The sequence below is a fragment of the Janthinobacterium sp. GW821-FHT03A03 genome (genome assembly GCF_059421435.1).
On sequence record NZ_JBWKUZ010000025.1, the window covers coordinates 1 to 55,876 of the forward strand.

The window sequence follows — 55,876 nt, forward strand, 5'->3', positions numbered from 1 at the left end:
CCGCCGATGACCCTGATGGCCCTGAACCACTTCCCCAACAACAGCGGCCTGGCTTCGTCGATGCAGTCCTTCATCCAAATGCTGCTGTTCGCGCTGTTGTCGGGCCTGGTGGCGCCGCTGCTGTTCGACAGCGCCCTGAACCTGGCGTATGGCGTGATGGCGGGATTGCTGGTGAGTTTGATTTGCTGGGTGTTTGCGCAAGGCAATTCCGCAGAAACCGCAGCGAAATAAAGTCACGCATACCAAGCCAGCAAAAACCGGTGGCAGACCCGGCGGGTCTGACCCCGGCAGCCGGCGAATCCGACCTACGGCCATGGCGCGGGAGTCACATCGACATACTGCGCGCCGCCCTGCTCCGGTTCCGCTGCATTGTTCTGCGATGGCTGGTTCAGGGAACCGGCCGGCGCACGCAAACTCAATATCTCCTTGCGCGCCTCGACGAAGTCGGCCGAACTGAGCGGATGTTGCTGGTCGGGCCAGTGCGTGATGGCCCATTCCTGCAAGGCTTCGAAGCGCCGCCACAGTTCGGCGACGAATTCGCGGCGCGCGTCTTCCTGCTGCTCCGGCGTCTTTTCAATGGTTTCGCTGATATGGACTTCCATGGCCGTGTTCCCTCGCTGACAGTGTCTTGCCAGACTACGCCGGCAGCCGCCAGGCGTCTGTTCGCGAACGAACACACAGTTACTCGGGCATCTTGCGAAAGCCCACGGCCAGGCGGTTCCAGGTATTGATGGCGCCGATGGCCAGGGTCACGTTGACCATCTCGGCCGGCGTCAACTGCTGCGCCAGCGCCGCATACACATCGTCGGGCGCCTGGCTTTGCGGCAGCAGGGTCAGCGCTTCCGTCCAGGCCAGCACGGCCCGCTCGCGCGCCGTGAAGAACGGCGTTTCGCGCCAGACGGAGACGGCGTACAGGCGGCGCTCCGTTTCACCTGCCTTGCGCGCGTCGCTCGTGTGCATGTCCACGCAAAAAGCGCAGCCATTGATTTGCGAGGCGCGCAGGCGGATCAGCTCGAGCAGCGAGTGTTCCACGCCCAGTTTGGCGATCGCCGCTTCCAGCGCATACATGGCCTTGACGGCGTCCGGCGAGGCCTGGGTAAAATCGAGTCGTTGCTGTGTCATGATGCATTCCTTGATAAAGTAGAGATGCGCCATTGTAGAAGCGCGAATAACGCGCGCGGCAGGCCAATCCCGCCGAAAAACGGCAGACCACCAGCAGATACTCCATGGAATTACATATCCTGATCGACGGCACGCGCGACCTGGGCGGCCAGCTGTACCGCCAGCTCAGCGCAGCGATCCGCTCGGGCCGCCTGACGGACGGCCAGCAATTGCCCCCTTCGCGCCTGCTGGCCAGCCAGCTGGGCCTGTCGCGCAAGACGGTATCCGACGTGTATGACAAGCTCGGCTATGAAAAGTTGCTGGTAGGGAAAGTTGGCGTGGGCAGCTTCGTGCAGACGCCGCACGCCTCGCCGCAGCGCCGCCATGCGAGCGCGCCGCTGGCCAGCGCGCAGCGCATCGCCCGCTGGGAAGCGACGCCCACGCCCTTGCGCCGCGCCAGCCAGGAAACGCCGGCGCGCTACGCCTTCATCGGGGGCCGCGCCACGCCCGCGCACTTCCCGCAGGATGAATGGCGCGCCTGCATGCTGCACGCGCTGCGCCAGGGCGAGCAGGCGCGCGGCCGCTATGGCCCCGTGGAGGGCTTGCCGGCCTTGCGCGCGGCGATCGCCGGCCATGCCGCCTTCAGCCGCGGCATCCATTGCTCCGAGGAACAGGTGCTCGTCACCAGCGGCGCGCAGCAGGCGCTGCACCTGCTGGCGCTTGCCCTGCTGGAGCCGGGCGACACGGTTGCCGTGGAGGAACCCGGCTATCCGGTGGCGCGCGCCGTGTTCGCCAGCCAGGGCGCGCGCGTGGTGGGCGTCGACGTGGACGAGGATGGCCTGGTCGTCGCGCAAATTCCCGACGGCACGCGCTTGATCTATGTCACGCCCGCCCATCAATTTCCGCTCGGCATGCCGATGAGCATGGCGCGCCGCCATGCCTTGCTGGAACGGGCCCACCAGCTGGGCGCCATCATCATCGAGGACGATTACGACAGCGCCTTCCGCTACGAAGGCCGGCCCGAGGATTCCCTGCAAAGCATGGACCGCTACGGCGTCGTCGCCCACGTGGGCAGCTTTTCCAAGATCATGCTGCCGGAACTGCGCCTGGGCTATGTGGTACTGCCGCAAGCCCTCGTGGCCGCCATGCAGACGGTGAAATACCTGAGCGATTGCCACACGGCCAGCCTGGGCCAGCATGCGCTGGCCAAGTTCATCGGCGACGGCCACTTGCTGCGCCACATACGCCGCTGCCACGACATCTATGCGGGGCGGCGCGAGCGGCTGCAGCACTGGTTCAACGGTCCGCTGGCGCCGTGGTTCCGCCTGGTGCCGGCCAGCGCCGGCTTCCACGTGGCGGCGCTGGCGCAGGCGCCGCTCGATATCGCCGAATTGCTGCGCCGCGCGCGCCAGGCCGACGTCAGCCTGTATGCCCTGTCCGGCTTTTACCATGGCCCCGCCCGCCACGAAGGCCTGTTCCTCGGCTACGGCGCCATCGACAAGCTCGATATCGACACGGCCCTGGCCAGGGTGCTGGCGATCCTGCAAGAGATGGCGCCCCTGCCCCTCAGCGGGGTTGCCAGCGATAGTGCCCCGTGATCGGATAGCTGAATAAAATGTTTTCCTCGCGCGCGCCCTCGCCGATATTGTGGATGATCAGCGGCACGCCGCTCCACGACTGCCTGTCGCTGACGACGCCGATGTGGGTCAGGTTGCGCGGCAGGCGCCAGGTGACGATATCGCCCGCGCGGTAGGCCTTCGCCTCCTTGCTTGGCGACAAGCTGGTGCCGTGGCGGGCAAAGTAGGTGCCCAGGTTCGGCACGCGGCGGTGGTCGATATTGCGGTCCGGCCCCTTCATCTGCCAGCGCCCCTGCTGCTGGTACACCTGCCACGCCTTGCGCATGTCCTCGTGCACGAGCACCTGCAAGTCCTGCCCCAGCTGGCGGTAGGCGCGCACGACCACGTCCGTGCACACGCCACGCTCGAGCGGCACGTCGCCGCCCGGATAGGCGAGCCGTTCATAGCGCGGATCGTACTGCACCGTCACGCCCACCTGCTTGCGGGCGGCGGCGACGAGGGCTTGCGGAGTGGCAGGGACAGCCGACGCCAGCATGGGCGCCAGCGCAAGCACGAGGATGGAGAGCGGTTTGATTGGCATCAACGTCGATAGTCGGATGAAAATGCCAACTGTACCGCAGCGGCAGGGAAAACGCCGTACGCTAGGCGCCCGCCAGCTGCGCCAGGTGGGCAGGCAAATCCACCGCCGGGCCGGCCGCATTGACGGTGTCGAAATAATCATGCCAACCCGTGGCGGCGATGCCGGCCAGCAAGGCATCGAGCGCCGCCTCGTCCGGGAAGCGCCAGACGGCATAGAATTGCCGGGCAGCCGCATGCAGCTTGCCGCCGTCGACGGCGCCCATGGCCAGCGCTTCGGCGCCGCTGCCCGACAAGGCCGCCATGCCGGCGCCCACGGTGGCGAAATACGCCTGGCGCGCGGCGCCGTCGAGGGCCAGCCAGGCCGGTTTCGGGCTGTACAGTTCTAACAGGTAATGCATGTTTTCCTCCAGACAATTAAGAAAGCGAACGCTGGGCGCGCTTGCAGATGCGCTGGGTCGCGGCAACGGGGCTTTCCAGCAGCCATTGCGCGCACAGGCTGCGCACCCAGTCCGGCTGGCTCTTGGCCGCATCGTTGAGCCAGTTGGCCACGGCATCCTGCACGTAGACGGCCGGATCGGCGCGCAAGGGCTGCAGCAGGGGCAAGGCCAGCTGCGGCTCTTCCTTCAACTCGGCAATGTGCGCGCACCACACGCCGCGCGGGCGCAGCGCTTCGCAGGCAAAGCGGCGCAGGCGCTCCGACGGGTCCGCCGTCCATGGCGCCAGCAAGGCAATCGCTTCGTCCAGACGCGCCGCCAGATGGGGACGCAGCGCCAGCCAGGCCCATTCGCGCACGCCGAAGTGGCCGTCGTCGGCCAGCGGCCGCATGGCGGCCAGCTGCTGCGGCAGGCTCAAGCCAGGCTGGGCGGCGATGGCAAAGCAGACCCAGCCCCGCACCGTGTCGGAAACATGGCCTTGCAATTGCGCCAGATCAACGTTGGCCTCCAGCAGCAACTGCGCCGCCAAGACCATGCGCCCGGTGATGCCGGTAGCGGCCTGCGCTTGCATCCGCGCCAGCCTGGCCCCGCCGATAGCGGGCACGGCCGCGGCCAGCAGTTGGGCGAAATCGATGGCCAGGCCTTCCGTCAGAGTGGCGCTGGCCACCATCCCCTGGTTCAGCAGGGCCAGGCGGGCGGGCGCGATATCGGCGACGCCGCGGCTCATGGCGCACCCCGGTCCGTCTTGCGCCAGGCTTTCTCCAGCAGTGCACTGAATAACTGCTTTTCTTCCGGCGTGAAATCGGCAAACAGGCTGGCGATCCATTGCGCGTGCTCGTCGACGAGGGTGGCGGCGGCGGCCTCTCCCTTGGCGCTCAGGCGCACCAGCAGCTTGCGCCGGTCGAGCCGGTCCGCGTGGCGCGCCAGGAAACCGTCGCGCTCCAGGCCGTCGAGCAAGCCCGTGATGGTGCCGCGCGTGACGCCCGCCCGCTCGGCCAGCTCGTGCGGCGAGAGTCCATCAGGCACGTCGCGCAGCAGGGCCAGCAGCACAAACTTGCCTTCCGATAAGCCATGCCGGCCCAGGCGCGTGGCGCAATCGCCATCGATGGCGGACGCCAGGCCCAGCACTTCAAAGCACAGGCGCAGCTGGCCGATGAATGCCGGCGCGTCCGCGCCGGGCGCGCGGCGCTGCACGTCACCGAGCAAGGCCGTGTATTTCTGTTCGAGTTTTATCATATGGCGCAATATAATATGGCACCATATTAAATGTCAAATGGAAAACCTTGAAGGTTTTCCTATCGGATCAGAAGCGCGCCTTGTCCCGCGCCCACGCGATGATGGCATTGGCATCGACGGCGCCCGGCTGGCGCGCCACTTCGACGCCGCGCAAAAACAGGGCCAGCGTGGGAATGCTGCGGATGTTAAAACGGCTGCCCAGGTCAGGCGATGCTTCCGTATTGACCTTGACGACGCGAAACGCCGGCTCCAGGGTCCTGGCGGCCTGCACATAGAATGGCGCCATGCTGCGGCACGGGCCGCACCAGGGCGCCCAAAAATCCACCAGCACGGGAATGTCGCTGCGCTCGATATGCTTGAGGAAGCGGGCGCTGGCCAGGTCCACGGGCTGGCCCGTGAACAGCTCCTTCTGGCACTTGCCGCAGGTGGGCTGCTCCGTGAGCCGGGCGGCCGGCAGGCGGTTGACGGCGTCGCAATGGGGGCACACGATGTGCAGGGAGTCTGGCGTGGTCGGGGTCATGGAATTCCTGGCTGCAAGCTGGTTGTATCGCTAAATGAGGCATTCTACGGCGATTCGCGCCGGTCATGGCGGCGCGCACGGCAGACAATTGTTGCTTGACCACAAATACTGCAGAATAGGCATCATTGCCCGATTACTGTACCCTGCCCGGAACGGCACCGTCACCCACGCGAGGAACCCCATGCACATGACCGCTCCCCCGGCGCACGCCGCGCTCGACGCCACGCTGGCGCGCCAGCGCGCCGCCTGCCTGGCCCAGCCCGTGCCCACGTTTGCCGAACGCAAGCGCGACCTGCAAGCCTTGCAGCGCTACATCCGCGACCACAAGCTGGCCTTGTGCGAGGCGATCAGCGCCGACTATGGCAACCGTTCCCACCACGAAACTTTGCTGGCAGAAATATTTCCCGCCATCGACGGCATCGATCACGTGCTGGGCCAGTTGAAAAAGTGGATGCAGCCGCAGCGGCGCAGTGTGGACTGGCGCAATTTTCCGGGCGCCCGCAACCGCGTGCTGCCCCAGCCGCTGGGCGTGGTGGGCGTCATCGTGCCGTGGAATTTCCCCGTCAACCTGAGCCTCGTGCCCTTGACCTACATCTTTGCCGCCGGCAACCGCGCCATGGTCAAGATGAGCGAAAACTCGCGCCACCTGGCCCGGCTGCTGATCGCAACCATGCCCGCCTATTTCCCGCCGGAAAAGCTGCAGTTTGTTGACGAGACGGGCGGCGTGGGCATGGCGTTTTCACAACTGCCGTTCGACCATCTGCTGTTTACAGGGTCCGGCCAGACGGGCCGCGCCGTCATGGCGGCCGCCGCGCGCAACCTGTGCCCCGTCACCCTGGAGCTGGGCGGCAAGGCGCCCGCCATCGTCTGCGCCGATTTCGACATGCGCACGGCAGCCGAGCGCATCCTGTTCGTCAAATACCTGAACGCGGGACAGATCTGCACCAGCGTCGACCACGCCTGGCTGCCCGAGGCCGGCATTGCCGCCTTCGTCGAGCATGCGCGCCGTATCATGCCCGCGCGCTACCCGCGGCTCGACACGCCCGACTACACGTCCATCATCGACGAGGCCGCCTTTGAGCGCCTGCTGCAGGCGCTCGACGAGGCGCGGGAACGGGGCGCGCAAGTGATTTCGCTGCTGCCGGGGCCTGCATACGACCGCGCCACGCGCAAGATCGCGCCGCATATCGTGCTCGACGCGCCCGAAGACAGCCTGCTGCTGACGCGGGAAATCTTCGGCCCCGTCCTGCCCCTGCGCGGCTATGCCGACCTGGAAACGGTGATCGCCAGCATCAACGGGGGGCCGCGTCCGCTGGCCATCTATCCCTTCAGCAACGACGCACGCACGGTGCAAACGCTCATTGACCGGGTGATGTCGGGCGGCGTATCCGTCAACGACGCCCTGTTCCACGTGGGCCAGCACGATTTACCCTTCGGCGGCGTGGGCGAGTCCGGCATGGGCCACTACCACGGCGTCGAAGGCTTTCACACTTTCAGCAAGCTGCGCCCCGTGTTCTACCAGGCGCGCTACAGCCCCTTGGCACTGCTGCGGCCGCCGTACGGCAGGCTGGCCAGCCGCGTATTGAACTTCCTGACCCGCTGATTACAGGAACAGCGAGGCGGCGATGGCCCACATGACGAGGGCGATAATGCCGTCGAGCACGCGCCAGGCCATGGGCTTGGCAAACACGGGCGCCAGGTAGCGGGCGCCAAAGCCCAGCAGGAAGAACCACAGGGCCGAGGCCATGATGGCGCCGCCGGCGAAGTAAAAGCGTCCCACGCCTTCATGCTGGCCGCCGATCGAGCCGAGCAGGATCACCGTGTCGAGGAAGGCGTGCGGGTTCAGCAGGCTGAACGCCAGCGCCGCGCCGATCACGGCCCAATAGCCTTCCGGCGCCTTGGCGGCCGACACCGTCAGGGCCGTCGGGCGCCAGGCCGACTTGGCGGCGCGCAAGCCGTAGGCGATCAGGAAGGTGGCGCCGCCGGCCTTGGCCCACAGCAGGAAATTGGGGTTGTCGGCAATGAAGGTGCCCATGCCTGCCACGCCGGCCGTGATCAAAATCGCATCGCACAGCAGGCAGACGAGGATGCAGGTGAGCACGTAATGGCGCTTCAGGCCCTGTTTGAGCAGGAAGGCGTTTTGCGTGCCGATGGCCACGATCAGGCTCGCCCCGAGCCCCATGCCTTTCAAGAAAATTGCGCTGTCCATATCGATTCCTTTCCATTGCTTTCCATCACGCGCACGGCCGCCCACGCTCTGCCGGCAATGGCAAAGTCATCAGAGGTAGGTGGAGGGTGGTGCGGAACCTGGGGGACCGCGCGGGAGAGTGGAGTTGTTACCCTATTTCAACAGTGTAAAGAAAAAGTAAATATAAGTATAATGAATGATTCTAACCATATATAAGAGAAACTTATGCGCGTCGTCGATTACCGTGGATTGGCCGCACTCGACGCCGTGATCGGCCTGGGCAGCTTTGAAAAGGCCGCGCAGGCGCTGGCCATCAGCCAGCCGGCCGTGTCGCAGCGCATCCGCACCCTGGAAAACCTGGAAGGCACTTTATTGATCATCCGCAGCCACCCGCCCCTGCCCACGGAAGCGGGCCAGCGCCTGATCGCCCACTACCGGCAAGTCAAGCTGCTCGAAGCGGCGCTCGACGCCCAGCCCGGTCCCACCACGCAGTTGCCGGAACTGGCCATCGCCGTCAACGCCGACAGCGCCGCCACGTGGATACCGGAAGCGCTGGGACCGCTGCTGTCGCCGCCGTCCTGCCTGCTCGACATCCGCCTCGACGACCAGGACCACACCCTGAGCCAGTTGCGCGAAGGGCGCGTGTTTGCCTGCGTCACCAGCGCCAACGACCTGGTGGCGGGCACGACGGCCACGCCGCTGGGCGGCATGCGCTACCTGTGCGTGGCCTCGCCCGCATTCGCGCGGCAATGGTTTCCCCATGGTTTTACGGTGGACGCCGTCAGCCAGGCGCCCGCCATCACCTTTGGCAGCAAGGATGCGCTGCACGAGCGCTATCTGCAGCACCGCCTCGGCTACGCGGGCCGCTATCCGCACCATGTGCTCGGTTCGGCGCGCGACTTCGTGCGCTTCATCGAAGCGGGCTATGCCTATGGCATGGTGCCCCTGCTGCAGGCGGAAACGGCGCTGGCCGCCGGCCGGCTGGTCGACGTGGCGGCGGGGCAAGCGCTCGACGTGCCCCTGACCTGGCATGCCTGGGACATCCAGACGCCCCTCACGCGCACCTTGTCGGACGCCGTCATCGCCACGGCCCGCAAATGGCTGCTGCAAGACAACATTGTTTCTGAATAATTTCTATGCCACTGCAACAACTGCTGCCCGCCGCGCCCCGCTTGGCCTACACTGCAACCATACTGCACAACGACAAGGAGCCGGCATGACGATCGTGCGCACCACTTTGCTGGGCTTGCTGGCGGCGCTGCCCCTGGCCGCCGGCCTGATCGCCTGCTCGCCATTGACCGCCATCAATGCCCTCTCGTCCGGCAGCGCCTCGCACGTGACGCGGGGCCTGGCCTACGGCCCCCTGCCCCGGCAAAAACTCGATGTGTACGCCCCCAAAACCCGCACGGGACCCGTGCCCGTCGTGGTGTTCTTTTATGGCGGCAACTGGACTTCCGGCGAACGGGCCGACTATGCCTTCGTCGGCCACGCGCTGGCCGCGCGCGGCTACCTGGCCGTGATCGCCGATTACCGGCTGTTTCCGGACGTGCACTATCCCGAGATTTTGCAGGATGCGGCCCGCGCCGTGGCCTGGGCCGCGATGGAAGCGAGCCGCCATGGCGGCGACCCCACGCGTTTGTTCGTCATGGGCCATAGCGCGGGCGCCTACAACGCGGCCATGCTGGCGCTCGACGCCAGCCTGCTGGCCCGCCACGGCATGCGCCCGCAGGATTTGCGCGGATGGATAGGCCTGGCAGGTCCCTATGATTTCCTGCCGGTCGAAAATCCCACGGCCCGGCCCGTGTTCTTTTACCCGGACACGCCCGTCTCTTCGCAGCCGATACGCCACGTGACGGCTGCGGCCCCGCCCGCCCTGCTGATCGCCCCAAAGCCCGGCAAGGACAAGCTGGTCAATCCAGCGCGCAACACGGGCGGCCTGGCCGCCGCCCTGCGCGCGCTGCACCGGCCCGTGACGGAAACGTATTTCGACCACGTGGGCCATGCCACCCTGGTCGCCACGCTGGCCGCGCCCTTGCGCGGGCTGGCGCCCACACTGGACGCCGTGGGCGCCTTCATCGATGCCAACAACGGCAGCGAGGACGCGGCCCTGCCCGCGAAAACAGTTCAAAAAGATAAGGCCCCCTTGCCGTCGCGCGCGCCTGGCGCGGCCACGCCGGCCCCTGAGCAGCGCGCCTACGACAAAACGCCCGCCCCGTGAAGGGCGGGCGCTCTGTGTAAACGGAGCAGCAGTATGCAGGCATGACGCTGCCTGACGGCGCCTGACCGCCGCCCGGAGCTCGGCCTCCGGTTGACGGCTCAGCCGCAAGCAGCCTCGTGCTTACTCTTTACGGCTGGCGCTGCTGCTTTTGCTTTGTGCAGCGCCCGCTTGCGAGGCGCTGCCGCTGGCCGAGCTTTCGCTGCCGGCCGATTGCTGGCTGCCCTGATGGCTGGCGCTTTGCAGGCTTTGGCCGTCACGGCTTTGCGCGCTGCGCTGCTGCTCGCGGTTGGCGCCGTTCTGGTGATAGGCCTGGAACGGTTCGGCGATGCGCTGCATGGCTTCTTGCTGCTTGCGCACGTTCTTCTCCGTTTCTTCCGATGCCGTGCGGGCCACTTCCTCGGCCAGGGCCTTGGCCGTACGGCTCGTTTCATTCACATGCTGCTCGGCGACGTTGGCCAGCTCCACCTGGGTATCGGCGGCCAGGCGCGACACCTGTTGCTGATACTTGCGCAGTTGCTCGGCTGCCGGCTGGCCCGAGGCGGCGGCGACCTGGAACACGTCTTCCACGCGTTCGACCGTCAGCAGGTTCTGGCTGGTAATCGTGCTTTCCTCCAGCAAGCCTTGTGCCAATTGCATGTTCAGATCGTTAAATTGCTGTGCCGAATGGAACAGCGACTTCGACAGACCATTGAAGAACGCCAGTTGCGCTTCCAGGTGGTTTTTAGCGGCTGGGGTAACACTACGGGAATATGGATACATGGAGTTTCCTCATTAAATAGCGGTTGGGTGGACAGATGGCGGCGCCACCGGCAGTCGAACCGTCAGGCAGACGTCCGGGCTACGCCACGAAACGCGAAAAAACATATCCGATCGGTGGGAAGATGCTTTGCAACGCGAGTCCCAAGGCTACGTGAGCACCGCAGGTGAGGGATGATCTGGATCAAAGGTGCGGCAGGCAATGCGAAAAGTTTTGGCTGGACGCCGCGGCCTTGCCGAGCGTCAGTATCAGGACAGGAAATCTGTGTCAGGCGGCATCCATGCACGGTATGACGGGCGCATAGCCATGACTGCGCAGCGATGCCTCCAGCCAGCGGTTGCCATACCAGCCCCGCGCCAGCAGATAGCTGAGCTCCGCGCTCATCATCAGCAGCATCAGCGGGCCGATGCGCAGGCCCGTCGCGTACTGGCTGCCGAACCACAGGCACAGCTCCATGGCCAGCATGGGCAGCAGCAGCCACCAGCGGCGCTTGGCCACGGCCCACAGGGGGCCGAAGAAAAACGCGGGCCAGGAAAAGCCGTCGCTCACGTAGGCGTAGCGGCCGGCAGCGTCGGCAAACAGGGTGGCGCCAGGCTTCATGCGCTGCTTTTCAGAAAATGCTTGATGTCAATCCTCGGCGGCATGGCAGACGGCTTCGACATTGTGGCCGTCCGGCCCCAGCACGAAGGCGCCGTAGTAATTCGGGTGATAGATGGCGCGGATGCCGGGCGCGCCGTTATCCTTGCCGCCCGCCGCCAGCGCGGCCTGGTAAAACGCATCGACCTGGGCGCGGTTGTCCGCCGCGAAGGCGAGATGCATGCCCGCATGCGGCGCGGCGCCCGCGCCGAACCAGAAATCGGGCTTGCCATCCTTGCCCATGCCGATCCAGCCCTGCGCTTCCATCACCACCGACACGCCCAGGGGCGCCAGGGCGGCGGAAAAGAAAGCCTTGCTGGCCTGTGCATCGCTGACAGTCAAACCGATGTGATCAAGAATCATGATGGCGCTCCGTGCAGGTAGTGGGAAAGGAAGCGCAGTATGCGCCAACATTGCCTTTTAGGCAAGCATAACCAGCGCTCCGGCACAGTTGCTCCGCGATGATGGCCATGCGCCTGCCCTGCCTAGCGCAGGTTGCCCGTATGGCCCAGCGAATAGCGGCCCGGCTGCGGCCACACGGTCAGGCCGTGCGGCTCCTGCCCGACTTTCACCTTCGACACGTCGCCACTGTTCGTGTCGATGCGGTAGACCACGTCGTCGAAACGGCCGGACAGCCACAGATACTTGCCGTCGGCGCTCACATTGCCCATGTCGGGGCTGCCGCCGCCGGGAATCGGCCACTGCGACACGACTTTTTCCGTGGCGAAATCGATCACGCTGACGCTGCCCTTGCCCTTCGGCTTGCCGTGGATGCGGTGCGTGCCGCGGTTGGCCACGTACAGCTTTTTGCCGTCGCGGCTCGGGTATAGGCCATGCGCGCCCACGCCCGTCTGGATGAAGCCGATTTCCTTCAGGGTGGCGCCATCGACGATGTGCACGCCGTCGGCGTCCATGTCGGCGATATAGAACTTCTTGCCGTCCGGCGAGATGCGTATGTCTTGCGGCATGCCCTTCTTGACGCTGCAGATTTCATTTGCCGGGCCGCCCACGGGGCCGGATTCGGCAAAGCGCTTGGCGGGCATCTGCAGTTTCAGATAGCCGTCGACCTTGCGGCCCACCAGGTCGATCTTGGCGATGGTGCCGTCGAACTCGCAGGTGAACATGGCGTAGCGGCCGTCATTCGAGAAATCCGCATGGTTGATGCCGCCGCACTGGGGCGTATCGATCGAATACTGCACGGCCATGGTCTTCGGATCGCGGAAATCGAGGCGGTGGCGCGCTTCGGCCACGACGATGGCCGACTTGCCGTCCGGCGTAAAGTACATATTGTAGGGATCATCGACGGGCACTTCCTTGCCCGGCTTGCCCGTCAAGGGGTCGACCGGCGTCAGGCTGCCCTTGTCCGTGCGCTCGGCATTGTTCGCCACCCACAGGGTGCGCAAGTCCCACGACGGCACCACGTGCTGCGGGCCGCTGCCGACCTTGAACTTGTCGACCACTTTCAGGCTGTCCTGGTCAATCACGTAGACGTCGTTCGAGCGCAGATTGGGCACATAGACCCGGCGCAAGTGATCCTTGACGACAGGGCTCATATTGCTGCTGCCGATGCTGCCGTACACGTTTTTCGGGTCCACCAGCGGCGGCATGCCCGGCAGCGGCGAATAGGCGGGAGCCGGCGCTACGGCGGCGGGAGCCGGTGTGCTGGCGCCGGTGACCTGGCTGGCCACGCCCAGGCCGGCCAGTGCGGCAGCCAGGGCGGACAAGGTGACGATGGTGCGTCGTTGAGGTTTTTTCATGTGATTTCGCGTCTTTTCGTTGCAAAAACCGGAAGTTCAGCACTTCCGGCGGAGAATTTTATTTGTTACGTTGCAGCAACTTCCGGATGGCGGCCACCGACGCGTCCACCTGCAGCTTGACGCCGATCTGGCCCAACTCGGCCGTCGCCCGCGTGGCGTCGCCGCGCACGCCGTCGGCCACGCCCGGTTTCGGTCCGTGCGCCATGGCTTCGCTGCGCACGAGCGACGGGTCCGCCGCCAGCATCAGCGCCGCATCCGCCAAGCCCCCGTGCAGGCCGATCTCGGCGCTGCTGTAGCCGCGCTTTTGCAGCTCGGCAATATATTGCGATTGCGTGATGTCATAGTAGTCGAGCAAGGCGTGGGCGCGCGCGTCTTTCGCCGTGGCGGCTTTCCCCCAGGCCTGGTTGAGCTTGTTGGCCACATTCTGTTCGCTCTTCTGATAACCGCCGTGATCACCAAGGAAAATGATGTCGCGGAAACCATGCTGGCGCAGACTGGCCGCCGCCCCTTCCAGCACCGCCTCGAAGGCGGCCGGCGGTATCGAGATCGTGCCGGCAAAGCGCATGTGGCCGGCCGGCGGGGAAATCGCGCCTTCCGGCACGTAGGAAACGACGGGCGCGACGATGGTGTTGCCCAGCTTTTGCGCGATCTGGCGCGCCAGCAGCCCGGCGCGCACATTGTGCTTGCCCAGCGCGATATACGGCCCGCTCTGCTCCACGCCGCCGATGGGCACCAGCACGGTAGTCGCGCCGTGGTCTATGCGGCTGCGCAACTCCGTGCTGGTCAGCTCTTCGAGCATGACGCTGCTGCTGGCAGACGCGGCCGCCAGGGCGGGCGCCGCAGGCATCAGGCAGAACAGGGTCAGGGCAAACAGGGAGCCGAACGGCTTGGACAGCCTGGATGGCGCGCCTGGCGCAAGGGGCACATCCAGCAGGGGGAACTGCAGAGTCATAGGCAAACATCTTTCCGTGGTCGTCAAGCGTGACGCCGTACCCGGCCTGGCCAGGCAAGCTGGCTGCCACGCAGGAATTGTATTCCATCATGACGGGAACGGCACGTTAATTTGACGCGCTGCCTTGCCTGGAATTGACGATGGGAAACTAACTATAAAATGCTGCCTCAACAAGCAGCACACCTGCGCGCTTCGCGGCGCGCGTGGCGAACGATGAGGACTGGCCGGCAGTCATGGAAGAGTCCCGTGGCGTTTCTCGGCGTAGGCCTTGAGTGAGCGCATGGTTGCAGGCAACCCCTCCCGGACCTGCCTGGCAACGCCTGGCCCGAACAGAAAAGCCAGCGCGCCGGTAAACCACACGCGGTGAGCGACTTCCGATCCGCCATCCACGGCGCAAACCGTGTGCTCGAAGTGTATGCGGAACAGCAGGATATAAGCCTCTACGGTAAACGAGCGACCTGCGGTGCGCTCCGTGAGCAGCATCGGCATGCCCATCCCCTTGCCGGGAACGATCCTGCCCTTGCTTCCCACCGCGAATGGCCCATTGAACCGGGCTTGCCGGGTGTCAGGATCCCACAGGTGCCATCGGTCGACCTCGCTCCAAATCTGGTCGACGACAGTGGCAGGGACGGCAATGTGAATGCTTTCTTTGATTTGCATCAATTGGAATCTCCATATCATTTACCCATGGTGCAGTCTTACCAGCGCACGAACGCCCGGCACCGCGGATTTTCCCTTGCACCGGCCAAAAGATACTTGCAGGGATAGCCGGACACGCCACAGTTCGCTGTTTCTTTAAATGTAACACCATCGGGATTGGATTGCCGCAGGCTGGGCCTTGACCGGCCGCCCCCTGTCAGTCCGGGCCCGTTTCCGGTATCATTCGGCATGAATAATATTCCTTTCCAACCATTTGTCATTGGTGTCGCTGGCGGAAGCGGCAGCGGCAAGTCTACAGTCTCCCAGCAAGTGCTCGCGTCGTTTGGCGCCGACATGGTCTCGGTCGTGATGCAGGACGACTACTACCGCGACCAGACCCACCTTTCCCCGGAAGTGCGCCGCCAGCAGAATTACGACCATCCGCAGGCTTTCGAGTGGCCCTTGCTGGTGCAGCACGTCCAGGCCCTGCGCAACGGCGAAACGATCGAGATGCCGGTGTACGACTTCACGCTGCATAACCGCTCCAGCAAGACCATCTCCGTCAAGCCTGCCCCCGTGATCGTGATCGAAGGCCTGTTTGCCCTGTATGACGCGGACCTGCGCGACATGATGTCGCTGAAGATCTTTGTCGACACCGCCTCGGACGTGCGCTTCATCCGCCGCATGCAGCGCGATATTACCGAACGCGGCCGCTCGGTGGACAGCGTCATCGAGCAGTATCTGGAAACGGTACGCCCGATGCACAAGCAATTCATCGAGCCGACCAAGCGCAATGCCGATGTCATCCTGCCGCATGGCGCCAATGGTCCCGCGGTCGACATGATCACCGCCAAGGTGGCCAGCGTGATCGGCCAGTTGCAGCGCCCCTGAAAAGAAAAACCCCGGCATGCCGGGGTAGTCTCAAGCCTTAAGCGCGGACGCTGCGTCCTGGCAACGCCAGGCGCCGGCCGGCAACTGCCGGGGCCGGCAAGCCGCCCGCCACTTTCAACGATTTTCCATTCGCATCGCCACGCAGGCGGAACACGGCCACCACGTCGACCAGCTCCACGGCGCGGTCTTGCAGCGAGGACGCCGCGGCGGCCGCCTCTTCCACCAGGGCCGCATTTTGCTGAGTCACCTGGTCCATCTGGGAAATGGCCTGGTTGACCTGCTCGATGCCGGCGCTCTGTTCGTGGCTGGCATTGGCGATCTCGCCCATGATGTCCGTCACGCGCAGGATGCTGGCGACGATTTCTTCCATCGTCGCGCCCGCCTGGTCGACCAGCACGCTGCCCGTGTTGACTTTATCCACCGAATCCTCGATCAAGCCCTTGATTTCCCTGGCCGCCGCCGCCGAGCGCTGCGCCAGGTTGCGCACCTCGGTGGCCACCACGGCAAAGCCACGGCCCTGCTCGCCGGCACGGGCCGCTTCCACGGCGGCATTCAGCGCCAAAATATTGGTTTGGAAGGCAATGCCGTCGATCACGCCGATAATGTCGGCGATCTTCTTCGCCGATTCATTGATCGAACCCATCGTGCCCACCACCTGCGCCACCACGGCGCCGCCCTTGCGCGCCACGTCGGAGGCGGACACGGCCAGGGCATTCGCCTGGCGCGCATTGTCCGTATTCTGGCGCACGGCCGAGGTCAGCTCTTCCAGGCTGGAGGCTGTTTCCTCCAGGGAAGACGCCTGCTGTTCCGTGCGCACGGAGAGGTCCGCATTGCCGGCGGAAATCTGCGCGGCGGCCACGCTGACCGTATCGGCCGACGTGCGCACGGTGGCGATCACGCCGACTATGCGTTCGAGAAACTTGTTGAAGGCCGTGGCCGTGCGGCCCACCTCATCCATGCGCTCGACGGGCATGGGCGCGGACAGGTCCAGCGAGGCGCTGACCCGCTCCAGCGTGTGCTCGATATCGCCCAGGCCACCGCTGATGGTGCGATAGATATGCCATGCCAGCGCGCCCGTCAGCAGCACGGCCACGCCCAGCACGGCCAGCATGGTGTTAAACGCCGTGTCGTAGGCGGCCAGGCTCTCGGCCTTCACGTCGTCGACCAGCTTGTTGTTGTAGGCGATATGGTCATCCATGCTCTTTTTCGCGGCGGCGGCCGTGATGGCCAGTGGCGTGCCAGCAAGCAAGGTGGCGCGCACGCCATCCATGTCGCCCGCGTAGGCGGCGGCAAAGAACGGCACGAGCGCGCGGCGGTAGGCCTCCATGGCGGCCTGGTCGGCATCGAGCATCTTGCTGTCCGTGGCGTCGTACAGGCGCTCGGCGCGGTAGGTGGCGATGACCTTGTCGAAATTCGTGTTGGCGTCGGCCACGGCCTTGTCCAGCGCCGTCTTGTCGGCCAGGTTGGAGAACACGGACAGGCGGTAGCCGGCCAGGCGAGAATCCGCCAGGAAACCCTTGGCCGCATTCAAGCCCTGGATGCTGGGGATGATGCGGTTTTGCACGGTATCAAAACGTTCCTGGGCGCGCTGCAGCTGGATGGCGCCGCCGGCGCCCAGCAATAGCAGGGCCAGCAAGGCGATGGTGAGGGTCAGAATTAGTTGCTTGGTGATATTCATGGTGTTTCACAGTAAAAAGGGGGCCTGGCAAGGCCAGGCAGGATGAGTAGCTGCCGATCAGGTGGCCGGGATCGGTTGCGGGCGGCGCGAGCTTAGGCCGCCAGCGGGGAGGTTTCTGGCGTGCGGCGCAGCAAGTCGCCATGCTGGCGGCAGAACGCCAGGCCCGCCTTGTGGCCCACGTCGAACAGCAGCTGCATGTTCGAACTGGACCAGTCCAGGGTATCGGGCCAGTGCTGCTCGGGAATGCCGTCCATCAGGTCGAGCTTGAGCAAACGCCGCTTGGGCTGGCCCGTGCGCGCATCCGTGTTGTGCTCGAGTTCGAACAGGCGCAGCTCGCTCCTGGAAATCTTCACCAGCGGCGTGATGATGGAGCGCACCCAGGCGTCATACAGGTTGCGCGGCTTGCGCAGCAAGCGCTCGTCGCCGAGGATGTCGAGGATGACCAGGGTATCGGCGTCATGGTGCTCGCCCTTGCCTTCGATAAACGGGTCGAAATTGAGCGTATCGAGGGCCGCGCCTTCGATGTAGTCGTTGCCGTCGATGGTCGTGGGCGCGTACAGGAAGGGAAACGACAGGGCCGCCCGCACGTGGATGGGCTCGATTTCATGCTTGCCCCAGATTTGCATGCGGTGCTCGCTGAGGTTGTAGGCATTGATGTAGAAATCGGGGCGCATGCGGGCCACGCCGGAAAAATCCACGGCTTTTTCCAGGAAGGGCAAATGCGCGCACAGGCCCAGGCTTTTCGCCGACAGGTCCGATGGCGACAGCGACGACACCATCAGCTTGCCCCAGTCCGACCAGGCCGTGGGCATGCCCGCAAACGTTTGCTTGAACGCCTGGAAAAAGGGATTGTTGGCCGGTGGCTGGAAGGCGTCGCGGAAAGTGCTCGCCTGCATGCCCGGCTTCTGGAACACCTTGTAGTTGATCGGAATCATCTTGTAGATGCTGTCCGCCACGCCCGTGTCGGCCCAGCTTTGCAGCGCCTGGCGCGGCGTGGCCTCGTGCGGCGTGGTGTAAAGCAAACCCATCAGCACACCGGCGCCCGAGGCCGAAATGACGTCGAATTCGATGCCTTCGTCGAGAAACGCGGCCAGGGCGCCCGCGATCAATGTGGAATTGGGTGCACCGCCACCAAGCAGCAAGCCCGTCTTGCGGGCAGGCGTCGCGGCTGGCGCCGGATGTGGCGGCGTCGTGCTTACTGTCTTCATGCGCACTCCCTGAACGAAACGGGGTGATTACCCCTAATTGTTGGTTACTACACGCTTATTGCGCTTCATCTTGCACTTATCTTCACAACCATGAAATTGATGCAATATTGCGGAAACAGATATGAAATTAACATAAATAAATTCCTTATGGCAATTTAATTAACGCATGATGGATATTCAGAAAGGATATAAGCTGACGCTGCGCGGCGTAGCGTGGTGCATCGCAGCAAATAAATATTCTGCGATGTTAGGAAAAATCTCTTTGGGGTAGGAATATTCCTCAACTGGCCGCCATGGCGGCTGCCAGGCCGTTCAGGGGGCCGGAGGGGGCGCGGAAAAATGCAGGTGGGTACACAGATGGTCAACAAAGACGCGGATTTTCGGCGACAGATGGCGGCTCGATGGCCACAGCACCCAGAACTTGCTCGCGTATTCCAGGTACTCGTCCAGCACGGCTTGCAATTCGCCCCGTCCGATGGCGTCGCGCACGATAAAGTCGGGTAAATAGGCCAGGCCCACGCCCTGCGCGGCGGCACCGATCAAGGCTTCGATATTGTTGCAGGTCAAGGCCGTCGGCAGGCGCAGTTCGCCGCCGCTGTCGCCCTCGGCGCGCCGCAGGGCCCATTCCTGCAGCTTGCCCGTGGTGGGGAATTTATAGCGCACGCAGGCGTGACCTTCCAGCGCGCGCGGCGTGGCCGGCACGCCGTGGCGGGCGAAATACGCGGGAGAGCCGACGATGGCAAACGCAAACGGCCCCAGCTCGCGCGCCATCAGGCGCGAATCGGTGAGCGTGCCGCTGCGCACGGCCACGTCGATGCCTTCGGCCACCACGTCGACCAGGCGGTCGTTGAAATCGAGGTCGAGCTCGATCTCGGGATACTCGCGCGTAAAGGCGGCCAGCAGGGGCAGGATGATGCGGTAGCCGATCACGGGCAGGCTGACGCGCAGCTTGCCGCGCGGCGCCTCGGCCAGGTGCGACAATTCCGCCTCGGCATCGTCCAGGTCGGCCAGGATGCGCTGGCAGCGCTCGTAGAACAGCGCGCCCTCGTTGCTCAGGCTGATGCGCCGCGTGCTGCGGTTGAGCAGGCGCACGCCCAGCTTTTCTTCCAGCCGCGCCACGCTCTTGCCCACGGCCGAGGCCGACACCCCGAGCAGCCGCCCGGCCGCCACATAGCTGCAAGTTTCCGCCGCGCGCACGAAGGCGACGATGCCGTTCAGATTATCCATATCTTCTCACTAGGGAAAATTTGTCCGTTATGAGCGGCTTTTCAGCCACTTTCTCATGGATTGCGTCCATATTATCATCGAATTCCCTTTTTCTGGAATCATTCCCATGGATACGAATCTTCCCGCGCATGCCCCGGACCAAGCGACTGCACGGCGTATGCTGGTGCTGGCCGCCGTCTGCCTGGCCGCGCTGTGCATGCCGCTCAGTTTTACGGGGCCGGCCATCGCCATTCCCGCCATCGCCGCCGAACTGCGCGGCACGCCGCTGGCGCTGGCCTGGATCACGAATGCCTTCATGCTCAGCTTTGGCGGCTGCCTGATGGCGGCCGGCGCGCTGGCCGACCGCTATGGCCGCAAGCGCCTGTTCATGGCGGGCATGAGCTTGTTCTTCCTCGCCGCGCTGGCCCTGGCGGCCGCGCCCGGCATGCTTGCGCTGGACTTGCTGCGCGCCGTGCAGGGCCTGGCCTGCGCCATGGCCCTGTCGAGCGGACTGGCGGCGCTGGCGCAGGAATTCGACGGCCCCGCCCGCGCGCGCGCCTTCAGCCTGATCGGCACGGCCTTCGGCGTAGGCCTGGCCTTCGGCCCCTTCCTCGCAGGCCTGCTCATTGCCCGCACGGGCTGGCGCGCCATCTTCATTGCCACGGCCGCTGCCGCACTGGCCGCCCTGCTGGCCGCTGCGCGCACCATGCGCGAAACGCGCGACCCGCAGGCGCAAGGCGTGGACTGGCCCGGCGCGCTGACGTTTACGGGCGCCTTGTCGCTGTTTACGTATGGCTTGCTGCAGGCGCCGCACAAAGGCTGGGGCAGCGCCGCCAGCCTGGGGCTGTTCGGCGGCGCGGCCCTGCTGCTGGCCGCGTTCATCGGCGCGGAGCGGCGCGCCGCGCGGCCCATGCTCGATTTATCGCTGTTCCGCCTGCCCGCTTTTGCCGGCGTGCAATTGCTGGCCGCCGCACCCGCGTTTTCCTTTGTCGTGCTGCTGGTGCTGCTGCCGGCCCGCTTCATCGGCATCGAGGGTTACAGCGCCTTTGACGCGGGGCGCATGATGATCGCCCTGTCGGCGCCCATGCTGGTGCTGCCGATCCTGGCCGGCATGGCGGCGCAGCGCATCGCCGCCGCGCATATCTGCGCCTGCGGCTTGCTGCTGGCGGCCGGCGGCCTGCTGTGGCTGTCGACGTGCGCGCCGGGCCAGCCATCCTTGAGTTTGCTGGCACCGCTGCTGCTGATCGGCTGCGGCATCAGCCTGCCCTGGGGCTTGATGGACGGCCTGGCCATCAGCGTCGTGCCCGTCGAGCGGGCCGGCATGGCGGCCGGCATCTTCAACACGACGAGGGTGGCGGGCGAAGGCCTGGCGCTGGCCATCGTCAGCGCGTTGCTGGGCACGTTTACTGTCGCAGCGCTGGGCGGCACTGCCGGCATCGGCGCGCAACAGGCGGCGCAGGCGGGCCCCTTCCTGGCGCTGGGCGAACTGCGCCACGCGGCGACCCTGCTGCCGCAGGCGGGCGCCGCCGAACTGGCGCAAGCATACGGCATCGCATTCCGCCACTTGCTGTATGTGCTGGCGAGCATCACGACGGCCTCGGCCCTGCTGATCCTGGCATTTTTGCGCCATCCGGCCCCAGCTGCAGCGGACTCGGCCACCCTGCCTGCCTGCAAGGCGCACAACTAAGCCGCCCAGTTAGCAATAGCAGCCATTCCCCCTCCAGCAATATCCGGCGGCGCCCACGCGCCGCCCCTTCCTGATGTTTCTCCGCAACACCTCAAAAGTTTTCAAGAATAAAACCAGTTTACTGATCAAAGCGCTTTGAACTATACTCAAAGCGCTTTGAAACAGAATTAAAGCGCTTTGGCTACGCAAGTGATATGCGACCATCCCACACCTATAAAAACACTGGAGACACAATGAACACATTTTTCCTGAAGGCGATGCCAGCGGCAGTCGTCATGGCCTTGAGCGCGTCGGCTGCCCAGGCCGCCCTGCCCATCGATTTCGGCGGCTACATCCGCTCGGGCTTCGGCACCAGCAGCGAAGGCGGCAAGGAAGCCTGTTTCGGCCTGGCCGGCGCCTCGTCCAAGTATCGCCTGGGCAATGAGTGCGAAACCTACGGCGAGCTGAAATTCGGCGGCGAAGCGTTCAAGGCAGCCAACGGCACCACTTTCCGCATCAATACCCTGGTGGCGTTCTCCGTCAACCAGAACCAGGACTGGGAGCAATCGGACCCGTCGTGGCGCGAAATGAACGTGGTGGCCGACAAGATCGGCACGGGCGCCTTCGCCGAAGCGCGCGCCTGGGTCGGCAAGCGTTACTACGACCGCCAGGACGTGCACATCACCGATTACTACTTCTGGAATAACAGCGGCCCCGGCGCCGGCCTGGAAAACATCGACCTGGGCGCGGCCAAGCTGGCCTACGCCATCGTGCGCACGGCTGACGACAAGGACAGCAAGCGCATGGGCCTGTCCCACGACCTGCGCTTTTCCGGCATCAAGGTCAACCCGGACGGCGAACTGACCCTGGGCCTGCAATTCAACCAGAAACGCAACGCGCAAGGCGCGGCCCCCATCGCCAGCGGCCACTTGCTGACCATCATGCATACGCAAGGCAATCTGCTGGGCGGCTTCAACAAGGTGGCCTTGCAGTTCGGCAAGGGCAGCGCCGCCAACACGGGCGGCTTCAGCCTGGGCGCCGACAAGGACGACAAGGTCACGCGCCTGACGGAACAGATCATGATCCAGCCCAAGGGGGCCTGGTCGGGCATGGGCACCTTCGTCTACGAAGACAAGCAAACGGCGGGCGTGAGCAGCAAGTGGACCTCGATCGGCGCGCGCCCCGTCTACCACTTCACGGACAACTACAGCCTGGCCGTGGAACTGGGCCACGACATCGTCAAGCCGGAAGGCGGCGAAAGCCGCAACCTGACCAAGCTGACGTTTGCGCCGCAATTGTCGGCCGGCAACAGTTTCTGGTCGCGCCCCGTGCTGCGCGCCTTCTACACCTACGCCAAATGGAACAAGGCGGCCCAGTCGGCCGCCGCGGCGGAATCGGCGCTGTCCTCGACGGGCGTGTTCGGCGGCAAGACCAACGGCAGCTCCATGGGTTTCCAAGTCGAATCCTGGTGGTAAGAGCATCTGAAAAACGTCCATGACGGCGTTGCAAGGGCTAGCCGTACTAGCGTACTGTCTTCGCCCTTGCGCCTGGCCCTGAACGTTTTATCAGACGCTCTCTATTAAGAGAGGCATCCCACACTGGCTGATGCCGCAAGGCGCCAGCCTCTGGCAGCAACACCGCCCGCTTTCACTGGGGCATGCATTATCCGGATCCACCATCTCGCCGCTGCACGCGATGGCCGGCAGCTTCATGTAGTGATTCAGCAGTATCCTCTTTTAGCGCGGGCGCCCCTGGTTTGCCCGCGTATTTTTTTTGGGCGCTGGCGCCGCAGCTCATTACCCATGATTGCCATGGCATTTATCAGATAAACTACCCCCCATCGCATTGCACTGCAGCGCCCCGCCCACCGGCAGGACGCAGGCAGGCAAGACCCACCCTGGATAGACCCCGACTGCAGCATCCATGAACCTCAAAAATCTCGCCAAAACGCTAGGAATATCCGAAACCACCGTCAGCCGCGCCTTGAATGGCTATCCGGAAGTGAGCGAACGCACGCGCGAACGGGTGCTGGCCGCCGCGCAGGCGGCCGGCTACCGGCCCAATCCCATGGCGCGCAGCCTGGCCGTGGGGCGCACGAACATCGTCGGCATCATCTACCCGCTGATGCCGAACGACCTGGCCGACCCCATGTTCATCGAGATCGTGGGCGGCATGTCCGAAGCGCTGGAAGCGCAGCAGATGGACATGATCATCGCGCCCGCCTCGGCCAGCAAGGAATTTTCCACCTATGAACGCATGGTCAAGGGCCGCCGCATCGACGGCCTGATCGTCGGACGGACAAAACCGTTCGACGAACGCATCGCCTACCTGGCGCAGCAGGGCATGCCCTTCGTCGCGCACGGCCGCACGCAGCTGAACCAGCCGCACGCGTGGTTCGACTACGACAACGAGGCGGGCATGCGCCTGGCCGTCGAGCGCCTCGCGCAGCTGGGCCACCAGCGCATCGGCCTGATCAGCGCCACGCCGGACCTGAACTTCGTGCGCCAGCGCGTCGACAGCTTCCAGCATGCCATGCAGGCGGGCGGCCTGGCCGTCGATCCCGACAACCTGGTCGACAATGCGCACGACCGCCGCGCCGGCTACCAGGCCATGCAGCGCCTGCTGGCCCGCTCGCCCCGCCCCACGGCCGTCATCGTCGACAACCACATGTCGGGCGTGGGCGCCGTACGCGCCCTGCTCGACGCGGGCATCGCCATCGGGCGCGAGATGTCGCTGATCGTCTGGGGCGTGATGGAAGATTCCCTGGCCGGCCACAACGTCACCACCGTCGTCCAGCCCGACCCGCGCGGCGCCGGCGCGAAGATGATCCAGATGCTGCTGGCCCTGATGGACGGCACGCCCGCCACCGACCTGCAGGAACTGTGGCCGTGCGAACTGCTGCCGGGCGAGTCGGCGGGGCCGGTCATTATGTAGCTCAATAGTGCATTGGCCCGCAGCAGAAAGCTGGGGGCAGTCACTGTGTGATCGGGATGCGTCCCATTGCGACGCATTCCCCCTCAGGGTCCGCCCCCAGCCTCCGCTTGGGGTTTCGTAAAACGCCCTCTTCCGCTCTGTTTTTCCCTCCTGAATCACCCTCATAAAAAAATCGTATGTCTGGCGCGCGTATCGCTTTACTTTTCAAAGCGCTTTGAACTATACTCATTTCATACCCAAAGCGCTTTGAATTTTAAAATAAGACGTTTGCCTACCAACCAGCAGCGCTCGCCCTGATAGCTGAAGCTACAGGCGACTTTTTTAAGAAATCATTCATGCCGACCATCCAGAACAATCTCGCCCACCTGCCCGCCGACTGGTGGCGCAGCGCCGTCATCTACCAGGTCTATCCACGCAGCTTCCTCGACAGCAATGGCGACGGCATCGGCGACTTGCCCGGCATTACCTCCAAGCTCGATTACATCGCCGCCCTGGGCGCCGACATCGTGTGGATCTCGCCCTTCTTCACGTCGCCAATGAAAGACTTCGGCTACGACGTGGCCGATTTCTGCGACGTCGACCCCATGTTCGGCACCCTGGCCGATTTCGACCGCCTGGTGGCGCGCGCCCATGAACTGGGCCTGAAAGTGATGATCGACCAGGTGCTGTCGCACTCGTCCGACGTCCACCCTTGGTTCGTGGAAAGCCGCTCCAGCCGCGACAATCCCAAGGCCGACTGGTATGTGTGGGCCGACCAGAAGCCGGACGGCACGGCGCCGAACAACTGGCTGTCCGTGTTCGGCGGTTCCGCCTGGCAATGGGAGCCGCGCCGCGGCCAGTACTACCTGCATGATTTCCTCGCCAGCCAGCCCGACCTGAACTTCCATAATCCGGCCGTGCAGCAGGCGCAGCTGGACAACCTGCGTTTCTGGCTCGAGCGCGGCGTCGACGGTTTCCGTTTCGATTCCTGCAATTTCCCGTATCACGACCAGTTGCTGCGCGACAATCCGCCCGCCGCCCAGCGCGACGCGAGCAGCGTGTCGGCCATCAACCCCTACGGCATGCAGGCGCACGTGTACGACAAGACGCAGCCGGAAAACATCGCTTATTTGCAGCGCGTGCGCGCCATCCTTGACGAATATCAAGCCATTTCCATCGGTGAAGTGGGCGACGACAATGCGCTGGCCACCATGGCCGCCTACACGGGCGCCGACAAGCTGCACATGGCTTACAGTTTCAACTTGCTGACGGCGGAGTTTTCCGCCGCGCACATCCGCACCCAGGTGGAAGAATTCGAGGCGCAAGTGGCCGATGGCTGGGCTTCCTGGTCCGTGGGCAACCACGACAGCGTGCGCGTCATGACGCGCTGGGGCGGCGAGAACCCGTCGCCTTCGCTGGCCAAGGTGGTGCTGGCCGTGCAGGCGGCGCTGAAAGGCACGCCATGCCTGTACCAGGGCGACGAACTGGCGCTGACGGAGGCGGACATTGCTTTTGAGGCGCTGCAAGATCCGTACGGCATCCCGTTCTGGCCCCAGTTCAAGGGCCGCGACGGCTGCCGCACGCCGATGCCATGGGTGGCCGATGCGCCGCATGGCGGCTTCAGTAATGCCAAACCTTGGCTCCCCGTGCCGCCGGAACACCTGGCGCGCGCCGTGGATGTCGAAGAAAACGATGCTGCTTCACCCTTGCAGTTCGCGCAAAATATCCTCGCCTGGCGCCGTACCCTGCCGCAATTGCTGCGCGGCGATATCGTCTTCTTCGATGCGCCGGAACCCGTGCTGGCCCTGCGCCGCGACCTGGCCGGTGAACCGTCCGTGCTGGCCGCCTTCAACCTGGGCACGCAAGCCGTCACGTTCAGCTGGCCTGACGCGGCACCAGCGGCCGACCTGGCCGGTCACGGCTTGCCAGGCAGTAAAGATGGCCAGCAGATCAGCCTGCCACCGCATGGCGCCTGGTTCGGCACCCACGCTTAAACAGTACCTTTGGCGGCCATGCCGCCAATTACAATAACGAGCCCCGCGCATCAGCGGGGACGGATAGACACAGTGAGGACGACATGGCAGGACTGAAATTAGCAGGGCTGAAGAAGGCATATGGCGACGTGCAAACCCTGCACGGCATCGACCTGGAGATCGCCGATGGCGAGTTCATGGTCTTCGTGGGCCCGTCCGGCTGCGGCAAATCGACCTTGCTGCGCAGCATCTGCGGCCTGGAAGAAATCAGCGGCGGCGACTTGTTCATCGGCAAGACGCGCATGAACGACGTGCCGCCCGCCAAGCGCGGCATCGCCATGGTGTTCCAGAGCTACGCGCTGTACCCGCACATGAGCGTGGCGCAGAACATGGCCTTCGGCCTGAAACTGGCCGGCATGAACAAGGTACAGATTGCCGACGCCGTGCAGCGCGCCGCCCAGATCCTGCGCATCGAACCTTTGCTCGAACGCAAACCGAAAGACTTGTCGGGCGGCCAGCGCCAGCGCGTGGCCATCGGCCGCGCCATCGTGCGCAAGCCCGACGTTTTCCTGTTCGACGAACCGCTGTCCAACCTGGACGCTTCGCTGCGCGTGCAGATGCGCATCGAACTGGCGAATCTGCACCGCGAGTTGCGCTCGACCATGATCTACGTCACGCATGACCAGGTCGAGGCGATGACCCTGGCCGACCGCATCGTCGTGCTCAACGCGGGCCGCATCGAACAGGTGGGCGCGCCACTGGAGCTGTACCACCATCCCGCCAACCTGTTCGTCGCCGGCTTCCTCGGCTCGCCCCGCATGAATTTCCTCACGGGCAAGATCCACAGCTATGCGGACGGCGTGGCCGCGATCGCCACGACGGCCGGCGGCATGCTGCAGGCGGCGTTGACGCAGCCGCTGGCCAGCGGCACCCCCGTCACCATCGGCGCGCGCCCCGAGCACGTGCAGGCGTGCGCGCCCGGCGCCGCCTCCGCCATCACGGCCACCGTGCAGGCCGTGGAAAAACTGGGCGACATCAGTTACCTGTATGTACAGGTGCCCGGCGGCGAGGAGCCGCTGGTGGTGCGCGCCGATGCCGATACGGACTGGGCGATTGGCCAGTCCGTGGCGCTGCAAGTGGCGCCCTCCCGCGTCCACGTGTTCGACGAGCATGGCCAGACCCGTACCTGAAGCCTTCCCTTTTGCGGGCCAGGCGCTACAGGCGCCGCCTGGCCTGGTTGCATCGGTTCAGCCTTGAAACTTAATCAACATAAAAAAAGACAACTGGAGATTGACATGTCCTTCACGCACCCGAAACGCAGCTTCATCAAAACCACCTTGATCGCCGCCGCCCTGGCCGGCATCGGCAACCTGGCCGCCGTCAGCCTGGCCAATGCGGCCGAAGCGGGCACCTTGTTGATCTGGATCAATGGCGACAAAGGCTACAAGGGCCTGGCCAAGGTCGGCGAGGAATTTACCAAAAAGACGGGCGTCAAGGTCGTCGTCGAGCATCCGGAAGATGCACCCAACAAATTCCAGCAGGCCGCCGCCGCCGGCAAGGGCCCGGACATCTGGATCTGGCCGCACGACCGCATCGGCGGCTGGATCGATGCCGGCCTGCTGCAACCATTGACGCCAAGCAAGGAAGCGCGCGCCGCCATCCTGCCGCTGGCGTGGAACGCCTTCACCGTGGGCGGCAAGACCTGGGGCTACCCGATGTCCATCGAAGCCGTCGCCCTCGTCTACAACAAGGACCTGGTGCCGAATCCGCCGAAGACCTTCGAGGAAATCGCCGCGCTGGACAAGAAACTGTCGGCGCAAGGCAAGAAAGCCATCCTGTGGGACTACACGAACACCTATTTCACGTGGCCCCTGCTGGGCGCCGGCGGCGGCTTCCCGTTTGAAGTCAAGTCCGACGGCCGCTACGACGCGACGAAAACCGGCGTGAACAATGCCGGTGCCGTGGCCGGCGTGAACGCCGTCATGACCTTGATCAACAGTGGCGCCATGGCCAAGGGCGCCGGCTACGCGGAAATGGAAGCCGGCTTCAACCAGGGCAAGATCGCCATGATGATCAACGGCCCTTGGTCGTGGGATAACGCGCGCAAGTCGAAGATCAATTTCGGCGTGGCGACCATCCCTACCGTGGCCGGCAAGACGGCCACCCCGTTCGTCGGCGTGCTGGGCGCGATGATTTCAAAAGCCAGCCCGAACAAGGACCTGGCAACGGAATTCCTGGAAAACCAGATGCTGCAGATCAATGGCTTGAAAACCATCAATGCCGACGTTCCACTGGGCACGCCAGCGAACAAGGTGCTGTTTGCCGAGCTGAAATCGAATCCGAACATCCAGGCGACGATGGAAAGCGCGCAAGCGGGCCGCCCGATGCCGAACAACCCGGAAATGGGCCGTTTCTGGTCGTCGATGCAATCGGCGCTGGAAAACATCACGCAAGGCCGCCAGAGCACCAAGGAAGGTCTGGATGCGGCGGCGAAGCGGATCACGACGGCAAACTAAGTCACTCAAGGGGCTAGCCCCTCCGGGGCCGGCATGCGCGCCACCGGCGCGCATGCCCCCCGGGTCTTTCACCATCTTCACAGGTATCCATCGTGCGCAAGTTTATCGGCCCTACGGTATTGACCATCAGCATGGCGCTGGGTCTGTATCTGCTCTTCATGTTGTACATTTCCGGCCAGACCATGCTGGCCGCCGTCTTCCTCGGCTTGCTAACCCTGACGACGTTTGTCTTCACGTCGCCGCGCGCCTATGCCTACCGCTACCTGTTTCCCGGCATCACGGCCGTCATCGTCTTCGTGCTGTTGCCGCTCGTGTACACGGTGTCGATCGGTTTTACCAATTTCAGTTCGCGCAACCTGCTCACCTACGAGCGCGCCACGCAGTACCTGCTCGACGAGACGCAGCGCGTGGAAAGCGCCGGCTATGCGATGACCGTGCACCCGGACAACAAGGAATACCGCTTGCGCCTGGAAAGCCCGGACACGGGCGAAATCCTGCTGACGGCACCGCTGGCCCTGAAGCGCGCCGTGCCGCTGAACGTGGAGGTGGCGCCGCCGGACCCCGTGCAGGCGCCCGTGCTGGCCCCCGCCCTGCCCATCAAGGACATCATCGCCCTGCAAAAGGACTTGAAGCTGCTCACCCTGGTCCTGCCGAACAGGATAGAGCTGCGCATGGTGGGCTTGCGCGAATTCGGCCCCGTCGCGCATGTCTACAAGCAACTCCCCGACCACACCCTCAAAAAAGTCGCCACGGGCGAACTCGTGACACCGAACTTCAAGACGGGCTTTTATGAAATGCCGGATGGCACGAAACTGGAACCGGGCTTCAAGGTCAACGTCGGCTTCGCCAACTTCGTCAAGATTTTCTCCGACGAAGCATTCCGCGGCCCCTTCCTGCGTATTTTTGTGTGGACCATCGTTTTCGCCCTGATCAGCGTGGCCACCACGACTGGCCTGGGCATGGTGCTGGCCGTACTGCTGAACTGGGATGCGCTGCGCTTCCGCGGCCTGTACCGCACCCTGCTGTTCCTGCCGTATGCCGTACCGGGCTTCATTTCCATCCTGGTCTTCAAGGGGCTGTTCAACAACAACTTCGGCGAAATCAACCTCGTGCTCGACGCCCTGTTCGGCATCAAGCCCGCCTGGTTCTCGGACACCACCCTGGCCAAGGCCATGATCCTGATCGTCAACACCTGGCTCGGCTACCCCTACATGATGGTCGTGTGCATGGGCCTGATCAAGGCGATTCCGTCGGACCTGTACGAAGCGTCGGCCCTGGCCGGCGCGGGCCCGCTGACGAATTTCTTCAAGATAACGTTACCGTTGATCATCAAGCCGCTGACACCGCTGATGGTGGCCAGCCTGGGTTTCAATTTTAATAATTTCGTACTGATCAGCTTGCTGACGGGCGGGCGTCCAGATTTCCTCGACACAACCTTACCGGCCGGCACCACGGACTTGCTCGTGTCCTACACCTACCGCATCGCATTCGAGGATTCCGGCCAGAACTTCGGCCTGGCCGCCGCCATCTCGACCCTGATCTTCTTCCTCGTGGCCGCGATTTCGCTGGTCAACATGCGCCTGACGCGCATGAACAAAGCATAAAGGACAGACCATGGCTATCGTTGTCGACCGTTCCAACCGCTGGCGCATCCTGGCGGCCCACGTCGCCGTGATCGCGCTGATCGCGCTGGTGATGTTTCCCTTCCTGATGATCCTGTCGATTTCATTACGCCCAGGCAACTTTGCCTCGGGCAGCTTGATACCGCCCGAGATCAGCTTCGAGCACTGGCGCCTGGCCCTGGGCATGTCCTACCAGGCCGCCAACGGCGCCCTCGTCGAGCCGGACTTTCCCGTGCTGCTGTGGCTGTGGAATTCCATCAAGGTGGCCACCATGAGCGCCACCGTCACCGTGCTGCTGTCGACCACCTGCGCGTATGCGTTCGCGCGCATGCAGTTCCGCTTCAAGTCGCAGACGCTGTCCGCCCTGATGCTGCTGCAGATGTTCCCCGCCGTGCTGGCCCTGGTGGCCATCTACGCCATCTTCGACCTGCTGGGCAGCTACGTGCCATGGCTGGGCATCGACCACCACGGCAGCCTGGTACTGGCCTACACGGGCGGCATCGCCATGCACATCTGGACCATCAAGGGCTACTATCAAACCATCCCCATCGAGATCGAGGAAGCGGCCAAGGTCGACGGCGCCACGCAGTGGCAGGCGTTTGTCTACGTGCTGCTGCCGATGACGGTACCCATTTTGATGGTGGTGTTCCTGCTGTCGTTCATCGGCGCCATCATCGAATACCCGATCGCTTCCGTGCTGCTGCATGAGCAGAACAACCTGACCCTGGCCGTCGGCTCGAAACTGTTCCTGTACGAGCAAAAATACCTGTGGGGCGACTTCGCCGCGGCGGCCATTTTGTCCGGCCTGCCCATCACGGCCGTGTTCCTGCTGGCGCAGAAGTGGATGATCTCCGGCCTGACGGCTGGCGGCGTGAAGGGCTGACCATGCGCCGCGCCCTGACTGCGCTGGCCGCCCTCTTGCTCAGCGCTTCGGCGCAGGCAGGCAGCCTCAGCTTTGCCGACAACCCCATCGTCTACTTTGCCGTGACGGACCGCTTCGCCAACGGCAATCCCGGCAACGACAATTCCTATGGCCGCGCCGCCGACCCGCAAGGCGGCGACGTCGGCAGCTTTCACGGCGGCGACCTCGCCGGCATCACGCAGCAGCTCAAAGCCGGCTATTTCAAGGACCTGGGCGTCAACGCCCTGTGGATCACGGCGCCGTACGAGCAGATCCACGGCTGGGTGGTGGGCGGCAAGCAGCAATTCCGGCATTACGCCTACCACGGCTACTGGGCGCTCGACTACACGACCATGGACGCCAACATGGGCACGCGCGAGGAACTGCGCGAGATGATCAACACCGCCCACGCGCAAGGCATCCGCGTGCTGTTCGACGTGGTGCTGAACCACCCCGGCTACGCGGACTTGCGCACCCTGGCCGAATACAAGGTGCCCGTGCTGTGGCCCGGCCATGAAAAAGCCACGCTGCGCGACTATCACAGCTTCATCGACTACAACAACTTTGATTTCGCACAATGGTGGGGCCCGGACTGGGTGCGCGCCGGCTTGCCCGGCTACCCCGACGGCGGCAAGGACGGCTACACGATGCAGCTGGCGTATCTGCCCGACTTCCGCACGGAGAGCGCCAAGGCCGTGGGTTTGCCGCCGATTTTGCAGCGCAAGGCGGACACGCGCGCCGTCACCCTGCCCGGCACCACCGTGCGCGGCTACCTGGTAAGTTGGCTGGCCGACTGGGTGCGCGAATTCGGCGTCGACGGTTTCAGGGCCGACACCGTCAAGCACGTGGAACCGAGCAGCTGGCTGGCCCTGCGCGCGGCCGCCACAGAGGCATTACAAGACTGGAAAACGCGCCATCCCGAACAAAAGATCGATGACGCACCCTTCTGGATGACGGGCGAAGCGTGGGGCCATGGCCCCGAGCGCAGCGGCTGGCATGACGCCGGCTTCGACTCGATGATCAATTTCGATTTTCAAGGCCGCGCCGGCGGCGACTGGAAAAGCATCGATGGCGTCTACCGCCAGTACGCGGGCTTGCTCGGTAAACGCATTGGCAATGAGCCCCGCTACGACATCCTGTCGTATATCTCCTCGCACGACACCAGCCTGTTCCCGCGCGAGCGGCTAAAACATGGCTTGAGCGCCCTGCTGCTGGCGCCGGGCGGCGTGCAGCTGTTCTATGGCGACGAAAGCGCGCGCCAGCCTGGCGCGGCGCCCGTCGGCGACGAACAGCAGGCCACACGCTCCGACATGAACTGGGACTCGCTCGATGCGGCCACCCTCGCGCATGCGCGCAAGCTGGGCCAGTTCCGCCTGCGCCACCCCGCCCTGGCGCGCGGTGAACACGGCTTGATCCAGGACAAACCGTATGCATTCGCCCGCGTGACGCAGGATGACGCCGTCATCGCCGTGCCCGAGGCGCAGGGGGCGCTCGAACTGAAAGTCCACGGCGTCTTTGCCGATGGCGCCCTGCTGCGCGACGCCTACACGCATCAAACATACCTGGTAAAAGATGGCGCCGTCGCCGTGAACGCGGCCGGCACCGTCCTGTTGGAAAAGGCGGCACCATGAGTACCTATGACATTTTAGTGGTCGGCGGCGCCGGCATCGACACCATCGTGCGCGTCCCCAGCCTGCAACTGCCCGTGGCCGATTCGCTGCACGTGCCGCCCATCCGCGACTACGTGGCGCACACGGGCAATGGCGTGGCGCTCGGCTGCCACGCGCTGGGCCTGCGCTGCAAGTTCATCGACTTCATCGGCGACGATGCGCAGGGCGCGGCCATCCTGCAGCGCTATAAAGAGACCAAGCTCGATTTTTCGCATCTCGTCGAACCGTCGGGCACGCGGCGCAGCGTCAACCTGGTCGACCCGCAAGGGCGCCGGCTGTCGCTGTACGACGGCCGCCATCCGGAAGACGTGCGCATGCCCGCCGCTTTCTATCTTCCCTACCTGGGGCCGGCGCGCCACGCGCACTTTTCCATCATGGGCTGGGTGGCCGCGCTGTTTGACGACGCGCAAGCGTGCGGCACCACGGTGTCGACCGATTTGCATGACTGGGATGGCGTCAACCCGCACCACAAGGTGTTTGCGCTGCGCGCCGACCTGGTCTTCCTCAGCACGGCCGCGCTGGGCGAGCGCAGAGAGTCCGTCATGCGCGCAATTCTTTCGGAAGGCCGCGCGCAGCTTGTCATCGCCATGGCCGGCGCGCACGGCGCCTATCTGCTGGAACGGGGCAGCGAGCAGGTCCGCCACTTCCCGTGCGCGCCACTCGACCTGCCCGTGGTGGACAGCAACGGCGCGGGCGACTCGTTCGTGGCCGCGTTTTTGCACGCCTGGCTCGGTGGCGCAGGCCTGGACACCGCCATGCGCCGCGGCGCCATCGGCGGCGCGTTTGCCTGCGCCCAGCATGGCACGCATGAACGGTTCATCGGCCAGGCGGAGCTGCATGACTTATATCAAGACAGCACTAGCTTATGACTTAATATTCTATCAAGCGTAGCATCGAGCTAACGGGCGCATGGCACAATGGCTGCGAATTTCAAACGCTTCACCCTCGCAGACCATTCGAACCGGAGACCACATGAGAATCGAAACCCTGGCCGTGCACGCCGGCTACACCCCCGACCCGACCACCAAGGCCGCCGCCGTCCCCATCTACCAGACGGTGGCCTACGCATTCGACAATGCCCAGCATGGCGCCGACCTGTTCGACCTCAAGGTGGCCGGCAATATCTACACGCGCATCATGAATCCCACGCAGGACGTGCTGGAAAAGCGCGTGGCGGCGCTCGAAGGCGGCGTGGCCGCGCTGGCCGTGGCCTCGGGCATGGCGGCGATTACCTACGCGATCCAGACCATCGCGGAGGCGGGCGACAATTTCATCTCCGCCAGCCAGCTGTATGGCGGCACCTACAACCTGTTTGCCCACACCCTGCCGCAGATCGGCATCGAAGTGCGCTTCGCCGATGCGCGCCAGCCCGAAACCTTCGCCGCCCTCATCGACTCCCGCACCAAGGCCATCTTCTGCGAATCGATCGGCAACCCGCTGGGCAATGTGACGGACGTGGCCAAGCTGGCCGAAATCGCGCACGCGCACGGCATCCCGCTGATCGTCGATAACACGGTACCGAGCCCCTATCTGTTCCGCCCCATCGAGCATGGCGCCGACATCGTCGTCCATTCGCTGACCAAATACCTGGGCGGCCACGGCACCACCGTGGGCGGCGCCATCGTCGACAGCGGCAAGTTCCCCTGGGCCGAGCACAAGCAGCGCTTCAAGCGCCTGAACGAGCCGGACGTGTCCTACCACGGCGTGGTCTACACGGAAGCGTTCGGTCCCGCCGCCTTCATCGGCCGCGCGCGCGTCGTCCCGCTGCGCAACATGGGTGCGGCCATTTCGCCGCTCTCCGCCTTCCAGCTGATCCAGGGCATCGAAACCCTGGCCCTGCGCATGGACCGCATCTGCGACAACACGCTGGCCCTGGCCAGACACCTGAAAAACCATCCGAAAGTCGCGTGGGTCAATTACGCGGGCCTGGAAGACCACCCGGACCACGCGCTGGTGAAAAAATACATGCATGGCCGCGCCTCGGGCATTTTGTCCTTCGGCCTGAAGCTGGCGGCAGGCGAAGACCCGCGCGCGGCCGGCGCCCGCGTGCTCGACGCCCTGCAGCTGTTTACGCGCCTGGTCAACATCGGCGACGCCAAGTCGCTGGCCACGCATCCGGCCTCCACCACGCACCGCCAGCTCAACCCAGAAGAACTGGCCAAGGCGGGCGTGTCCGAAGACATGCTGCGCCTGTCCGTGGGCATCGAGCATATCGACGACTTGCGCGAAGACCTGGAACAGGCATTGAACGCGGCCTGAGGCACACGCCCCCCGGAGGGGACTTCATGCCATAATCGGCGCCATGTCTTCCCCTCCTATTCCCCCTGAACAGCCGGCATCCGGCCTGTTCCGCGCCGAATATGCGCGCCGCATGAACGCCGTGCTCGACCACATCGACCGCCACCTCGACACGCCGTTGGACCTGGCGCAGCTGGCCGACGTCGCGCATTTTTCACGTTTCCACTTTCACCGCGTGTTCGCCGCCTGGATGGGCGAAACCTTGGGCGATTATGCGCGCCGCCGGCGCCTGGAAACGGCCGCCTTGCGGCTGGCCGCCCGCCCCGGCGAAGCGATACTCGACATTGCGCTGGCGACGGGCTTCGGTTCCGGCGAAGCGTTTGCGCGCGCCTTCAAGCTGAAATTCGGCTGCACGCCAACGGCCTGGCGCGCCGGCGTCGCCGCAAAGAACGCCGCCATGCTCACGGCCATGCGCCTGCGCCGGCAAGATAGCAATCCGGATCAGGCCATGCGCAATGGCGATCAGGAAAACGGGCCGAACTTCCCGCACCATGGGCACTCCCATCCACTTGATAGAGAGAGTCCCATGCAAGTCACCATCCTCGACCTGCCGCCCGCCACCGTCGCTTGCCAGCGCCACATCGGCCCTTACGGCCCCGCCATCAGCGCCTTCTGGCGCGACACCGTCGCGCCATGGATGCAGTCGCACGGCCTGGGCGACGCCACCTGCTACGGCATCGGCCACGACGATCCCAGTATCACGCCGCCGGACAAATGCCGCTACGACGCCTGCGTTGCCGTGCCGGACTCGTTCCAGTCAGCGGGACGGGCCAGCCTCACCACCCTGCCGGGCGGGCGCTATGCGGTGGCGCAATTCAAGGGGCCGGCCAGTGCCATCTCCGACGCGTGGACGCGCATGACGCGCGAATGGCTGCCGTCCAGCGGCCTGCAATGGGACGAACGCCCCTGCTTCGAGCGCTTTTCCGCCGCCACGGCGATGGACCCGGCCACCGGCGAATTTTCCTGCGAAATCTGCATCCCCGTGCGGCCGCTGTAGCAGCAGACGGTATCCCGGCCCGCTGCAGCGGCTCGGCTCAGTGCCGCTGCAGCAGCCCGGCCACCGCCGCGATCCTTTGCCGCACGCTGCCGCCGAGGATAGCAAAGGCGATCCCCCGCCGCGCCAGCTCCGCCTGGTACCAGGCGTGCTGGCGCGCGCGGAAATCCTCGTCGCGGCGCGTACCGTCCTGGATGAAGGGGAAATCGGGCGCGCACAGCACGACCAGATCGTAATGGTGTTCGGCCAGCCGGGCCAGTTCCGGCTCGGCCTTGCCGAACATCTCGACGCAGTAAAAGTACGTGGTCAGCGGCGAGGTGTCGCAAAACAGCCAGCGCCGCGCTGTCATGGCCGCCTGCGCCTCGCGTTTGAGCTGTTCGCGGCCTATCCTGAGCAGATCGTCATAGTGCAGTACGCCATCCTGACTTTCCCACAGCTCGCGGCCATATTCGGCCACCCAGCAAGTATCGAAATGCGCCGCCAGCGCTTGCGCCAGGGTGCTCTTGCCGCTCGATTCGCCGCCCAGCACGCACACGCGCGTCACAAAATCGGCGCGCACGACGGGCGACAGGAAAGCTCCGTGTGCCTGCGGGTCTTGCCGCACGAGGGTGCCGGACACGGGCACCAGGGTTCGCGCCTGGTCCACGCTCACGTGCGCCACCGGCCCGCTTGCGTAATGCCGCTCCAGCACCTGCGCAAAGCCGGGGCCATAGTCTTCGCTGGTGAAGACGGCATCGACGGGCAAGTCCAGCACCGTCCAGCACAGCCAGCCCATGAAGTGGCGATGGTCGTCGCCATCGGCGTCGTTGTGCGGCAGCGCGCGCGCCGGCACGCCGCGCGCCGCGCACAGGGCGGCCAGGCGCGCATCGTCGAGCGCCACGATGTGCGCCTGCGGGAAGCGCGCGCGCAGCCACCGTTCCCGGCGCGCCGGTTCCAGGCCGGGAAATTCGGGCTTGGTGTAGCTGACCAGCAGCAGTTCTTCGCAGGCGTCCGTGGCGCGCTGTATCAATAGTTCATGGCCCAGGTGCAGCGGGCAAAATTTGCCCACCACGAGGCCGCGTTTATAAAGATTCATGCCACTGCTTCCTGTAAATCCGAGGTGTATTGAATGATCTTGTCTTCCGCCAGCAGGGTCTCGACCGAGATGGCGCCGAAAAAGGGCGCCAGCAAGGCCCGCGCCCGGCCGGCCAGCGGCATGGCGTTCGGCACCAGGCGCAGCACGACGGCGCCGTCGCCATGCTGGTGCACGCCGAACAGGGCGATGGCCAGCGGTTTCAGGGCGTGCGTGATGTCGATATTGTTGATCCACTCGCCCTTGAGCGTCCTGTAGCGCAGGGGACTGCGGCCTGCCAGGCCCACCAGCACGGGGCCGTCGGGGCCATGCGCGAGCGAGGCGTAGTCGCCCGTGCGGTAACGCACGAGGGGCAGGCAAAAGTTAAAACCGCCCGTCACGGTAATTTCGCCGCGCGCGCCCTCTGGCACGGGCCGGCCGTCCGCGTCGAGGATTTCCACGTACAGCCGGTGCTGCAGCAGCACGTGGCCGCCCGCCCGCTCGTCGTAGACGGCCACCGGCCCCACTTCATTGAGCGAATAAATGTCGAGCACGGGGCAGCCGAAACGCTGTTCCAGGCGCGCGCGCATGCCGGGCAACAGCATCATGGAGACGGACAGCAGCGCGGCCGGACGGTGCGCCATGGGCAGGGTCAGGAGTTCCGCGAACGAGATCGGGTCGCCCGCGACCAGTTCGGGCGCCATCGCGTCCAGGTAGCGCGCGCGGTCGTCCGGGTCACGCCAGTCGTCCGTATGCAGGTTGATCTTCGCCAGCCCCGATTCGTGCATGGTCGGCGTGACGGAGACATAGGTGAAGCAGCGGCGCTGGTGCCCCAGCAGCATCACGCCCACCTGTCCCGCGCCATGGCGCAGGGTGACGCCGAAGCGGCGCAGCGCTCGCTTGTGGAAGGCCAGGTAGCGCCCCGCCACCAGCGGGTGCGAGGCGATCATCAGCGGGTGGCCCGTGGTGCCCGTGGTCTGGAAATTGATCATGCGCGCCAGGTCCGCATCGTCGGGCACGAAGGCGGCGATATCGTGCGCCAGCTCGGCGCGGCTGACGGGCGCCACATCGGCAAGATGCGCGGGGGGCGAACCGCAGGCGCGGTAATACGGCACGCCAGCGTAAACGTCCCTGAGAAAAGCCGGCAGCCAGGATGGCGGCGCAGCGGCGCTCCAGCCTATGGCCGCGTCCATGACCTCGCGCTCATACGCGTGCAAGGCCGCCACTTCCCCGGCCTGCAGCTTGTTGCCGCTGCGGTTGCGGTAACGGGGGGCTGCGGGATGGCTGCGCAGCTTTTCCAGCATGCGCGCGCCCGCCGGCGTCAGGGTGGGACAGTAATCGCGGTCCGATTCCCAGGCGCCGCCCGGCAGGTTGGCGTCAGGTTTGCCAGCGAGCGTCATTCGCGCGACCACTTGTCGGCCGATTCCTCGGCCGCCTTCTTCGCCAGCGCCTCGCGGATTTCCCGCGCGCGCTGCTCGGCCAGGCGGCTCGCTTCGAGCAGGCGCCGGCGCTCCGTGCCGCTGATGGCGGACAATCTGTCCGTGGCCTGCGCCACGCTTTCGTCGCGCGGACGAAAGCCCAGGCGCGCCAGCACGATGCGCGCCAGTTCCTCGCGCCGCTCCGGGTCTTGCGTGAACTGGTGCGCCGGCGTACTGGCGGCCAGTTCGCGCGCCGCCTCGCCCAGCACTTGCAGCAAGTCCTGCTGCGGCAGCTGCTGGCTGATGAACCAGTCGTCGGCCAGCAGCCAGCACAGGATCATGGCCAGCGCCAGCCGGTTGCGGTCGGCCTTGACCTGCGCGCCGAGAAAGCCCTGCAGCGACGCGGCCGGCGCGCGCGCGCCATGCAGCAGCACAATGTCGTTGACCAGCGCGGCAACCGCCACGGCCTGCGCATTGGCGACGCCGGCGATGCGGGGTTCGGCGAGGAATTCGACGGGCGTGTCGGCCAGGCGGTGGGTCAAGGTTTCGAGCAATGGACCAGAAGTGTTCATCATTTTACTTTGAATGCAAACCCCAGAATGCAACTGCCGGGGTCGGACCCTCAGGGTCCGACCCACGGTGTAGCCGTTGGGGTAATTTAAACATAGTGGCGCCGGCTGAACGCCCGCGCAAATTCCAGCAAGTCCTCGTAGCGCTCGACGGCGTGGATATCCCAGCCCTGCTCGCGGCGCGCGCGTTTCAGGTCGTCATAGGTCTGCTGCAGCCACTTGTGGCTCGCCGCTCCCTCCCATTCGTGCTCCAGGTTCAGGGCCATGGTGCCGCCCGCGCCGCCCCGGGCCAGCGCTTTCGCCGAGATATCCCAGCCGCTGTTGCCCAGTTCATCCTTGTCGAACATGGTGGTGATGCCGTCGTCGGAAATCATCAGGATGTGCGCGGGCCGTTCGCGCTTGCCCGCATAGGTCTGGCGCAGGCAGTGGATGGGGAAACAGGTGCCGCCGCCAAAAAATTCCGTCAGCACGCCCAGGATCATGTCTTCGTCGCGCACGAAACCGGGCGTCTGCATCACCTCGTTCTTGCCGCTCCACAGGGTCACCTGCACTTTCGCGCCGGCGCGCAGGGCGGACAGGGCGATGACGGCGCCGGCCAGGGTCAGGAAGGAAGTGTGCGCCTGCGGGTTCGGCATGGAGCCGGAACTGTCCACGTACATGTCCAGGTCGACGGGCACGGCATCGAGTGCGCGCGCCGGTTCGCGGCCATAGACCCTGCGCACGGTGCTCACGCCGGGCACGGGGCGCGGCGACTGCATCACGGACTGCAGCCAGTCGATTTCCTCCAGCGGATCGCCGACTTCCCACGCTTCCAGCCCTTCCATCTGCGGCTCCTGCGACTCGGGCGCGGGGCGGCTGGGAAACGCCACCAGGTGCGGCAAGGCCCGTTCGCGGTAATAGCGGATGGCGATTTCATGGTCGCTCAGGTCGATGCCCGAGGCCTTTAAAATATCGCCCAGCTCGAACGGTTCGCGCAGTTGGCCGCCGCCCGGCCTGGCCGGCGCCTCGCCTTGCGGTTCCTCGCCATCGAGGCCCGAGATGCGCTTGTCGTGCACGGGGTGGATGGCGCCGCCCTCCTCGTCATCCTCGATCTGCTGCGCGCCATACGTCTGGCAGCCCCGGGCCGCGTCGCGCGTGTCCTGCAGATAGCGGCTGGGGCCCAGGGCGTCCGTATCGTCGACCAGATAAGGCAGCAGCAAGGTGGCGAAGCGGCCAGCCGCCAGCATCCAGTCGTTCGCATACACGCGTATCAGGCGCGCGCCCAGCCAGGCATCCGTGTCCAGGCGCTCGTCGGCCTCGTTCTCAGCTCCTGCTCCGCCCAGCTCTCCCTTTTTCAGCTGCCACAGGTTTTCATAGATGCGCATGTACAGGGTCCATACGCCGCCGCTGGACTTAGCCTGGCCATCGGGCGCCGGCTCGCGCCCCTGCTGCAGCTTGCGGTAGATGTCGGCCATGCGCAGATTCGCCTGGCGCTGCAGGCGGTCGTTGATGAACAGGTCCGTGTACAGGTTGGCCACCATGGGCGCATGCTGTTCCAGGGTCGGCAAGGCGCGGCGCATGCGCGCCAGCAGGCGAAACTGGTCGCCGGCGCTGCCCGGCGCGAGGATGTGGTGGCCGATTTCATGGGCGAGGATTTCCAGCGCATAGTCGTCCAGCCCCAGCTCCGTCACCAGCGGCAAGTCCACCACCACGCTCTGGTCCAGCAAACGGATCATGGCGAAGCTGCCGGACAGGCCCTGCTTGCTGGCCTGGACATGGCTGGCGCACAGGCTGGGGTCGCGCAGGCGCGTAAATTTGCTCCACACGGCCAGGGCCTCGGGCCAGGCGGCGCGCCAGGCATCGATCAGGGCGGGGGCGGCGTCCGTCTTCATGCGAGCGGCAGCAGGCGGATCGCATGCGTCCAGGGCGAGGTGACGGCCAGCGTATGCGCATTGGCGGCGATGGCGATGTCGCCGGCCGGTACATCGAGCGCAATGCGGCGCGCGCCGATATGCAGGGTCGCCCCATCGAGGCGCACGGATGCCGGTGCGCCCGTTTGCGCCTGATCAAACTCCTGCGCCGTGGCGCTGTGCAGCACGGCGCCATAGGCGTCGGTCACCAGCAGGAAATAGCGTTCGGCGCTGCGCACGATGAAACCGTCATCCGTGGCGCGCACCAGCGGCGGCGTGGCGAAGTCGCCACCGAGGCCGCTGAAGCTGCCGAATTCCCTGCCATCCGCATTGCCGCGCCACGGATAGTCCAGCAACTGCGCACGCACCTGCGCCCATTGCGCGCCGGGCTCGCCGAAGGCGGCCAGCGCCAGCGCGGGCGGCAAGGTGTCGGCGGCGGCCAGCGCGCCCTGGCGGAAATGCGCGACGCCCGCGCGCCAGGCCAGCACCTGGCCCACGGCGCGCAGCTGCGCCACCGTGGCGATCTGCGCTGCCAGGGCAGCCAGCTCGCGCTGCCACTGCGCTGGACGCGCGCCCGCCACGAAGGCGATGTGGATGGCGGCGTTGCTGAGCATGCCCAGCACGTCGACGGGCGCCGTCGCCAGCAGCGGCGCAAACTGCGGCGCCAGCTCGCGCCAGACGGTGGTCAGGAACGGGTTTTTCGCCGCCGGCCCCGCCAGGCCGTGGCCCACCAGCGCCAAAGCCGTGTCGTAGGCGGCCAGGGTCGCGCCGCCCGCGCGCTCGGGCGCGGCGGCGGACACGGCGACCACCAGCGGATCGACGCCGTCGCGCAAAAAGGCGCCGAAGGCAGCCATGTCGAGCGAGGGAAAGCGCCGGCGCGCTTCCGCCGCACGCGCATTGAACTGGGCGCGGCCGCCGGCAAGGATCGAAGCAAAGGCAGGAGAAATCATCGTTGCACCTCAGTCGCTGTGCGAAAAATGCAGCAGATAGCGCTCACCATCGCGCTCGAACGCGATCTCGTCCCAGTGGATGGCGTACCAGAAACCGGCGGGCGGCGTCATCGTCACGGCGTGCAGGGAAAAACCGCCCAGCGCCTCGTCGAGCGATTCGAGGAAGGCGGCCACCAGCTGCGCGCGGAAACGCCCGGGTGGCGCCGCCTGCATGTGCTGCGACGAGAAAAACCAGCGCTGGCACACCTGTTGCAGATGGGCGCGCGCGCACGGCGCGGCCTTGATATGCCACAAGGGGGCCGGCAAGTCGCGTGCGGGCTCGATGACGTGCAAGGCATGATCTTCCACGCGCAGGCCCAGCGCCGCGGTCATCTCCGGCGCATCGGGCAGGCGCAGCAATTCGTAGCTGGCGCACAGGTCACTGGCTTCACTATTCAGTAGAGCCAGCGCTTCCAGGAAGCCTAGACAATGATGGATACTCATTGCGAACGCAGCCAGCCGCGGTAGTTGGTATAGCGCTGGTGCAGGTATTTCAATTTCAGCAGGTCGTCGTACAGGGGGCCGTACAGCTTGCGCCCTTTCGTGCGTTCGCCGATCAGCTTTTCGATGCGGTTCAGGCGCGCTAGGGTTTCGCGTTCGCTGACGCCGTCGAGGCCCAGGTCGAATTCGGCCGACAGCACGCCCACGGGATCGTCGCGGTCCAGGTCCAGGCGGTTGAATTCATCGTTGCACAAATCGAACAGGCGGCGCAGCCAGCCCAGCCTGTCGCTGCGGTAGGCGGCGTTTTCCGGCAGCGCGAAAAACGGCGCGTCCGGGTCCGGCTGCAGCTTGTTATGCAGCACAAACGGCAGCACCTGGCGCAGGTCTTCCAGCTCCACCTCGCCATTGCCGCGAAAATAAGCCATGGCCTTGGCGTAGATCAAGAGCGCCATCAGGGTGCGCACGGAAATGCCGTTCAGGGTCTGGCAGCCGAGGTCCTTCAGGCGGTCGCGCCCGTTGTCGGCCGCCTGCGCGGCGCCCCGGTCGGCGCCGGCCAAACGGGCCGTATCCTTGGTCATGTATTCGAACTGGCCGCCGGCCGTCTCGAACAGCTCGAACTGGCTGGCAAAAAACTCCAGGCGGCGGCGCACGGCGTCGGGCACGCCCACCTGGCGGATCGCTACGCCGATCTGGTCCACCTCCCCTTCCGTGAAAATGATATCGGGCGGCACCAGCTCTTCGGGGCGCACGTTTTCTTCGACGCGCAGCAGCAGCTCGTTCAGGAAGCGGGGATTGAAGGCCAGCGCCTGCACCGTCACGTCGACCCGGTCGCGCAGCGCCTCGATCACCTGATACGTGCCGCCGCCCTGATCGTCGTTGGCCGTCAGGTACCAGGCCGCTTCCGGGCATTCATAGATATGGTTCAGCACTTCCGCGTAATTGTCGCCCATGACGGTGAGCAGCGCGCTTTGCGTGCGCGTGGGGATGCGGTTGTATTCATCGACGATCTTCACGCGCATGCCCAGCCAGGCGCGCCAGGCGATGCGGATATCGTCCATGCTTTGCGCGTTGACCAGGTCCGCCGGCAGCGGATTTCCCAGCAGGTCGGCTACCGTCATCTGCGGGTGGCCATGCTGCATGGCGCGTTTCACCTCTTTCACCGTCGAACCGGCCAGCACGCCCATCAGCAGGGCGCTGGCCGTCTTGCCCCGCCCCGGTCCGCCGACGAACAGGCATTTGCGGCGCGTGGCGAACGTCAGCAGGGGCAGCAAGATAAAACTCGAATAGCTTTGCGCCGACGGCAAATTCAGGGTACGGCGGCTGTCGCCCACGGAATAGGTCTGCGACGGGCCGTCGTTGTATTCGATATCGTAATGGGGGCTGATGATGGCGTGGTTGACGATCCAGAAATAGGCCTGGCGCAGCTTTTCATCGAAGGGCCGCGCTTGCGTCTCGCCTTCGGCGCCCAGCGCGATGGGCCCCTGGTACAGGTCCGCCACGTCGAACTGCCGCGCGGCGGGCGCGGCCTTGGGCTTGGTGGGGGCTTGGGACAGGCGCTGGAACAAATTGAATGCAGACATAGAAATCATCAAAAAGGCATCGAATCAACCCCTAAAGCCAAGGACCGGGGTCGGACCCTCAAGGTCCGACCCCAGCATTTCGCTGGGGTTACGGAAATGAAATTATTGCATATCGTTCCCATTACGCCTTGTTCAAATCAACAACGGTTTCCTCCAGCTTGCGCCAGCGCCGCCAGCCCAGCGCCACGCAGGCCAGCAGCAAGGCCAGCAGGCCCGCCACTTCATGGCGGATCTCATACAGCGAGGCGCCCATTTGATTTAGCGCAACAAAGCCCTGGATGCCGGCCGTGGACGGCAGCAGCCAGCGCAGCCATTGCAGCACGACGGGCATGGACGACACGGGCCAGGTCAGGCCCGCCAGGAACAGCACGGGCATCGAGGTGGCGATCATCAGCTGCGTGCCCCGCTCGCGCGTGCGGAACAGCATGCCCAGCAGCATGCCGAACGCCGCTTCCGCCAGCGAAAACAGCACCAGCAGCAAGAGCATGCCGCCAAAGTTGCCGCCTCGGGGGTAGTCCTGGAACCAGAAGACGAAACCAAAGAAATAGCAGCAGTTGAGGAAAGCCACGCAGGCAAATGCCAGCAGCATGCCCGCGTAGCCGCCCGCCGTGCGTCGGCCTGCCAGGGGAAAGCTCTTGCGCTGATACCAGGTGCCGAACAGCATGGTCATGCCGATCAGCAAGGTCTGCTGCACGATCAAGGTGGCCACGCCCGGCACGACATAGGCGCCATAGCCTTCCTTGACGTTAAACAAGGGTACGGCGTCAAAGGCAATGGGCGCGCGCTGCTGGCTGGCCTGCACGGTCGATGGCGTGCCCGCGCCCAGGCGTTTCAACTCGATGCCGGCCGACACCGTGCCCACCACTTCGGCCAGGCCGTTCAAGGCCACCTTGTTCAACATCAAATACAAACCATTGCCCGCCACCTGCGCATGGGCGGCGCGGCCGGCCAGCACGTCCGTCTGCAAGCCGTCGGGAAGGATCAGCACGCCCATGACCTGGTCGCGCCACAGCAAATCCTGTGCGACGGGCAAGTCCGGCGTGACGGCGATCACTTGCAATGAGGGATGGGCCATGGCAAAGCGCGTCAGCTGGCGCGACATGGCGCTGCGGTCCTGGTCGACGACGGCCACGGGCACGCGCTGGACGATTTCCGTCGAGTACGGCAGCGGATAGAAGAACGAGTAAATGATGCCGCCGATAAACAGCAAGGTCAGCGCGCCCTTGTCCGTCAGCATGGCGCGCCAGGTGGCGATAAAAGCCGGCCAGATCATGTACGTCCCCAGGCCGCCGGCGCATGCGCGCGGCGCGCCAGCAGGAATACGCCCACGGCGCCGCAGCCGATGGCAAAGCCGGCCAACATCAGCATTTCCTGCACGCCATAGCGCCACGGCGCGCCGGCCAGCCAGTATTTCGTTTGCAGCTGCAGATAGTGCGTGAGCGGCAAGGCTTCCGCCCAGGCGCGCGCGGGCGCCGGCATGGCCATCAGGGGAAAAGCCTGGCCCGCGAAGGCGAAGGCCGGCGCCGTAATAAATGCCGCGCCCGACAGGGCCAGGCGCAGGGACAGCGTGGCGGCGATGAGCAGGGTCGCCAGGCCGCAATACGCGAGCACCAGCAGCAGCATGCTCAGCAGCAAGGCCGGCAGGCTGCCCGCCACGGCCCAGCCACGCGCCAGGCTGAAGAACAGCAGATACAGCAGCGCCAGCGCGCAGTAGGCGATCACGGGAAACAGCAGCTTGGCAAGCACGGCGCGCAGCCAGCTGCCACGGGCCGAGGCCAGCCATTGCGGCACCGTGCCGTCGCGCAACTCGCGTCCGATGCTCGTGACGACGGCGACGACGATGAAAATCTGCAGCATGGCCGGCATCAGGGCCAGGGTCAGAAATGCTTCATAGCTGGTGTTTTCATTGTATAAACTGTTCAGCGTCGTGCGTATCGGTTCGAACTGGGCCGCCGCCTGCACGCCCGACATGCCCTTCTTGGCACGCGCCGTCATCTCGATGCCGGCCGACAAGGTCGTGCTCACCGTGCGCACGTCGCGCAGCAGGGCGCCCGCGTGCGAGGAAAACTGCGCGTTGTACAGCCATTGCACGGTGGCTTGCCGGCCGCCCAGCAGTTTCTGTTCGAAATCGTTCGGGATCAGCAGATAGCCGAACGCCGTGCGCTCGCGCAAGCGATGCAGCGCTTCGTCGCTGGACGCCACTTTCGCCGCCACTTCGATGCCGGGCGAGGCGTCGAGCCAGCGCGTGAGCTGGCGCGACAGGGTGGAGTTATCATTATCGATGACGACGATGGGCAAGTCGCGCGCGATGCCGGCGGAAAACACCAGCCACAACATGCCGCACAGCACGACGGGAATCCAGCTGAGCATGCCCAAGTCCCAGACATCGCCGCGCAGCCGCCGCCACTCGCGCGCCAGCGCCGACACCGGCCCTTTATCCGCTTCGTTCATCGCGTATCAGAGCGGTGGAAACACGACCGACATGCCCGGACGCAAGCCCTCGACCTTGATGGCGGGACGCAGCCGGATTTCAAACGTGCGCAAGTCCGTGCCGCCCGGGCGCGCCGCGCGCCACGTGGCGAAATCGGGCAGCACGGCCACGGAACTGACCTTGAAGCTCACTTGCTGTTTCAAAGCCGGCACATTCGCCGTGTGCGTGCTGCCCATGGCAAACGCGGCCATTTCATCTTCGCGCACCTGCAGCACGGCCCAGGCGTCGTCGAGGTTCACCAAGGTAATTACGGGAAAGCCTTGCGGCGCCAGTTCGCCCGGCTGTATCTGGATCTTGCTGACCTGCCCGGTCACGGGCGCAGCGATCTTCGTTTCCGCCAGGGCGATCTGCGCTTCCGTCAGCACGGCGCCCACCTGGCGCGCCTGGGCGGCGGCGGCCGTCTTGTCTTCCGGACGGGCGCCCTTTTGCGCCATATCAAACTGGGCGCGAGCCGCTTGCGCCAGCTGGTCGGCGGCGCGCCACTGCGCTTGCGCCTCGTCGCGTTTCTGCTGGGCAATCACGCCTTGCTCGTACATATTGTTGACGCGGGTGTACGTAGTCTTGGCGATATTCGCGCCCGTTTGCGCCCGCTCCCAGTTGGCTTTCGCGGCGGCAATTTCTTCCGGACGCGCGCCCGCTTGCGCCTTTTGCGCCACGGCGTCGGCTGCCTGCGTGGCCGCCGTCGCTTGGGCGATCTTCGCGTCCACTTCCGGGCTCGTCAGCTGGAACAGCACTTGCCCCTTTTGCACGTTCTGGCTCAGCCTGATGTACAGCTCGCCCACCCTGCCCGGCACTTTCGACGAGACATTGACTTCCTGCGCATCCATCTGCCCCTGCAAAGGCAGGCGCTGCGGCTGGAATGCCTGGTACAAGCCCCAGCCCACGAAGGCCAGGACGATGATCGCGGCGACTATGGCCAAGGGTTTTTTGGAGGTGCTCATTATTATTTGTCCACAGGTAATTGGATGTCGGCCGCGGCCGCCAGACTGCCCAGGCGCTGCGTCTCGCCCGTCGCTTCCAGCAATTGCGCCAGCCCCATCACATAGTTATAGGCCGTCTGCGCGCGCTGGGTCTCGACCTTGGCCAGGTTCAGGCGCGCGTCGACCACGTCCAGCGACGTCACTTGCCCTTGCTGGAAAGCAACCGTTTGCAAACGGATATTTTCGCGCGCCAGTTCCACCGACGAGGCCGTGGACAGGTACTGGATGCGGGCGTTTTCCAGCGCGCGCCAGTTCTTTTCGATCAGGGTGGGAATGTCGCGCTCGGCCTGGCGCGCCACCACTTCCACGCGTTCCTGGTCCAGCTTGGCTGCGGCGATCATCTTGCCCGCGTTGATGCGGTGCACGAGCGGTACGGCCACGACGAGGCCGATGGCCCAGTTCGAGCGCACGAGTTTTTCGTTGCCGCGATTCAAATTGTAGTTACCGATGGCAAAGACGGTGGGCGCGTATTCCTTGCCATGCAGCTTCAAGGCTTGCTCGGCCTGCACGCGCTTGCTGTCGATCTTTTTCCAGTTCGCATTTTCCCGCATGCCCGTGCTGATGAACGACTGCAAGGTGCCTACCGGCAAGCTGTTGACGAACAGGGGCGTGCTGGGCCGCACTTGCGTATTGACGGCGAGCAAGCGGTCGAGCGCCACTTGCGCGATTTCCTCGTCGCTGCGCGCCTGCGCCTCGTCGCTGCGCGCGCTGTCGAGGGCCACGTCGGCGCGCAGGCGTTCCGCGCGCGAAATCAGGCCGCCCTTTTCCAGCCTGGCCGCGTCGCGCTGGTGCTGCGTCACGCCGGCCGTCACGTCGGCCCGCACGGCCACCACCCGCTTGGCCAGCAGCAACTGGAAATAGCGCTGCGCCACCAGGGTGGCCAGCTGCTCTTCCGCTTCCGTGCGCTCGGCCTGCGCGGCCAGGGTCAGGCTCGACGCGAGGCCCTTGACGGCGTCCAGGCGCCCGCCCGTGTAGATGGGCCACATGCCCAGCAAGCCGAACGAGGTCAGGTCCGTCACCACTTCGCGGTTCAGGGAATTGGGAATGTGCGGCGTGGGCAAGCCGGGAATCGGCGGCAGCACGGATTCGATGCCGCCCACCACGCCGGACAAGCCGCTCGTATCGATGTTCAGGTCGGTCGACAGGCGGCCGCGAAACGCCGTCAAGTCCACGGAGGGGCCGTCGATATTCGACAGCGCCTCGGCTTTGAGGGTTTTGGCGCGCACGTCGAGGGCCGCGCCCTGCACGGCGCCCGAAGCCGCGGCCGCCTGCTGCAACGCTTCGTTGAAACTCAAAGGCGCGCCGGCCGGCAACTGCGCCTGGGCCTGCAGCGCCGGCAGTAATACAGCCAGCGCGCCAGCCAAAAATAAATGTCCTTGCAATCTGCCCATGTAGCGTCCAGTCAATGAATGAGGGGAAAGCACGGGGTTGCCATGTTTATACTTTCACAATAGCAATTATATCTACGAATGTCTATTCCAGCCTGCACTATTGGTTACTGCGGCCGGCACGCAAAAACGGGCGCCGCTTGCGGGGCGCCCGTTTTCCTCAGGGAAACGGCTGGCGACTTACTTCTTGGCCTTCTTACCGCCCTTCTCCTTTTCCTTTTCAAACACGGCAAAGAACTCGGACGCCCTATTGCGGATGGCGCGGCCGATATTCGCGTAATCGTATTCGTTCAGCCTGGCCAGCGACACGCGGCCCGACGGATGCGTGGTACCGAAGCCCCGGCCAGGTGTTCTGTTGAGTTCGCCTTGCGTTTCATCAACCATCTTGCGCAAGATGGAAGTGATGCTTTGACACCGATCAACAAAACCATTAGTAATGATTTGAACGATACCAAAGCGCCTTGCGCGCCAGCGGCGTTTCCTCCGGCAAGTCGGGATTGGCCAGGTCCAGCACGTGCCGATGGGGCAAGCTCAAGCCATCGGCCAGGCGGCCGAAATGGCGCTGGAACAGTTGCGCGAAGCTGCCATCGGCCAGCATGGTTTCCAGTCCGGTCTCGATATGCCGGGCCAGTTCCGGCCGGTGCTTGCCGACAAAAAAGTACAGGGCCGCCGGATAGCGGATGACCAGGTGGGCGTCGAGCGCCAGCGGCAGCCGCGCATGGCTGGCCAGCTCGCTTTGCGCCTCGATCACGGAACGGGGGAAGTAATCGATGCGGCCCGCCGCCAGCTGCTGGAACAGGCCTTCGTAGGTACTCGAAGTATCGAGGCGCAAACCGTTCGCCTGCAGGATGGCGGAGTCGGGCCAGTCGCGCATCTGCCCGGCAGACAGCCGCGCCAGGCCGGCGATGCTGCGCACGCCGCGCAGCAGGTCCGGCTGGCGCGCCTGGATCAGGGCCACGCGCCAGCCGATCAGGCCACGGTCGATGGGTATGCGTACCGGCAACAATTGCCTTTCGCGCGCGCGGCTCGTCATGGCCCAGACCACATCGACGCTGCCCGACGCCGCGGCGATTTCCTGCATGGCGCGCGTCTGCACCATGCGCAGCGCGGAGCGGCGCAAGGCATAAGAGTGGCCCGACCGTGCCAGCGCCTGTTGCAGCAAGGCCGTCACATAGGCTTGCTGCGGATCATCGAGCGCCTGGTGGCGCGGATACACGAGCGGCAGCAAAGAAGCGCCGGCGGCCGCGCCAAACGGCCACAGACAGGCAAGCATGAGCACGGGACGGCGCCGCATGGCCCCTCCTTTCCAGCGCGTTCATCAGCGTTCTTATCAGAATGACAGTATCACGCAGCAGACTACGCTTGTCGACTGGAATGTGGAAACTGTATGCAAAACAACACTGGTTTCAGGCTGGCCAGATGGGATGGGAATTAATCCAGATCAATAAAACCGCAAATAAAAAATAAATCTTGCGTGCTGCTCTGGACGACATGCGCGGCCCTCGCCTACGCTGTTTTTTTATCTGAAAAACAAGAGGACCCCATGCAGACAGCGCGCTTGAATATTATTGGAATGGATCACGAAGGCTGCGCCGACAGATTGACGGGCGCGCTCGAAGCCGTCACCGGCGTGGCCACCGTCTGCGTCTCGCTGGCCCGCCACGGCGCCACGGTGCAATTTGACGAGCGGCTGGCCAGCCAGGCGCGTTTGCTGGCAGCCGTCAACGACGCCGGCTTCATGGGCGAAGCGTCCGACGAGGAACAACTGCCCTCGTGCAGCGGCGCCTGCGGCCACTGCCGCCACTGAGCGCGCTGCCGGCAACTCCCCGCTCAGCCTCCGCGCGCGCCCCGGTCGCGCAGATGCGCCAGCACCCGGCGCGGTCCCAGCGCCTGCAGGTCGAACGGCGGCAGCTCGATGGCGTCGAGCGTGTTCTTGAACAGCAGACCCAGTTCCGTATCGCCTTCCAGGCTCAGACGGCGGCTGAAAAACAGGGTGTCGGGATCTTCCTGGCGCCGCGCCAGCAGCATCAGATCATGCACGCTGGCGGCGATGCACAGGTCGGGCACGTCGACATAGCGCTCGGCCACGAACACCGTGCCCTGCCACTCGAAATCGAAGGCGATCCCCGCGTCCAGCAGGCGCAAACGCAAGGTGCGTCCTTCCAGGCTGCAGCGCACGTCATCGGGCAATTGCGGCGCCAGCAGGCGGTTCAAGCCCTGCACGAACAGCCACGAGGCGGGATATGGCGGCAGCTTGGACAGCAGTTCGGCCAGCGGTTCGGGCAGCCGGTACGACACGGCGGGCTTGCTCATGCCGGGTTTGGCCGGAACCGGGGACGGGACGGGCAATCTTTCCAGTTGATCTTGCATGGTGCTTCCTTTCGAGGCATTCAATGGGCGGCGTGCTGTTCCATGCCAGGCTGGCCATGCCAGTAGCCGTCGCAGGCGCCGGCAGGCTGGCAGGCTGCCAGCTGGGCCTGGGCACCCACGCCGCTGACCTGGCCGCGCCGGGCGCGGTCGAAGATGGCGATGACTTGTTCCGTGTGCATGGCCTGCGGGCTGATGCGCGCCACCGCCACGCCCATGTCGCGCATGGCGTCGAGTTCGCGCACCAGGTTGTAGACGAGCGCCGACTGCGTCTGCGTGCCGTTGAGCACGAGGAACGGCACTTCGTCGCGCGTGCGCAGCAGCAGGCCGTCCGGCTCTTCCAGGCAACTGTAGCCGCAATCGTCCTTCGGCAGGTTGCGGTTGCGCGCCGTGAAGCAGCGCGCGGAAAACGCCAGCGGCATGCGTCCATAGGCGAACACTTCCGTCTCCAGCCCTTCCGGCTTCTGGCGCTGCATCTCGGCCAGCGCTTCCTGCCCCATTTCCAGCGGCATCACCCAGCGCCGGGCGCCCAGGCGCGCCATCAGTTGCAGGCTGGGGCCATTGAACAGGTTCAGATGGGGGCCGGCGACGAAGGGCGCGCCCTTTTCCATGCAGTGCACGGCGCCCATGTCATTGGCCTCGACGACATAGCGGCCATTGCCCGTGATGCGGCGCAAGGTGGCCAGTTCGGCGCCCGCCTCGATCAGCGCCTGCGTCGACAGCACCACTTCCTTGCCGGCGGCGGCCAGCATGTCGGCGATATCGAGCCAGTCGGCCAGGCGCAGTTCATGCCGGCGCGAACACACGGTTTCGCCCAGGTACACGATATCGACGGCGGTGGCCGCGATCTGCTGGTAAAACTCGAAGACGGTGGCGCGCGGCCAGTAGTACAGCAAGGGGCCCAAAGATAGTTTTAGCATGCCTTTTCCAGTATTTTTCAAGTTACAAAACCGTAGCGAGCGGCTCGCGGCGAGGCCGGGAGGCGCAGCAGGTTTTGCTATTTCCAGGAGCGATGGTAGGCGCCGAGTGTGTGCTGCTGCCCCTCGGCCAGCTTGTCCATGGCCGCCATCCATCCCGGCTTGACGGCGTAGCGCGTATTGCCTTCGCGGCAGGCGTCGATCGCTTCGCGCCACACGCGCGTCACCTGGGCCACGTAGGCGGGGCTGCGCTGGCGCCCTTCGATCTTCACGGCGCGCACGCCCATGGCGATCAATTGCGGCAGCAGCGCCAGCGTATTCAGGCTGGCCGGCTCCTCAATGGCGTAATACTCTTCATCGTTGACTTCGAAGCGCCCCTTGCACAGGGTGGGATAGCTGGCGTTCTCGCCAGGCGCGTAGCGGTCGATCAGCACGCCGTTCAGGCGCGATTCGAGGCCGTTCGGCGTCTCCAGCCAGCGCACGGATTTCGCCGGCGAGCATACGCCATGGGTATTCGGCGCCTCGCCAGTCGCATACGACGACAGCGCGCAGCGTCCCTCGACCATCACGCACAGGCTGCCGAAGCCGAAGACCTCGATCTCGACTTCCGTCTTGCTGATCAATTGCTCGACCTGCGCCATGGACAGCACGCGCGGCAGCACGGCGCGGGCGATGCCGAAATGTTCATGGTAAAAATTGATGGCTTCGTAGTTGGTGGCCGAGCCTTGCACGGACAGGTGCAGGCGCAGTTGCGGCTGGTGCTGGGCCGCATACGCCATCAGGCCCGGGTCGGCGACGATCATGGCGTCGATGCCGGCCTGCGCGGCGCGGTCGATGGCGCTGCGCCACACGGCCCAGTTGTGCGGCTGCGGATAGGTGTTCAGCGCCAGCAGCACCTTGCGTCCATACTGATGGGCGTAGCGCACGCCCTCCGCGATGGCCTTTTCGTCGAAATTGAGGCCGGCGAAATTGCGCGCATTGGTGGCGTCGCGAAAGCCCAGGTAAACGGTGTCGGCGCCATTGTCGACGGCCGCTTTCAGGGCAGGCAGGCTGCCGGCGGGACAGACCAGTTCCAGCGGTCCGGCCACGCGGGTGGCGGTGGTTGATTCAAGCATCATGGTGTTCTCAGTCCTGTGTCGGCTCAGGGTGCAGACTATAGCCCCGCCCATGCCGCCCAGTCCTTGACGCAGGTGAAGGAATGCATGCATGGCTGGCGCGCGTTCAACTTGCTTGACCTGGCTGTAAAATGCCCCACTTTTCCCCCTTCGATTGCCCGCCATGACCCGCAAACCGCTGCTGATCTTCCTGCTTACCCTGTTCCTCACCGCGCTGCAGGTGCAGTGGGCCGGCCCGTCCGATGGCTATGACGCAGGGACCGTCTCCATGCTGTCGCCCGAAGTGCTGGGCGCGTATCCAGGCGTGCTGCTGCTGTTCCTGCTGGCCGTGTTCGCGCGCCGCCAACTGCCGCTGCTGCGCCAGGCCGCCATCTGCACGGGCCTGCTGGCCGTCTACTGGCTGCTGGCGAACTACGTCACCTTCGACGCGCGCGTGGCCAGCTGGAGTACCTACTCGCCGCTGGAAATCTGGGCCCACGTGCTGCCCGCCTCCGTCGCCAGCGTCGCCGCCTGCGGCGCCGCATTCTTTTTCGCGAGCTGGCTGATCCTGCGCGAAACGCGCTGGAACAAAACCGGCTGAGGTGGTTTTTTCACCTGCGTCAAGGATTCGTCACGCAACTGCACGCGCCCTTTGACGCCACTATATTTAGTGATTAACCTCCATAAAAACACCGCATGTTGTGTTTATTGGAGGTTTCATGACGACAAATGCAGTTCCATCCACGCGCGGCCAGGTCGATGTCGCCGCGTCCATCAATGAATACCTGGAGCGGCGCGACTGGCGCGTCAACGCCAACGCCAACCAGGGTTACTCGCTGGGCGGCCTGATACTCAACGTGTCGGGCAAGGTCATCGCCAACTACTGGCTGGACCAGGTCTATCCGCCGGAAGTGGGCGCGGCGCACCGCGAAGCGGCGCTGCACATCCACGACCTCGACATGCTGGCCGGCTATTGCGCCGGCTGGTCGCTGCGCACCCTGCTGCACGAAGGCTTGAACGGCGTGCCGGGCAAGATCGAATCAGGCCCGCCCAAGCACATGTCGAGCGCCATCGGCCAGATCGTCAATTTCCTCGGCACCCTGCAAAACGAGTGGGCCGGCGCGCAGGCCTTCAGTTCCTTCGACACCTACATGGCGCCCTACATCCGCAAGGACAGCCTGCGCTACGAAGACGTGCGCCAGTACATGCAGGAGCTGATCTTCAACCTCAACGTGCCGTCGCGCTGGGGCACGCAGACGCCGTTCACCAACCTGACTTTCGACTGGGTCTGCCCGGACGACCTGCGCGAACAGATTCCCGTCATCGCCGGCCGGGAAATGGACTTCAGCTATGGCGAGCTGCAGGCGGAAATGGACATGATCAACCGCGCCTACATCGAGATCATGATGGCGGGCGACGCCAAGGGCAGGGTCTTCACCTTCCCCATCCCCACCTATAACATCACCGAGGATTTCGACTGGCATAGCGAAAACGCGGAACGCCTGTTCGAGATGACGGCCCGCTACGGCCTGCCCTACTTCCAGAACTTCATCAATTCGGAACTCAAGCCGAACATGATCCGCTCCATGTGCTGCCGCTTGCAGCTGGACTTGCGCGAGCTGCTGAAAAGGGGCAATGGCCTGTTCGGTTCCGCCGAGCAGACGGGCTCCCTGGGCGTGGTGACGATTAACTGCGCGCGCCTGGGCCATTTGTGGCGCGGCGACGAGCCAGCCTTGATGGCGGACCTGGACCGCCTGCTGGAACTGGGCAAGACCAGCCTGGAAATCAAGCGCCGCACCATCGAGGAACTGATGCAGCAAGGCCTGTTCCCGTACACGAAACGCTACCTGGGCACCCTGCGCAACCACTTTTCCACCCTGGGCGTGAACGGCATCAACGAGATGATCCGCAATTTCAGCGGCGACGCCCATGACATCACGAGTCCGGAAGGCCATGCGCTGGCCGTGCGCCTGCTCGACCACGTGCGCGAGCGCATGGTGCAATTCCAGGAAGAGACGGGCCATATGTACAACCTGGAAGCGACGCCGGCCGAAGGCACGACATACCGCTTCGCCCGCGAAGACCGCAAGCGCTATCCCGCCATCCTGCAGGCGGGCACGCCGGACAATCCGTATTACACGAACTCGTCGCAACTGCCCGTCGGCCACACGGACGACCCGTTCGAGGCGCTGGAATTACAGGATGCGCTGCAGCGCAAGTACACGGGCGGCACGGTGCTGCACCTGTACATGACGGAAGCGCTGTCGGACGCGAACGCCTGCCGCGAGCTGGTGAAACGCGCCCTGAGCCGCTTCTCGCTGCCCTATATCACCGTCACGCCCACGTTTTCCATCTGCCCGCGCCATGGCTACCTGGCCGGCAAGCACGAATTCTGCCCCACCTGCGACGCGGAGCTGATCGCCCGCAAGCAGGCCCACATTGCTCCATCACTTGAGGAAACGCCATGAACGCACGTCCCGACTTCACTCCCGCCATCACCCTGCTCGATACCGAACGCCAGCGCTGCGAAATATGGACGCGCGTGATGGGCTACCACCGCCCCGTCGCCTCG

Annotated in this window: 53 protein-coding genes and 2 pseudogenes (1 of these 55 cut by a window edge); 22 read left to right on the forward strand and 33 right to left on the reverse strand. The window is 64.9% G+C overall.

Features of this window, described 5'->3' with window-relative positions; translation table 11 throughout:
- Nucleotides 1-231, forward strand: a pseudogene (locus AC07VI_RS26475) (Bcr/CflA family drug resistance efflux transporter); the annotation flags it as partial.
- A 74-nt stretch (nt 232-305) separates the two neighbouring features.
- On the opposite strand, the gene AC07VI_RS26480 reads toward AC07VI_RS26475, so the two are convergent.
- A complete protein-coding gene (locus AC07VI_RS26480) occupies nt 306-602 on the reverse strand; it encodes a hypothetical protein (protein ID WP_086147594.1) in 297 nt (98 codons plus the stop codon).
- Nucleotides 603-681: 79 nt separating this feature from the next.
- Nucleotides 682-1,122: a carboxymuconolactone decarboxylase family protein gene (locus AC07VI_RS26485; RefSeq protein ID WP_086147648.1), complete on the reverse strand. Its 441-nt coding sequence runs from the start codon at nt 1,120-1,122 to the stop codon at nt 682-684.
- A gap of 104 nt (nt 1,123-1,226) precedes the next feature.
- On the opposite strand from AC07VI_RS26485, the gene pdxR reads away from it, so the two are divergent.
- On the forward strand, nt 1,227-2,699 hold the full coding sequence (pdxR, locus tag AC07VI_RS26490) for a MocR-like pyridoxine biosynthesis transcription factor PdxR (protein ID WP_086147595.1): 1,473 nt from the start codon (nt 1,227-1,229) through the stop codon (nt 2,697-2,699).
- Here the strand turns inward: pdxR and AC07VI_RS26495 are convergent.
- The 5 genes from AC07VI_RS26495 to trxC all read right to left on the reverse strand — a co-directional run bounded on the left by AC07VI_RS26495 (nt 2,668) and on the right by trxC (nt 5,447).
- Complete coding sequence (locus AC07VI_RS26495) at nt 2,668-3,258, reverse strand: DUF1287 domain-containing protein (RefSeq protein WP_099376015.1); 591 nt, start codon at nt 3,256-3,258, stop codon at nt 2,668-2,670. The genes pdxR and AC07VI_RS26495 overlap by 32 nt on opposite strands.
- Before the next feature lie 61 nt (nt 3,259-3,319).
- Nucleotides 3,320-3,655, reverse strand: a complete 336-nt coding sequence (locus tag AC07VI_RS26500) for a DUF6616 family protein (RefSeq protein WP_086147597.1) — start codon at nt 3,653-3,655, stop codon at nt 3,320-3,322.
- 16 nt (nt 3,656-3,671) lie between these two features.
- Complete coding sequence (locus tag AC07VI_RS26505) at nt 3,672-4,418, reverse strand: DNA alkylation repair protein (RefSeq protein ID WP_086147598.1); 747 nt, start codon at nt 4,416-4,418, stop codon at nt 3,672-3,674.
- A complete protein-coding gene (locus AC07VI_RS26510; protein ID WP_216356396.1) occupies nt 4,415-4,924 on the reverse strand; it encodes a MarR family winged helix-turn-helix transcriptional regulator in 510 nt (169 codons plus the stop codon). Before AC07VI_RS26510 ends, AC07VI_RS26505 begins: the two co-directional genes overlap by 4 nt.
- Before the next feature lie 70 nt (nt 4,925-4,994).
- On the reverse strand, nt 4,995-5,447 hold the full coding sequence (gene trxC, locus AC07VI_RS26515; RefSeq protein WP_086147600.1) for a thioredoxin TrxC: 453 nt from the start codon (nt 5,445-5,447) through the stop codon (nt 4,995-4,997).
- A 187-nt stretch (nt 5,448-5,634) separates the two neighbouring features.
- On the opposite strand from trxC, the gene AC07VI_RS26520 reads away from it, so the two are divergent.
- Nucleotides 5,635-7,050 carry a coniferyl aldehyde dehydrogenase gene (locus AC07VI_RS26520; RefSeq protein ID WP_226936475.1) on the forward strand — a complete coding sequence of 472 codons (1,416 nt, stop codon included), beginning with the start codon at nt 5,635-5,637 and terminating at the stop codon, nt 7,048-7,050.
- Here AC07VI_RS26520 and AC07VI_RS26525 read toward each other — a convergent pair whose 3' ends face one another.
- Complete coding sequence (locus AC07VI_RS26525; RefSeq protein ID WP_070218259.1) at nt 7,051-7,656, reverse strand: LysE/ArgO family amino acid transporter; 606 nt, start codon at nt 7,654-7,656, stop codon at nt 7,051-7,053. It lies immediately after the preceding gene.
- A gap of 204 nt (nt 7,657-7,860) precedes the next feature.
- Between AC07VI_RS26525 and AC07VI_RS26530 the strand changes: the two genes are divergently transcribed.
- Both AC07VI_RS26530 and AC07VI_RS26535 read left to right on the forward strand, forming a co-directional pair.
- Nucleotides 7,861-8,766 (forward strand): LysR family transcriptional regulator ArgP, encoded by a 906-nt coding sequence (locus AC07VI_RS26530; protein ID WP_076570060.1) that lies wholly within the window; start codon nt 7,861-7,863, stop codon nt 8,764-8,766.
- A gap of 85 nt (nt 8,767-8,851) precedes the next feature.
- A complete protein-coding gene (locus AC07VI_RS26535) occupies nt 8,852-9,853 on the forward strand; it encodes an alpha/beta hydrolase (RefSeq protein WP_099376012.1) in 1,002 nt (333 codons plus the stop codon).
- A gap of 120 nt (nt 9,854-9,973) precedes the next feature.
- Here AC07VI_RS26535 and AC07VI_RS26540 read toward each other — a convergent pair whose 3' ends face one another.
- The 6 genes from AC07VI_RS26540 to AC07VI_RS26565 form a co-directional block, all read right to left on the reverse strand.
- On the reverse strand, nt 9,974-10,612 hold the full coding sequence (locus tag AC07VI_RS26540; RefSeq protein ID WP_086147603.1) for a phasin family protein: 639 nt from the start codon (nt 10,610-10,612) through the stop codon (nt 9,974-9,976).
- Between the two features lie 265 nt (nt 10,613-10,877).
- Complete coding sequence (locus tag AC07VI_RS26545) at nt 10,878-11,210, reverse strand: DUF2628 domain-containing protein (protein WP_086147604.1); 333 nt, start codon at nt 11,208-11,210, stop codon at nt 10,878-10,880.
- A 27-nt stretch (nt 11,211-11,237) separates the two neighbouring features.
- Complete coding sequence (locus AC07VI_RS26550) at nt 11,238-11,609, reverse strand: VOC family protein (protein WP_172404859.1); 372 nt, start codon at nt 11,607-11,609, stop codon at nt 11,238-11,240.
- Nucleotides 11,610-11,731: 122 nt separating this feature from the next.
- Nucleotides 11,732-13,003: a YncE family protein gene (locus AC07VI_RS26555; RefSeq protein WP_086147605.1), complete on the reverse strand. Its 1,272-nt coding sequence runs from the start codon at nt 13,001-13,003 to the stop codon at nt 11,732-11,734.
- A 58-nt stretch (nt 13,004-13,061) separates the two neighbouring features.
- Nucleotides 13,062-13,850 (reverse strand): creatininase family protein, encoded by a 789-nt coding sequence (locus AC07VI_RS26560; protein ID WP_086147650.1) that lies wholly within the window; start codon nt 13,848-13,850, stop codon nt 13,062-13,064.
- Between the two features lie 336 nt (nt 13,851-14,186).
- On the reverse strand, nt 14,187-14,615 hold the full coding sequence (locus AC07VI_RS26565) for an SRPBCC family protein (protein ID WP_492993525.1): 429 nt from the start codon (nt 14,613-14,615) through the stop codon (nt 14,187-14,189).
- A 228-nt stretch (nt 14,616-14,843) separates the two neighbouring features.
- Here AC07VI_RS26565 and udk point away from each other — a divergent pair, with 228 nt between their 5' ends.
- Nucleotides 14,844-15,485, forward strand: coding sequence for a uridine kinase (gene udk, locus AC07VI_RS26570; protein ID WP_086147607.1), 642 nt, complete (start codon nt 14,844-14,846; stop codon nt 15,483-15,485).
- A 37-nt stretch (nt 15,486-15,522) separates the two neighbouring features.
- On the opposite strand, the gene AC07VI_RS26575 is transcribed toward udk, so the two are convergent.
- The 3 genes from AC07VI_RS26575 to AC07VI_RS26585 form a co-directional block, all read right to left on the reverse strand.
- Entirely contained in the window at nt 15,523-17,163 is a 1,641-nt protein-coding gene (locus tag AC07VI_RS26575) for a methyl-accepting chemotaxis protein (RefSeq protein WP_086147608.1), read from the reverse strand.
- 92 nt (nt 17,164-17,255) lie between these two features.
- A complete protein-coding gene (locus AC07VI_RS26580; RefSeq protein WP_086147609.1) occupies nt 17,256-18,371 on the reverse strand; it encodes a patatin-like phospholipase family protein in 1,116 nt (371 codons plus the stop codon).
- Between the two features lie 312 nt (nt 18,372-18,683).
- Nucleotides 18,684-19,598: a LysR family transcriptional regulator gene (locus AC07VI_RS26585; RefSeq protein WP_086147610.1), complete on the reverse strand. Its 915-nt coding sequence runs from the start codon at nt 19,596-19,598 to the stop codon at nt 18,684-18,686.
- 106 nt (nt 19,599-19,704) lie between these two features.
- Between AC07VI_RS26585 and AC07VI_RS26590 the strand changes: the two genes are divergently transcribed.
- The 12 genes from AC07VI_RS26590 (at nt 19,705) to AC07VI_RS26645 (ending at nt 36,133) form a co-directional block, all read left to right on the forward strand.
- On the forward strand, nt 19,705-21,264 hold the full coding sequence (locus tag AC07VI_RS26590; RefSeq protein ID WP_099419908.1) for an MFS transporter: 1,560 nt from the start codon (nt 19,705-19,707) through the stop codon (nt 21,262-21,264).
- A gap of 233 nt (nt 21,265-21,497) precedes the next feature.
- Nucleotides 21,498-22,718, forward strand: coding sequence for a maltoporin (locus AC07VI_RS26595; protein ID WP_086147612.1), 1,221 nt, complete (start codon nt 21,498-21,500; stop codon nt 22,716-22,718).
- A gap of 448 nt (nt 22,719-23,166) precedes the next feature.
- A complete protein-coding gene (locus AC07VI_RS26600; RefSeq protein ID WP_086147613.1) occupies nt 23,167-24,177 on the forward strand; it encodes a substrate-binding domain-containing protein in 1,011 nt (336 codons plus the stop codon).
- Nucleotides 24,178-24,512: 335 nt separating this feature from the next.
- Entirely contained in the window at nt 24,513-26,150 is a 1,638-nt protein-coding gene (locus AC07VI_RS26605) for an alpha-amylase family glycosyl hydrolase (RefSeq protein WP_492993521.1), read from the forward strand.
- 83 nt (nt 26,151-26,233) lie between these two features.
- Complete coding sequence (locus tag AC07VI_RS26610) at nt 26,234-27,319, forward strand: ABC transporter ATP-binding protein (RefSeq protein WP_099376008.1); 1,086 nt, start codon at nt 26,234-26,236, stop codon at nt 27,317-27,319.
- Between the two features lie 105 nt (nt 27,320-27,424).
- Nucleotides 27,425-28,645 (forward strand): maltose/maltodextrin ABC transporter substrate-binding protein MalE, encoded by a 1,221-nt coding sequence (malE, locus tag AC07VI_RS26615; RefSeq protein ID WP_172404860.1) that lies wholly within the window; start codon nt 27,425-27,427, stop codon nt 28,643-28,645.
- Between the two features lie 92 nt (nt 28,646-28,737).
- Complete coding sequence (malF, locus tag AC07VI_RS26620; protein WP_099376007.1) at nt 28,738-30,249, forward strand: maltose ABC transporter permease MalF; 1,512 nt, start codon at nt 28,738-28,740, stop codon at nt 30,247-30,249.
- A 10-nt stretch (nt 30,250-30,259) separates the two neighbouring features.
- Entirely contained in the window at nt 30,260-31,150 is an 891-nt protein-coding gene (malG, locus tag AC07VI_RS26625) for a maltose ABC transporter permease MalG (protein ID WP_076570033.1), read from the forward strand.
- Between the two features lie 2 nt (nt 31,151-31,152).
- Nucleotides 31,153-32,799 (forward strand): alpha-amylase family glycosyl hydrolase, encoded by a 1,647-nt coding sequence (locus AC07VI_RS26630; RefSeq protein WP_494808829.1) that lies wholly within the window; start codon nt 31,153-31,155, stop codon nt 32,797-32,799.
- The gene (locus AC07VI_RS26635) at nt 32,796-33,707 is read left to right on the forward strand and encodes a carbohydrate kinase family protein (RefSeq protein WP_492993516.1); all 912 of its coding nucleotides are present in this window, start codon (nt 32,796-32,798) and stop codon (nt 33,705-33,707) included. Before AC07VI_RS26630 ends, AC07VI_RS26635 begins: the two co-directional genes overlap by 4 nt.
- 103 nt (nt 33,708-33,810) lie before the next feature.
- Entirely contained in the window at nt 33,811-35,097 is a 1,287-nt protein-coding gene (locus AC07VI_RS26640; protein WP_086147619.1) for an O-acetylhomoserine aminocarboxypropyltransferase/cysteine synthase family protein, read from the forward strand.
- Between the two features lie 43 nt (nt 35,098-35,140).
- Nucleotides 35,141-36,133 (forward strand): AraC family transcriptional regulator, encoded by a 993-nt coding sequence (locus AC07VI_RS26645; protein WP_216356394.1) that lies wholly within the window; start codon nt 35,141-35,143, stop codon nt 36,131-36,133.
- 37 nt (nt 36,134-36,170) lie between these two features.
- Here AC07VI_RS26645 and AC07VI_RS26650 read toward each other — a convergent pair whose 3' ends face one another.
- From AC07VI_RS26650 to AC07VI_RS26710, 13 genes and pseudogenes are all read right to left on the reverse strand, one after another.
- Nucleotides 36,171-37,205, reverse strand: a complete 1,035-nt coding sequence (locus tag AC07VI_RS26650; RefSeq protein WP_492993513.1) for an AAA family ATPase — start codon at nt 37,203-37,205, stop codon at nt 36,171-36,173.
- Nucleotides 37,202-38,581 carry an AMP-binding protein gene (locus AC07VI_RS26655; RefSeq protein ID WP_099419911.1) on the reverse strand — a complete coding sequence of 460 codons (1,380 nt, stop codon included), beginning with the start codon at nt 38,579-38,581 and terminating at the stop codon, nt 37,202-37,204. The genes AC07VI_RS26650 and AC07VI_RS26655 overlap by 4 nt, the downstream gene beginning before the upstream one ends.
- Nucleotides 38,578-39,174, reverse strand: coding sequence for a hypothetical protein (locus AC07VI_RS26660; RefSeq protein ID WP_086147623.1), 597 nt, complete (start codon nt 39,172-39,174; stop codon nt 38,578-38,580). Before AC07VI_RS26660 ends, AC07VI_RS26655 begins: the two co-directional genes overlap by 4 nt.
- Nucleotides 39,175-39,257: 83 nt before the next feature.
- Nucleotides 39,258-41,039, reverse strand: a complete 1,782-nt coding sequence (locus AC07VI_RS26665; RefSeq protein ID WP_086147624.1) for a vWA domain-containing protein — start codon at nt 41,037-41,039, stop codon at nt 39,258-39,260.
- Nucleotides 41,036-42,007, reverse strand: a complete 972-nt coding sequence (locus AC07VI_RS26670; protein ID WP_492993510.1) for a hypothetical protein — start codon at nt 42,005-42,007, stop codon at nt 41,036-41,038. Before AC07VI_RS26670 ends, AC07VI_RS26665 begins: the two co-directional genes overlap by 4 nt.
- Nucleotides 42,008-42,016: 9 nt before the next feature.
- Nucleotides 42,017-42,490: a hypothetical protein gene (locus AC07VI_RS26675; protein ID WP_139842601.1), complete on the reverse strand. Its 474-nt coding sequence runs from the start codon at nt 42,488-42,490 to the stop codon at nt 42,017-42,019.
- On the reverse strand, nt 42,487-44,067 hold the full coding sequence (locus AC07VI_RS26680) for an AAA family ATPase (RefSeq protein ID WP_492993508.1): 1,581 nt from the start codon (nt 44,065-44,067) through the stop codon (nt 42,487-42,489). The genes AC07VI_RS26675 and AC07VI_RS26680 overlap by 4 nt, the downstream gene beginning before the upstream one ends.
- 121 nt (nt 44,068-44,188) lie before the next feature.
- Entirely contained in the window at nt 44,189-45,340 is a 1,152-nt protein-coding gene (locus AC07VI_RS26685; RefSeq protein WP_086147628.1) for an ABC transporter permease, read from the reverse strand.
- Nucleotides 45,337-46,518 carry an ABC transporter permease gene (locus tag AC07VI_RS26690; protein WP_492993506.1) on the reverse strand — a complete coding sequence of 394 codons (1,182 nt, stop codon included), beginning with the start codon at nt 46,516-46,518 and terminating at the stop codon, nt 45,337-45,339. The genes AC07VI_RS26685 and AC07VI_RS26690 overlap by 4 nt, the downstream gene beginning before the upstream one ends.
- A 6-nt stretch (nt 46,519-46,524) precedes the next feature.
- Nucleotides 46,525-47,499 (reverse strand): HlyD family secretion protein, encoded by a 975-nt coding sequence (locus AC07VI_RS26695; protein WP_492993504.1) that lies wholly within the window; start codon nt 47,497-47,499, stop codon nt 46,525-46,527.
- 2 nt (nt 47,500-47,501) lie between these two features.
- Nucleotides 47,502-48,929, reverse strand: a complete 1,428-nt coding sequence (locus AC07VI_RS26700) for a TolC family protein (protein WP_492993502.1) — start codon at nt 48,927-48,929, stop codon at nt 47,502-47,504.
- Nucleotides 48,930-49,106: 177 nt separating this feature from the next.
- Nucleotides 49,107-49,274: pseudogene (locus AC07VI_RS26705) on the reverse strand (bifunctional aspartate transaminase/aspartate 4-decarboxylase); the annotation flags it as partial.
- 82 nt (nt 49,275-49,356) lie between these two features.
- Nucleotides 49,357-50,220 carry a substrate-binding periplasmic protein gene (locus AC07VI_RS26710; RefSeq protein WP_216356395.1) on the reverse strand — a complete coding sequence of 288 codons (864 nt, stop codon included), beginning with the start codon at nt 50,218-50,220 and terminating at the stop codon, nt 49,357-49,359.
- Nucleotides 50,221-50,469: 249 nt separating this feature from the next.
- Between AC07VI_RS26710 and AC07VI_RS26715 the strand changes: the two genes are divergently transcribed.
- A complete protein-coding gene (locus AC07VI_RS26715; RefSeq protein WP_086147632.1) occupies nt 50,470-50,733 on the forward strand; it encodes a heavy-metal-associated domain-containing protein in 264 nt (87 codons plus the stop codon).
- Between the two features lie 23 nt (nt 50,734-50,756).
- Here AC07VI_RS26715 and ubiT read toward each other — a convergent pair whose 3' ends face one another.
- From ubiT to ubiU, 3 genes are all read right to left on the reverse strand, one after another.
- A complete protein-coding gene (gene ubiT, locus AC07VI_RS26720) occupies nt 50,757-51,296 on the reverse strand; it encodes a ubiquinone anaerobic biosynthesis accessory factor UbiT (RefSeq protein ID WP_086147633.1) in 540 nt (179 codons plus the stop codon).
- A gap of 20 nt (nt 51,297-51,316) precedes the next feature.
- The gene (gene ubiV / locus AC07VI_RS26725) at nt 51,317-52,213 is read right to left on the reverse strand and encodes a ubiquinone anaerobic biosynthesis protein UbiV (protein ID WP_086147634.1); all 897 of its coding nucleotides are present in this window, start codon (nt 52,211-52,213) and stop codon (nt 51,317-51,319) included.
- Nucleotides 52,214-52,290: 77 nt separating this feature from the next.
- Nucleotides 52,291-53,328 carry a ubiquinone anaerobic biosynthesis protein UbiU gene (ubiU, locus tag AC07VI_RS26730; protein WP_413465912.1) on the reverse strand — a complete coding sequence of 346 codons (1,038 nt, stop codon included), beginning with the start codon at nt 53,326-53,328 and terminating at the stop codon, nt 52,291-52,293.
- A 160-nt stretch (nt 53,329-53,488) separates the two neighbouring features.
- Between ubiU and AC07VI_RS26735 the strand changes: the two genes are divergently transcribed.
- The 3 genes from AC07VI_RS26735 to nrdD all read left to right on the forward strand — a co-directional run.
- Nucleotides 53,489-53,905, forward strand: a complete 417-nt coding sequence (locus tag AC07VI_RS26735; protein WP_086147635.1) for a hypothetical protein — start codon at nt 53,489-53,491, stop codon at nt 53,903-53,905.
- A 118-nt stretch (nt 53,906-54,023) separates the two neighbouring features.
- Nucleotides 54,024-55,772, forward strand: coding sequence for a ribonucleoside triphosphate reductase (locus AC07VI_RS26740; protein ID WP_086147636.1), 1,749 nt, complete (start codon nt 54,024-54,026; stop codon nt 55,770-55,772).
- Nucleotides 55,769-55,876, forward strand: partial view of an anaerobic ribonucleoside-triphosphate reductase gene (gene nrdD / locus AC07VI_RS26745; protein WP_086147637.1) — the 5' portion only. Its footprint extends 90 nt past the window's final position; only the first 108 of its 198 coding nucleotides appear in the window; it begins with the start codon at nt 55,769-55,771; its stop codon lies off the right edge, out of view. The genes AC07VI_RS26740 and nrdD overlap by 4 nt, the downstream gene beginning before the upstream one ends.

What these genes read in the sequence shown, in the direction of transcription:
- AC07VI_RS26480 (WP_086147594.1), bottom strand. Translation starts at nt 602, where the DNA reads ATGGAAGTCCATATCAGCGAAACCATTGAAAAGACGCCGGAGCAGCAG.
- AC07VI_RS26485 (WP_086147648.1), bottom strand. Translation starts at nt 1,122, where the DNA reads ATGACACAGCAACGACTCGATTTTACCCAGGCCTCGCCGGACGCCGTC.
- pdxR (WP_086147595.1), top strand. Translation starts at nt 1,227, where the DNA reads ATGGAATTACATATCCTGATCGACGGCACGCGCGACCTGGGCGGCCAG.
- AC07VI_RS26495 (WP_099376015.1), bottom strand. Translation starts at nt 3,258, where the DNA reads ATGCCAATCAAACCGCTCTCCATCCTCGTGCTTGCGCTGGCGCCCATG.
- AC07VI_RS26500 (WP_086147597.1), bottom strand. Translation starts at nt 3,655, where the DNA reads ATGCATTACCTGTTAGAACTGTACAGCCCGAAACCGGCCTGGCTGGCC.
- AC07VI_RS26505 (WP_086147598.1), bottom strand. Translation starts at nt 4,418, where the DNA reads ATGAGCCGCGGCGTCGCCGATATCGCGCCCGCCCGCCTGGCCCTGCTG.
- trxC (WP_086147600.1), bottom strand. Translation starts at nt 5,447, where the DNA reads ATGACCCCGACCACGCCAGACTCCCTGCACATCGTGTGCCCCCATTGC.
- AC07VI_RS26520 (WP_226936475.1), top strand. Translation starts at nt 5,635, where the DNA reads ATGACCGCTCCCCCGGCGCACGCCGCGCTCGACGCCACGCTGGCGCGC.
- AC07VI_RS26525 (WP_070218259.1), bottom strand. Translation starts at nt 7,656, where the DNA reads ATGGACAGCGCAATTTTCTTGAAAGGCATGGGGCTCGGGGCGAGCCTG.
- AC07VI_RS26530 (WP_076570060.1), top strand. Translation starts at nt 7,861, where the DNA reads ATGCGCGTCGTCGATTACCGTGGATTGGCCGCACTCGACGCCGTGATC.
- AC07VI_RS26535 (WP_099376012.1), top strand. Translation starts at nt 8,852, where the DNA reads ATGACGATCGTGCGCACCACTTTGCTGGGCTTGCTGGCGGCGCTGCCC.
- AC07VI_RS26540 (WP_086147603.1), bottom strand. Translation starts at nt 10,612, where the DNA reads ATGTATCCATATTCCCGTAGTGTTACCCCAGCCGCTAAAAACCACCTG.
- AC07VI_RS26545 (WP_086147604.1), bottom strand. Translation starts at nt 11,210, where the DNA reads ATGAAGCCTGGCGCCACCCTGTTTGCCGACGCTGCCGGCCGCTACGCC.
- AC07VI_RS26550 (WP_172404859.1), bottom strand. Translation starts at nt 11,609, where the DNA reads ATGATTCTTGATCACATCGGTTTGACTGTCAGCGATGCACAGGCCAGC.
- AC07VI_RS26555 (WP_086147605.1), bottom strand. Translation starts at nt 13,003, where the DNA reads ATGAAAAAACCTCAACGACGCACCATCGTCACCTTGTCCGCCCTGGCT.
- AC07VI_RS26560 (WP_086147650.1), bottom strand. Translation starts at nt 13,850, where the DNA reads ATGCCTGCGGCGCCCGCCCTGGCGGCCGCGTCTGCCAGCAGCAGCGTC.
- AC07VI_RS26565 (WP_492993525.1), bottom strand. Translation starts at nt 14,615, where the DNA reads ATGCAAATCAAAGAAAGCATTCACATTGCCGTCCCTGCCACTGTCGTC.
- udk (WP_086147607.1), top strand. Translation starts at nt 14,844, where the DNA reads ATGAATAATATTCCTTTCCAACCATTTGTCATTGGTGTCGCTGGCGGA.
- AC07VI_RS26575 (WP_086147608.1), bottom strand. Translation starts at nt 17,163, where the DNA reads ATGAATATCACCAAGCAACTAATTCTGACCCTCACCATCGCCTTGCTG.
- AC07VI_RS26580 (WP_086147609.1), bottom strand. Translation starts at nt 18,371, where the DNA reads ATGAAGACAGTAAGCACGACGCCGCCACATCCGGCGCCAGCCGCGACG.
- AC07VI_RS26585 (WP_086147610.1), bottom strand. Translation starts at nt 19,598, where the DNA reads ATGGATAATCTGAACGGCATCGTCGCCTTCGTGCGCGCGGCGGAAACT.
- AC07VI_RS26590 (WP_099419908.1), top strand. Translation starts at nt 19,705, where the DNA reads ATGGATACGAATCTTCCCGCGCATGCCCCGGACCAAGCGACTGCACGG.
- AC07VI_RS26595 (WP_086147612.1), top strand. Translation starts at nt 21,498, where the DNA reads ATGAACACATTTTTCCTGAAGGCGATGCCAGCGGCAGTCGTCATGGCC.
- AC07VI_RS26600 (WP_086147613.1), top strand. Translation starts at nt 23,167, where the DNA reads ATGAACCTCAAAAATCTCGCCAAAACGCTAGGAATATCCGAAACCACC.
- AC07VI_RS26605 (WP_492993521.1), top strand. Translation starts at nt 24,513, where the DNA reads ATGCCGACCATCCAGAACAATCTCGCCCACCTGCCCGCCGACTGGTGG.
- AC07VI_RS26610 (WP_099376008.1), top strand. Translation starts at nt 26,234, where the DNA reads ATGGCAGGACTGAAATTAGCAGGGCTGAAGAAGGCATATGGCGACGTG.
- malE (WP_172404860.1), top strand. Translation starts at nt 27,425, where the DNA reads ATGTCCTTCACGCACCCGAAACGCAGCTTCATCAAAACCACCTTGATC.
- malG (WP_076570033.1), top strand. Translation starts at nt 30,260, where the DNA reads ATGGCTATCGTTGTCGACCGTTCCAACCGCTGGCGCATCCTGGCGGCC.
- AC07VI_RS26630 (WP_494808829.1), top strand. Translation starts at nt 31,153, where the DNA reads ATGCGCCGCGCCCTGACTGCGCTGGCCGCCCTCTTGCTCAGCGCTTCG.
- AC07VI_RS26635 (WP_492993516.1), top strand. Translation starts at nt 32,796, where the DNA reads ATGAGTACCTATGACATTTTAGTGGTCGGCGGCGCCGGCATCGACACC.
- AC07VI_RS26640 (WP_086147619.1), top strand. Translation starts at nt 33,811, where the DNA reads ATGAGAATCGAAACCCTGGCCGTGCACGCCGGCTACACCCCCGACCCG.
- AC07VI_RS26645 (WP_216356394.1), top strand. Translation starts at nt 35,141, where the DNA reads ATGTCTTCCCCTCCTATTCCCCCTGAACAGCCGGCATCCGGCCTGTTC.
- AC07VI_RS26650 (WP_492993513.1), bottom strand. Translation starts at nt 37,205, where the DNA reads ATGAATCTTTATAAACGCGGCCTCGTGGTGGGCAAATTTTGCCCGCTG.
- AC07VI_RS26655 (WP_099419911.1), bottom strand. Translation starts at nt 38,581, where the DNA reads ATGACGCTCGCTGGCAAACCTGACGCCAACCTGCCGGGCGGCGCCTGG.
- AC07VI_RS26660 (WP_086147623.1), bottom strand. Translation starts at nt 39,174, where the DNA reads ATGATGAACACTTCTGGTCCATTGCTCGAAACCTTGACCCACCGCCTG.
- AC07VI_RS26665 (WP_086147624.1), bottom strand. Translation starts at nt 41,039, where the DNA reads ATGAAGACGGACGCCGCCCCCGCCCTGATCGATGCCTGGCGCGCCGCC.
- AC07VI_RS26670 (WP_492993510.1), bottom strand. Translation starts at nt 42,007, where the DNA reads ATGATTTCTCCTGCCTTTGCTTCGATCCTTGCCGGCGGCCGCGCCCAG.
- AC07VI_RS26675 (WP_139842601.1), bottom strand. Translation starts at nt 42,490, where the DNA reads ATGAGTATCCATCATTGTCTAGGCTTCCTGGAAGCGCTGGCTCTACTG.
- AC07VI_RS26680 (WP_492993508.1), bottom strand. Translation starts at nt 44,067, where the DNA reads ATGTCTGCATTCAATTTGTTCCAGCGCCTGTCCCAAGCCCCCACCAAG.
- AC07VI_RS26685 (WP_086147628.1), bottom strand. Translation starts at nt 45,340, where the DNA reads ATGATCTGGCCGGCTTTTATCGCCACCTGGCGCGCCATGCTGACGGAC.
- AC07VI_RS26690 (WP_492993506.1), bottom strand. Translation starts at nt 46,518, where the DNA reads ATGAACGAAGCGGATAAAGGGCCGGTGTCGGCGCTGGCGCGCGAGTGG.
- AC07VI_RS26695 (WP_492993504.1), bottom strand. Translation starts at nt 47,499, where the DNA reads ATGAGCACCTCCAAAAAACCCTTGGCCATAGTCGCCGCGATCATCGTC.
- AC07VI_RS26700 (WP_492993502.1), bottom strand. Translation starts at nt 48,929, where the DNA reads ATGGGCAGATTGCAAGGACATTTATTTTTGGCTGGCGCGCTGGCTGTA.
- AC07VI_RS26710 (WP_216356395.1), bottom strand. Translation starts at nt 50,220, where the DNA reads ATGCGGCGCCGTCCCGTGCTCATGCTTGCCTGTCTGTGGCCGTTTGGC.
- AC07VI_RS26715 (WP_086147632.1), top strand. Translation starts at nt 50,470, where the DNA reads ATGCAGACAGCGCGCTTGAATATTATTGGAATGGATCACGAAGGCTGC.
- ubiT (WP_086147633.1), bottom strand. Translation starts at nt 51,296, where the DNA reads ATGCAAGATCAACTGGAAAGATTGCCCGTCCCGTCCCCGGTTCCGGCC.
- ubiV (WP_086147634.1), bottom strand. Translation starts at nt 52,213, where the DNA reads ATGCTAAAACTATCTTTGGGCCCCTTGCTGTACTACTGGCCGCGCGCC.
- ubiU (WP_413465912.1), bottom strand. Translation starts at nt 53,328, where the DNA reads ATGATGCTTGAATCAACCACCGCCACCCGCGTGGCCGGACCGCTGGAA.
- AC07VI_RS26735 (WP_086147635.1), top strand. Translation starts at nt 53,489, where the DNA reads ATGACCCGCAAACCGCTGCTGATCTTCCTGCTTACCCTGTTCCTCACC.
- AC07VI_RS26740 (WP_086147636.1), top strand. Translation starts at nt 54,024, where the DNA reads ATGACGACAAATGCAGTTCCATCCACGCGCGGCCAGGTCGATGTCGCC.